Source organism: Escherichia sp. E14S1 (assembly GCF_004211995.1).
Lineage (GTDB): Bacteria > Pseudomonadota > Gammaproteobacteria > Enterobacterales > Enterobacteriaceae > Escherichia.
In genome coordinates, this window is sequence record NZ_RHJQ01000001.1 from 57,672 (window position 1) to 115,342 (window position 57,671).

General features: G+C 52.0%; 55 protein-coding genes and 2 tRNA genes (2 of these 57 cut by a window edge). 34 read left to right on the forward strand and 23 right to left on the reverse strand.

Annotated elements, in window-relative coordinates:
• From D9734_RS00290 to gltB, 3 genes are all read right to left on the reverse strand, one after another.
• Positions 1-293 carry the 5' portion of a PDDEXK nuclease domain-containing protein gene (locus D9734_RS00290; protein ID WP_130204552.1) on the reverse strand. The gene continues 757 nt to the left of window position 1, outside the view, so only the first 293 of its 1,050 coding nucleotides appear in the window; its start codon is at positions 291-293; its stop codon lies beyond the left edge, outside the window.
• 183 nt (positions 294-476) lie between these two features.
• Positions 477-1,895, reverse strand: coding sequence for a glutamate synthase subunit GltD (gene gltD / locus D9734_RS00295; RefSeq protein ID WP_130204554.1), 1,419 nt, complete (start codon positions 1,893-1,895; stop codon positions 477-479).
• 12 nt (positions 1,896-1,907) lie between these two features.
• Entirely contained in the window at positions 1,908-6,368 is a 4,461-nt protein-coding gene (gltB, locus tag D9734_RS00300) for a glutamate synthase large subunit (RefSeq protein ID WP_130204556.1), read from the reverse strand.
• Between the two features lie 675 nt (positions 6,369-7,043).
• Between gltB and D9734_RS00305 the strand changes: the two genes are divergently transcribed.
• From D9734_RS00305 to mtgA, 4 genes are all read left to right on the forward strand, one after another.
• Positions 7,044-7,973: a TIGR01212 family radical SAM protein gene (locus tag D9734_RS00305; RefSeq protein WP_130204558.1), complete on the forward strand. Its 930-nt coding sequence runs from the start codon at positions 7,044-7,046 to the stop codon at positions 7,971-7,973.
• A gap of 95 nt (positions 7,974-8,068) precedes the next feature.
• Entirely contained in the window at positions 8,069-10,405 is a 2,337-nt protein-coding gene (gene arcB, locus D9734_RS00310; RefSeq protein WP_130204560.1) for an aerobic respiration two-component sensor histidine kinase ArcB, read from the forward strand.
• Positions 10,406-10,634: 229 nt separating this feature from the next.
• Entirely contained in the window at positions 10,635-11,288 is a 654-nt protein-coding gene (gene elbB, locus D9734_RS00315) for an isoprenoid biosynthesis glyoxalase ElbB (RefSeq protein ID WP_130204562.1), read from the forward strand.
• Positions 11,285-12,013 (forward strand): monofunctional biosynthetic peptidoglycan transglycosylase, encoded by a 729-nt coding sequence (gene mtgA, locus D9734_RS00320; RefSeq protein ID WP_130204564.1) that lies wholly within the window; start codon positions 11,285-11,287, stop codon positions 12,011-12,013. The genes elbB and mtgA overlap by 4 nt, the downstream gene beginning before the upstream one ends.
• Here the strand turns inward: mtgA and yrbL are convergent.
• The 12 genes from yrbL to D9734_RS00380 all read right to left on the reverse strand — a co-directional run bounded on the left by yrbL (position 12,010) and on the right by D9734_RS00380 (position 20,828).
• Complete coding sequence (yrbL, locus tag D9734_RS00325) at positions 12,010-12,642, reverse strand: PhoP regulatory network protein YrbL (protein ID WP_130204566.1); 633 nt, start codon at positions 12,640-12,642, stop codon at positions 12,010-12,012. The two genes, mtgA and yrbL, sit on opposite strands and share 4 nt — an antisense overlap.
• Positions 12,643-12,864: 222 nt before the next feature.
• Positions 12,865-13,137 carry a PTS phosphocarrier protein NPr gene (gene npr, locus D9734_RS00330; protein ID WP_000216792.1) on the reverse strand — a complete coding sequence of 91 codons (273 nt, stop codon included), beginning with the start codon at positions 13,135-13,137 and terminating at the stop codon, positions 12,865-12,867.
• Positions 13,134-13,988 carry an RNase adapter RapZ gene (rapZ, locus tag D9734_RS00335; protein WP_000243741.1) on the reverse strand — a complete coding sequence of 285 codons (855 nt, stop codon included), beginning with the start codon at positions 13,986-13,988 and terminating at the stop codon, positions 13,134-13,136. The genes npr and rapZ overlap by 4 nt, the downstream gene beginning before the upstream one ends.
• Before the next feature lie 45 nt (positions 13,989-14,033).
• Entirely contained in the window at positions 14,034-14,525 is a 492-nt protein-coding gene (gene ptsN / locus D9734_RS00340) for a PTS IIA-like nitrogen regulatory protein PtsN (RefSeq protein ID WP_000183677.1), read from the reverse strand.
• 117 nt (positions 14,526-14,642) lie between these two features.
• Positions 14,643-14,930, reverse strand: coding sequence for a ribosome hibernation promoting factor (gene hpf, locus D9734_RS00345; RefSeq protein WP_001176602.1), 288 nt, complete (start codon positions 14,928-14,930; stop codon positions 14,643-14,645).
• A gap of 22 nt (positions 14,931-14,952) precedes the next feature.
• Entirely contained in the window at positions 14,953-16,386 is a 1,434-nt protein-coding gene (gene rpoN, locus D9734_RS00350) for an RNA polymerase factor sigma-54 (protein ID WP_130204568.1), read from the reverse strand.
• Between the two features lie 47 nt (positions 16,387-16,433).
• Positions 16,434-17,159 carry an LPS export ABC transporter ATP-binding protein gene (lptB, locus tag D9734_RS00355; RefSeq protein ID WP_000224099.1) on the reverse strand — a complete coding sequence of 242 codons (726 nt, stop codon included), beginning with the start codon at positions 17,157-17,159 and terminating at the stop codon, positions 16,434-16,436.
• 6 nt (positions 17,160-17,165) lie between these two features.
• A complete protein-coding gene (lptA, locus tag D9734_RS00360; RefSeq protein ID WP_064529517.1) occupies positions 17,166-17,723 on the reverse strand; it encodes a lipopolysaccharide ABC transporter substrate-binding protein LptA in 558 nt (185 codons plus the stop codon).
• Entirely contained in the window at positions 17,692-18,267 is a 576-nt protein-coding gene (gene lptC, locus D9734_RS00365; protein ID WP_064529518.1) for an LPS export ABC transporter periplasmic protein LptC, read from the reverse strand. The genes lptA and lptC overlap by 32 nt, the downstream gene beginning before the upstream one ends.
• Positions 18,264-18,830, reverse strand: a complete 567-nt coding sequence (gene kdsC / locus D9734_RS00370) for a 3-deoxy-manno-octulosonate-8-phosphatase KdsC (protein ID WP_130204570.1) — start codon at positions 18,828-18,830, stop codon at positions 18,264-18,266. The genes lptC and kdsC overlap by 4 nt, the downstream gene beginning before the upstream one ends.
• 20 nt (positions 18,831-18,850) lie before the next feature.
• Complete coding sequence (kdsD, locus tag D9734_RS00375; protein WP_130204572.1) at positions 18,851-19,837, reverse strand: arabinose-5-phosphate isomerase KdsD; 987 nt, start codon at positions 19,835-19,837, stop codon at positions 18,851-18,853.
• Positions 19,838-19,850: 13 nt separating this feature from the next.
• A complete protein-coding gene (locus D9734_RS00380; RefSeq protein WP_130204574.1) occupies positions 19,851-20,828 on the reverse strand; it encodes a calcium/sodium antiporter in 978 nt (325 codons plus the stop codon).
• 209 nt (positions 20,829-21,037) lie between these two features.
• Between D9734_RS00380 and mlaF the strand changes: the two genes are divergently transcribed.
• The 7 genes from mlaF to murA all read left to right on the forward strand — a co-directional run bounded on the left by mlaF (position 21,038) and on the right by murA (position 25,868).
• Complete coding sequence (mlaF, locus tag D9734_RS00385) at positions 21,038-21,847, forward strand: phospholipid ABC transporter ATP-binding protein MlaF (RefSeq protein WP_130204576.1); 810 nt, start codon at positions 21,038-21,040, stop codon at positions 21,845-21,847.
• 7 nt (positions 21,848-21,854) lie between these two features.
• Entirely contained in the window at positions 21,855-22,637 is a 783-nt protein-coding gene (mlaE, locus tag D9734_RS00390) for a lipid asymmetry maintenance ABC transporter permease subunit MlaE (protein ID WP_000925792.1), read from the forward strand.
• A gap of 4 nt (positions 22,638-22,641) precedes the next feature.
• The gene (mlaD, locus tag D9734_RS00395) at positions 22,642-23,193 is read left to right on the forward strand and encodes an outer membrane lipid asymmetry maintenance protein MlaD (protein WP_130204578.1); all 552 of its coding nucleotides are present in this window, start codon (positions 22,642-22,644) and stop codon (positions 23,191-23,193) included.
• Between the two features lie 18 nt (positions 23,194-23,211).
• Complete coding sequence (mlaC, locus tag D9734_RS00400) at positions 23,212-23,847, forward strand: phospholipid-binding protein MlaC (protein ID WP_130204580.1); 636 nt, start codon at positions 23,212-23,214, stop codon at positions 23,845-23,847.
• A complete protein-coding gene (mlaB, locus tag D9734_RS00405) occupies positions 23,847-24,140 on the forward strand; it encodes a lipid asymmetry maintenance protein MlaB (protein ID WP_130204582.1) in 294 nt (97 codons plus the stop codon). The genes mlaC and mlaB overlap by 1 nt, the downstream gene beginning before the upstream one ends.
• Positions 24,141-24,299: 159 nt before the next feature.
• Complete coding sequence (gene ibaG, locus D9734_RS00410; RefSeq protein WP_010379217.1) at positions 24,300-24,554, forward strand: BolA family iron metabolism protein IbaG; 255 nt, start codon at positions 24,300-24,302, stop codon at positions 24,552-24,554.
• 54 nt (positions 24,555-24,608) lie between these two features.
• The gene (murA, locus tag D9734_RS00415; protein WP_130204584.1) at positions 24,609-25,868 is read left to right on the forward strand and encodes a UDP-N-acetylglucosamine 1-carboxyvinyltransferase; all 1,260 of its coding nucleotides are present in this window, start codon (positions 24,609-24,611) and stop codon (positions 25,866-25,868) included.
• A 47-nt stretch (positions 25,869-25,915) separates the two neighbouring features.
• Here murA and sfsB read toward each other — a convergent pair whose 3' ends face one another.
• On the reverse strand, positions 25,916-26,194 hold the full coding sequence (gene sfsB, locus D9734_RS00420) for a DNA-binding transcriptional regulator SfsB (RefSeq protein WP_064529526.1): 279 nt from the start codon (positions 26,192-26,194) through the stop codon (positions 25,916-25,918).
• A gap of 226 nt (positions 26,195-26,420) precedes the next feature.
• Positions 26,421-27,392 carry an octaprenyl diphosphate synthase gene (gene ispB / locus D9734_RS00425; RefSeq protein ID WP_130204586.1) on the reverse strand — a complete coding sequence of 324 codons (972 nt, stop codon included), beginning with the start codon at positions 27,390-27,392 and terminating at the stop codon, positions 26,421-26,423.
• Between the two features lie 258 nt (positions 27,393-27,650).
• Between ispB and rplU the strand changes: the two genes are divergently transcribed.
• The 4 genes from rplU to cgtA all read left to right on the forward strand — a co-directional run bounded on the left by rplU (position 27,651) and on the right by cgtA (position 30,519).
• Positions 27,651-27,962: a 50S ribosomal protein L21 gene (gene rplU / locus D9734_RS00430; RefSeq protein WP_000271401.1), complete on the forward strand. Its 312-nt coding sequence runs from the start codon at positions 27,651-27,653 to the stop codon at positions 27,960-27,962.
• Between the two features lie 20 nt (positions 27,963-27,982).
• Positions 27,983-28,240 carry a 50S ribosomal protein L27 gene (gene rpmA, locus D9734_RS00435; protein ID WP_000940595.1) on the forward strand — a complete coding sequence of 86 codons (258 nt, stop codon included), beginning with the start codon at positions 27,983-27,985 and terminating at the stop codon, positions 28,238-28,240.
• Between the two features lie 125 nt (positions 28,241-28,365).
• Positions 28,366-29,331, forward strand: coding sequence for a DMT family transporter (locus tag D9734_RS00440; RefSeq protein WP_130204588.1), 966 nt, complete (start codon positions 28,366-28,368; stop codon positions 29,329-29,331).
• Between the two features lie 15 nt (positions 29,332-29,346).
• Complete coding sequence (gene cgtA / locus D9734_RS00445; RefSeq protein WP_000673561.1) at positions 29,347-30,519, forward strand: Obg family GTPase CgtA; 1,173 nt, start codon at positions 29,347-29,349, stop codon at positions 30,517-30,519.
• Between the two features lie 185 nt (positions 30,520-30,704).
• On the opposite strand, the gene dacB is transcribed toward cgtA, so the two are convergent.
• Positions 30,705-32,138 (reverse strand): serine-type D-Ala-D-Ala carboxypeptidase, encoded by a 1,434-nt coding sequence (gene dacB, locus D9734_RS00450; RefSeq protein WP_130204590.1) that lies wholly within the window; start codon positions 32,136-32,138, stop codon positions 30,705-30,707.
• 247 nt (positions 32,139-32,385) lie between these two features.
• Between dacB and greA the strand changes: the two genes are divergently transcribed.
• Positions 32,386-32,862, forward strand: coding sequence for a transcription elongation factor GreA (gene greA / locus D9734_RS00455; protein WP_064529530.1), 477 nt, complete (start codon positions 32,386-32,388; stop codon positions 32,860-32,862).
• A 155-nt stretch (positions 32,863-33,017) separates the two neighbouring features.
• On the opposite strand, the gene yhbY is transcribed toward greA, so the two are convergent.
• Positions 33,018-33,311 (reverse strand): ribosome assembly RNA-binding protein YhbY, encoded by a 294-nt coding sequence (yhbY, locus tag D9734_RS00460; protein ID WP_001054420.1) that lies wholly within the window; start codon positions 33,309-33,311, stop codon positions 33,018-33,020.
• Between the two features lie 126 nt (positions 33,312-33,437).
• On the opposite strand from yhbY, the gene rlmE reads away from it, so the two are divergent.
• The 6 genes from rlmE (at position 33,438) to D9734_RS00490 (ending at position 39,030) form a co-directional block, all read left to right on the forward strand.
• On the forward strand, positions 33,438-34,067 hold the full coding sequence (gene rlmE / locus D9734_RS00465) for a 23S rRNA (uridine(2552)-2'-O)-methyltransferase RlmE (RefSeq protein ID WP_130204592.1): 630 nt from the start codon (positions 33,438-33,440) through the stop codon (positions 34,065-34,067).
• Positions 34,068-34,166: 99 nt separating this feature from the next.
• Positions 34,167-36,101, forward strand: coding sequence for an ATP-dependent zinc metalloprotease FtsH (gene ftsH, locus D9734_RS00470; protein WP_064529531.1), 1,935 nt, complete (start codon positions 34,167-34,169; stop codon positions 36,099-36,101).
• Positions 36,102-36,190: 89 nt separating this feature from the next.
• The gene (gene folP, locus D9734_RS00475) at positions 36,191-37,039 is read left to right on the forward strand and encodes a dihydropteroate synthase (protein WP_130204594.1); all 849 of its coding nucleotides are present in this window, start codon (positions 36,191-36,193) and stop codon (positions 37,037-37,039) included.
• Positions 37,032-38,369 (forward strand): phosphoglucosamine mutase, encoded by a 1,338-nt coding sequence (gene glmM, locus D9734_RS00480; protein ID WP_023352747.1) that lies wholly within the window; start codon positions 37,032-37,034, stop codon positions 38,367-38,369. Before folP ends, glmM begins: the two co-directional genes overlap by 8 nt.
• A 227-nt stretch (positions 38,370-38,596) precedes the next feature.
• Positions 38,597-38,929, forward strand: a complete 333-nt coding sequence (gene secG, locus D9734_RS00485; protein WP_001295556.1) for a preprotein translocase subunit SecG — start codon at positions 38,597-38,599, stop codon at positions 38,927-38,929.
• A gap of 14 nt (positions 38,930-38,943) precedes the next feature.
• Positions 38,944-39,030, forward strand: a tRNA-Leu gene (locus D9734_RS00490).
• A gap of 275 nt (positions 39,031-39,305) precedes the next feature.
• Here D9734_RS00490 and argG read toward each other — a convergent pair.
• Positions 39,306-40,649, reverse strand: coding sequence for an argininosuccinate synthase (gene argG, locus D9734_RS00495; protein ID WP_130204596.1), 1,344 nt, complete (start codon positions 40,647-40,649; stop codon positions 39,306-39,308).
• A gap of 347 nt (positions 40,650-40,996) precedes the next feature.
• Between argG and D9734_RS00500 the strand changes: the two genes are divergently transcribed.
• From D9734_RS00500 to mtr, 12 genes are all read left to right on the forward strand, one after another.
• Positions 40,997-41,073: transfer RNA gene (locus tag D9734_RS00500), tRNA-Met, on the forward strand.
• Between the two features lie 206 nt (positions 41,074-41,279).
• Positions 41,280-41,732, forward strand: a complete 453-nt coding sequence (gene rimP, locus D9734_RS00505; protein WP_001300397.1) for a ribosome maturation factor RimP — start codon at positions 41,280-41,282, stop codon at positions 41,730-41,732.
• A 27-nt stretch (positions 41,733-41,759) separates the two neighbouring features.
• Positions 41,760-43,247 (forward strand): transcription termination factor NusA, encoded by a 1,488-nt coding sequence (gene nusA / locus D9734_RS00510; protein ID WP_130204598.1) that lies wholly within the window; start codon positions 41,760-41,762, stop codon positions 43,245-43,247.
• Positions 43,248-43,271: 24 nt separating this feature from the next.
• A complete protein-coding gene (infB, locus tag D9734_RS00515; RefSeq protein WP_130204600.1) occupies positions 43,272-45,944 on the forward strand; it encodes a translation initiation factor IF-2 in 2,673 nt (890 codons plus the stop codon).
• A 163-nt stretch (positions 45,945-46,107) separates the two neighbouring features.
• Positions 46,108-46,509 (forward strand): 30S ribosome-binding factor RbfA, encoded by a 402-nt coding sequence (rbfA, locus tag D9734_RS00520; RefSeq protein ID WP_001040205.1) that lies wholly within the window; start codon positions 46,108-46,110, stop codon positions 46,507-46,509.
• On the forward strand, positions 46,509-47,453 hold the full coding sequence (gene truB, locus D9734_RS00525) for a tRNA pseudouridine(55) synthase TruB (protein WP_130204602.1): 945 nt from the start codon (positions 46,509-46,511) through the stop codon (positions 47,451-47,453). The genes rbfA and truB overlap by 1 nt, the downstream gene beginning before the upstream one ends.
• A gap of 148 nt (positions 47,454-47,601) precedes the next feature.
• Entirely contained in the window at positions 47,602-47,871 is a 270-nt protein-coding gene (gene rpsO / locus D9734_RS00530) for a 30S ribosomal protein S15 (protein WP_000059470.1), read from the forward strand.
• Between the two features lie 244 nt (positions 47,872-48,115).
• On the forward strand, positions 48,116-50,251 hold the full coding sequence (gene pnp / locus D9734_RS00540) for a polyribonucleotide nucleotidyltransferase (protein WP_001298330.1): 2,136 nt from the start codon (positions 48,116-48,118) through the stop codon (positions 50,249-50,251).
• A 108-nt stretch (positions 50,252-50,359) separates the two neighbouring features.
• A complete protein-coding gene (gene nlpI / locus D9734_RS00545; RefSeq protein WP_130204604.1) occupies positions 50,360-51,244 on the forward strand; it encodes a lipoprotein NlpI in 885 nt (294 codons plus the stop codon).
• 106 nt (positions 51,245-51,350) lie between these two features.
• Positions 51,351-51,431 (forward strand): protein YrbN, encoded by an 81-nt coding sequence (gene yrbN / locus D9734_RS00550; RefSeq protein ID WP_010723222.1) that lies wholly within the window; start codon positions 51,351-51,353, stop codon positions 51,429-51,431.
• Complete coding sequence (gene deaD / locus D9734_RS00555; protein ID WP_130204606.1) at positions 51,424-53,325, forward strand: ATP-dependent RNA helicase DeaD; 1,902 nt, start codon at positions 51,424-51,426, stop codon at positions 53,323-53,325. Before yrbN ends, deaD begins: the two co-directional genes overlap by 8 nt.
• 153 nt (positions 53,326-53,478) lie before the next feature.
• Complete coding sequence (gene mtr, locus D9734_RS00560; RefSeq protein ID WP_130204608.1) at positions 53,479-54,723, forward strand: tryptophan permease; 1,245 nt, start codon at positions 53,479-53,481, stop codon at positions 54,721-54,723.
• 117 nt (positions 54,724-54,840) lie between these two features.
• On the opposite strand, the gene D9734_RS00565 is transcribed toward mtr, so the two are convergent.
• From D9734_RS00565 to D9734_RS00575, 3 genes are all read right to left on the reverse strand, one after another.
• A complete protein-coding gene (locus D9734_RS00565; protein ID WP_130204610.1) occupies positions 54,841-55,848 on the reverse strand; it encodes a luciferase-like monooxygenase in 1,008 nt (335 codons plus the stop codon).
• An 80-nt stretch (positions 55,849-55,928) separates the two neighbouring features.
• The gene (locus tag D9734_RS00570; protein ID WP_130204612.1) at positions 55,929-56,807 is read right to left on the reverse strand and encodes a U32 family peptidase; all 879 of its coding nucleotides are present in this window, start codon (positions 56,805-56,807) and stop codon (positions 55,929-55,931) included.
• 8 nt (positions 56,808-56,815) lie between these two features.
• Positions 56,816-57,671: the 3' portion of a peptidase U32 family protein gene (locus D9734_RS00575; protein WP_130204614.1), read on the reverse strand. The gene runs 140 nt beyond the window's last position; only the last 856 of its 996 coding nucleotides appear in the window; its start codon lies off the right edge, out of view — the gene reads right to left on this strand; its stop codon occupies positions 56,816-56,818.

Below are 57,671 nucleotides of genomic sequence, written 5' to 3' on the forward strand. Positions count from 1 at the left end.
TGATAAAAAAGGTAAAAAAGCCTCATTTGGCGTAAGTTTTTTGCAGAGAACCCACGCTTATACCTTAGACTTAAATCCTTTGATAGCCGCTTGATTAGCTGCGTACCATACGCGGCCCGAGCCTCACCACCTTGTTCAAATTCGACAATTCGTCGGCCAATTTCCCAATACGTCGCGGTCATTAACGCGTTAACACTACGTACCGTTTCCGTCCGGGCACTATCGACCAGGTGAATAATGCCGTCGTGGATTTGCTGGTAGCCTGCGGTGGTTTGAAATGAGAGCGATTCCATTATCTTTCCCTTTATATGGAGCTGTGTTGAATAATGGAATCAGCTATACGCCGGGCATCTGCCGGTAACAATCCAGATGAGCGTATTACATTGGTTTTCTTCAGATTATGCGAGGCGTTTTCCAGAAAGAAAGGAGAATTTCAGCGCCGACTCTTTTCTGAGGAGGCGGCGCTGGGGCAGAGTTTAAACTTCCAGCCAGTTCATGATCCCATCTGCCGCCTTACGACCTTCGGCAATAGCGGTCACCACCAGATCGGAACCACGGACGATATCACCGCCAGCAAAGATTTTCGGGTTGCTGGTCTGGAAAGCGTTGTCGTTGCCTTCCGGGGCGATGATGCGGCCTTGGGAATCCAGCTCGACGCTGTGTTTTGCCAGCCATTCCATGTTGTGTGGACGGAAACCAAACGCCATGATCACCGCATCTGCCGGAACGATATGTTCGGAACCTGCCACAATCTCCGCGCGGCGACGGCCTTTGGCATCCGGTTCGCCCATTTCGGTACGCACCATTTTCACGCCACTGACTTTACCGTTGCCGTTCACTTCAATCCCCAGTGGCTGGACGTTGAATTTGAACTCAACACCTTCTTCCCGCGCGTTTTTCACTTCGCGGCGGGAACCTGGCATGTTCTCTTCATCACGACGATAGGCACAGGTAACGTGCTTCGCCCCCTGGCGTACAGACGTGCGCACGCAGTCCATCGCAGTGTCGCCACCGCCAAGTACCACCACGCGTTTACCTTCCATGCTGACAAACGGTTCGTCGTTGGTTTCACCAAAGCCCATTAACTGTTTGGTGTTGGCGATGAGGAACGGCAGCGCTGCGTACACGCCATCGGCGTCTTCGTTTTCCAGCCCGCCGCGCATTGACTGATAAGTCCCGACGCCAAGGAATACAGCATCGTAATCGTTCAGTAGATCGTCCAGCTGTACGTCACGACCCACTTCGGTATTGAGTTTGAATTCAATACCCATGCCGGTGAAGATTTCACGGCGGCGCGTCATTACCTCTTTTTCCAGCTTGAAAGCCGGAATACCGAAGGTCAGCAAGCCGCCAATTTCCGGGTGACGGTCGAAGACGACCGCTTTTACGCCGTTGCGCGTCAGGACATCCGCACACGCCAGACCCGCCGGACCTGCGCCGATAATCGCCACTTTTTTACCGGTCTGTTTCACGCCGGACATATCCGGACGCCAGCCCATCTCGAACGCTTTATCATTGATATAACGCTCAATGTTGCCGATGGTCACCGCGCCAAACTCATCGTTCAGGGTGCAGGAACCTTCGCACAGACGGTCTTGCGGGCAGACACGTCCGCATACTTCCGGCAGCGTGTTGGTCTGATGCGACAGTTCCGCCGCTTCAAAAATACGCCCCTCGTTGGCGAGCTTCAGCCAGTTCGGGATGTAGTTGTGTACCGGGCATTTCCACTCGCAGTATGGGTTGCCGCACGACAGGCAGCGATCAGCCTGCGCTTTGGCCTGGCCTTCGGAAAACGGCTCGTAAATTTCAACAAACTCAATTTTGCGGATCTTCAGCGGTTTCTTTGGCGGATCAACACGCTGCAGGTCGATAAATTGATAAACATTCTGACTCATTGTTGCTACCCCTTACTGCGCCTGCACGCGCAACTCTGCTGCGCTACGACTACGGTGACCCAGCAGTGCTTTTACATCACTGGACTTCGGTTTAACCAGCGCGAATTTAGTGGCGAAGGTTGACCAGTTTGCCAGAATCTCTTCACCACGCTGAGAACCGGTATGCTGCACATGCTCGGTGATAAGACCACGCAGATGCTCTTCATGGATAGCTAAATCGTCAACGCTTAAGACCTCGACCAGTTCCGGGTTAACGCGTTTGCGGAAATCGCCACTTTCATCGAGAACGTAAGCGAAGCCGCCGGTCATACCCGCACCGAAGTTAACGCCGGTTTTACCCAGAATACAGACAATACCGCCCGTCATATATTCACAGCCGTTGTCGCCAATACCTTCTACCACAGTGATAGCACCGGAGTTACGCACGCCGAAACGTTCACCCGCGCGGCCTGCGGCATACAGACGACCACCGGTCGCGCCATACAGGCAGGTGTTGCCGATAATGCTTGCTTCATGGCTGCGGAAGGCCGAGCCAACCGGAGGACGAATGGCGATTAAGCCGCCCGCCATGCCTTTACCGACATAGTCGTTAGCATCGCCCGTCAGATACAGCTCTACGCCGCCCGCGTTCCACACACCGAAGCTCTGGCCTGCGGTGCCGTTGAAGTACGCTTTGATAGGATCGGCTGCCAGCCCCTGATCGCCGTGCGTCTGGGCGATATAGCCTGAAAGCGACGCGCCGACAGAACGGTCGGTGTTGCGAATATCGAACCAGAAGGTTTTGCTCTGGCGTTCATCGACAAACGGTTTCGCCTGTTGCAGCAACTGCGCATTCAGCAGGCCGTTATCAAACGGCGGGTTGTTTTCGGTGCAGTAGAGTGCCTTACCTGGATGCGGTTCGGCGGTCTCCAGCAGCTTCGACAGCGCCAGTTTCTGCTGTTTGGCGGTGAAACCGTCCAGCTCTTTCAGCAGGTCGGTGCGACCAATCAGATCCACCAGACGCGTTACGCCCAACTGTGCCATCAGCTCGCGGGTTTCACGGGCGATAAACTCAAAGTAATTCGTCACCTTGAACGGCAGGCCGTGATAGTGATTCTTACGCAGTTTGTCGTCCTGAGTTGCCACACCCGTTGCGCAGTTGTTCAGGTGGCAGATTCGCAGATATTTACAGCCGAGCGCCACCATCGGACCAGTGCCGAAGCCAAAGCTTTCTGCGCCGAGAATCGCCGCTTTGATGATATCAACGCCGGTTTTCAGGCCGCCATCAACCTGCAAACGAATTTTATGACGTAGACCGTTAGCAACCAGCGCTTGCTGGGTTTCCACCAGACCGAGTTCCCACGGGCAGCCTGCATATTTCACCGACGACAGCGGACTTGCGCCGGTACCGCCGTCATAGCCTGCGATGGTGATTAAATCGGCATAAGCTTTCGCCACGCCAGTCGCGATGGTACCGACGCCCGGTTCGGACACCAGTTTTACGGAGATCATCGCTTTCGGGTTGACCTGCTTGAGGTCGAAAATCAGCTGCGCCAGGTCCTCGATAGAGTAGATATCGTGGTGCGGCGGTGGGGAGATCAGTGTCACGCCCGGCACCGAATAGCGCAGTTTGGCGATGTAAGGCGTGACTTTATCGCCCGGCAACTGACCGCCTTCACCCGGCTTCGCGCCCTGGGCGACTTTAATCTGAATGACGTCGGCATTGACCAGGTACGCCGGAGTAACACCGAATCGACCGGAAGCCACCTGCTTGATGCGCGACACTTTGTTGGTGCCATAGCGGGCAGGGTCTTCACCACCTTCACCGGAGTTCGAGTTACCGCCGATGCTGTTCATCGCTTCTGCCAGCGCTTCGTGGGCTTCCGGGCTTAATGCGCCAATAGACATTGCAGCGGTATCGAAGCGTTTAAACAGTTCGCTTGCCGGTTCAACATCAGCAATGTTGATCGCTTCATCACCCGGCGTAATTACCAGCAGATCGCGCAGCGTTGTTGCCGGACGCTCATTAACCAGCTTCGCGTATTCCTGATAGTCGCTGTACTCGCCACTCTGGACCGCCTGTTGCAGCGTGCGCACCACGTCCGGGTTGTAGGCGTGGTATTCGCCGCCGTGCACATATTTCAGTAGGCCGCCCTGGCTGATGGGCTTGCGCGCCAGCCAGGCTCGTTTCGAGAGGTTCAGCAGATCCTGCTGGAAGTCTTCAAAGCTTGCCCCACCAATGCGGCTGACCGCGCCCTGGAAGCACAGGCCCACTACATCATCGTGCAGGCCGACCGCTTCAAACAGTTTCGAGCAGCGATAAGAGGCGATGGTGGAGATGCCCATTTTGGACATGATTTTGTACAAGCCTTTGTTGATGCCGTTACGGTAGTTCAGCATCACGGTACGATAATTTTTAGCAATCGCCTGAGTGTCTACCAGGCGGCCCAGCGTTTCATAGGCAAGGTATGGATAAATAGCCGTCGCGCCGAAGCCCAGCAACACGGCGAAATGGTGCGGATCGCGGGCGCTGGCGGTTTCGACGATGATGTTGGCATCGCAACGCAGGCTTTGATCGACCAGACGAGTCTGGATCGCGCCAACCGCCATCGGGGCCGGAACCGGCAGGCGATCTTTAGCGATATTCCGGTCGGAGAGCACCAGCAGCACAGTGCCGCTACGTACCATTTTTTCGGCTTTGTCGCACAGCTCTTTGACCGTCGCTTCGAGCGTGGTTTTAGTAACGTCAAAGGTGATATCCAGCGTATCTGCGCGGTAGTGCTCCTCTTTCATCGTCGTGAGCTGTTTGAAATCGGAGTAGAGCAGAATCGGCGATTTAAAGCTTAAACGGTGCGCCTGGCCTTCTGCTTCACAGAAGACGTTCATTTCACGACCGATGCTGGTGGCGAGCGACATAACGTGCGCTTCACGCAGCGGGTCGATTGGCGGGTTGGTTACCTGCGCAAACTGCTGACGGAAATAGTCGTAAATAATGCGCGGCTGACTGGAGAGCACGGCGAATGGAGTGTCGTCGCCCATCGAACCGACCGCCTCCTGGCCGTTTTCGCCCAGCACACGGATTACAGAGTCCAGCTCTTCCGCGCTGTAGTTAAACTGTTTCTGGTAGCTGGCAAGCGTGTCGTCGTCCAGTTCGCGGCTACCCACTTCTTCATCGGGCAGATCTTCAAACGGTACCAGACGGCGGACGTTTTTCTCCATCCACTCTTTATATGGATGGCGGCTTTTCAGATCGTCATCGGTTTCTGCCGAGTGCAGAATGCGCCCACTGCGAGTGTCGATTACCATCAGTTCGCCTGGCCCGACGCGGCCTTTTTCGACCACTTCGTCAGGCTGGTAATCCCAGATACCGACTTCAGAGGCGCAGGTGATGAGCTTGTCTTTGGTGATGACATAGCGTGCCGGACGCAGACCGTTACGGTCAAGGTTACAGGCGGCAAAACGACCGTCAGACATCACGATGCCCGCCGGGCCATCCCACGGCTCCATATGCATGGAGTTAAAGTCAAAGAAGGCACGCAGTTCCGGGTCCATATCCGGGTTGTTCTGCCAGGCGGGTGGTACTAACAAACGCATAGCGCGGATGATATCCATCCCGCCAGCCAGCAACAGTTCCAGCATGTTATCCATCGAGCTGGAGTCGGAACCGGTTTCGTTGACGAACGGCGCGGCGTCGTGCAGGTCAGGGATCAGTGGCGTCTGGAATTTATAGGTACGGGCGCGCGCCCATTGGCGGTTACCGGTAATGGTGTTGATCTCGCCGTTATGCGCCAGGTAGCGGAACGGCTGCGCCAGCGGCCAGCGTGGTACGGTGTTAGTGGAGAAGCGCTGGTGGAACAGGCAGATAGCCGATTCCAGACGCAGGTCCGCAAGATCCAGGTAGAAGCGCGGCAGATCCGCCGGCATACACAGACCTTTATAGATGTTCACCAGATTCGACAGGCTACAGACGTAGAAGTCTTTGTCGGCTTCGAGACGCTTTTCAATGCGGCGGCGGGCGATAAACAGACGGCGCTCCATATCACGCGGACGCCAGCCAGCCGGAGCGTTAACGAAAATTTGCTCAATGCGCGGCAGAGAAGAGAGGGCGATTTCACCCAGCACGCCTTCGTTAGTGGGGACATCACGCCAGCCCACAATCGACAAGGTTTCGCGTTGCAGCTCTTCTTCAACGATGCGGCGTGCGGCAGCGGCGAGTTCAGGATCTTTATTCAGGAAGAGCATCCCGACGGCGTAGTTTTTTGCTAAACGCCAGCCGCGCTCCTGCGCAACGATGCGAAAAAAGCGATCCGGTTTTTGTAATAGCAGGCCGCAACCGTCACCGGTTTTACCATCGGCGAGAATCGCACCACGGTGCTGCATTCGAGCCAGTGCGTGTATTGCAGTACGCACTACCTTGTGGCTAGGTTCGCCTTCTATGTGGGCGATCAGGCCGAAACCACAGTTATCCTTCTCAAGGGATTTATCGTACAACATATCAGTGAACCTCCCCAGGCTCTGCGGGAACCCCACTTCCGAACCGCTACGCACGGGCACAGAAAGAGCGTGGCGACGGGGTTTGCGTGTCATACGCGCGCCTCGCATTCGCCCCCTTGTTGTCCTTTTCGCATCGGTTAATACGGTGAAGAGGGGATCTCAATTACTGCATAAATATGATGAGCAGGCTGCTCATCCAGAAAGCTTCCAGCGGATTTCCAACTTATCGGGAAAGCTGATACAGGTCAAATGGCAAGCTTATTGGTACAAAAATGTGCTTTAGCGCAAAATTCTTTATTAATTAGCTGAAATTAAAATAGATTTTCTATTTAAGGCTAAAAGGGACGTCGTTAGAGAAACAGCCAATTCCTGACTGTCATTAAGGCGTGTTAACCCTTATCCTGCCTTGAACTGACGAGAAAACCAGCATTTTATACTGCCTTAATTGGTAATGACGTTTCATGCTACTGTTTTTGCCTAAAATCCATAAGGAGATAAAAAAAATCTGACACAAGATAAGCAAAAGTGATTTATGTGATTATGCATGAAATTTCGGTAATTTTGATTGGTTATGCAGTTGATAAAAGTAAGCCGGGGCGATTGATCCAGGTCATCGCCGAATTGAGCTAAAAATGGCAGGCTTTGGCCTCTTTTCAAGGCGCGGTCTATCAGATTATGCAGTTACAGAAATTAGTCAATATGTTTGGTGGTGATCTCACCCGTCGCTATGGGCAAAAGGTGCATAAGCTGACGCTGCACGGCGGTTTTAGCTGCCCTAACCGTGACGGTACCATCGGGCGTGGCGGCTGCACATTCTGTAATGTTGCCTCGTTTGCCGATGAAGCGCAGCAGCATCGTTCCATTGCCGAGCAACTGGCGCACCAGGCGAATTTAGTTAACCGCGCGAAACGCTATCTGGCTTACTTTCAGGCGTATACCAGCACCTTTGCGGAAGTTCAGGTGCTGCGTTCTATGTATCAACAGGCGATAAGCCAGGCCAATATCGTTGGTTTGTGTGTTGGTACGCGCCCGGACTGCGTGCCAGATGCGGTGCTGGATCTGCTTTGCGAATATAAAGACCAGGGCTATGAAGTGTGGCTGGAACTGGGGCTGCAAACCGCACACGACAAAACGCTGCATCGCATCAATCGCGGTCATGATTTTGCCTGCTATCAGCGCACGACGCAGCTGGCGCGTGAGCGCGGGCTGAAGGTGTGTTCTCACTTAATTGTCGGACTGCCTGGCGAAGGGCAGGCTGAATGTTTGCAAACGCTGGAGCGAGTGGTTGAAACCGGCGTGGACGGTATAAAGCTGCATCCGCTGCATATTGTGAAAGGCAGCATTATGGCGAAAGCCTGGGAAGCGGGGCGTTTGAACGGTATCGAACTGGAAGATTACACGCTCACTGCCGGAGAAATGATTCGCCATACGCCGCCGGAAGTTATCTACCACCGCATTTCCGCCAGCGCCCGTCGCCCGATGCTGCTTGCCCCGTTGTGGTGTGAAAATCGCTGGACGGGTATGGTTGAGTTGGATCGCTATCTTACTGAACATGGCGTACAGGGATCGGCGCTGGGACGTCCGTGGCTACCTCCAACGGCGTAGGCCATTGAGGGGAATTCCGCATTTCTCACACAATTTATAACGTAACTGTCAGAATTGGGTATTATTGGGGCAGGTTGTCGTGAAGGAATCCCCTAATGAAGCAAATTCGTCTGCTGGCGCAGTACTATGTTGACCTGATGATGAAGTTAGGTCTGGTGCGCTTCTCAATGTTGCTGGCGCTGGCCCTCGTCGTTCTTGCCATTGTGGTACAAATGGCGGTAACCATGGTGCTGCATGGTCAGGTCGAAAGCATTGATGTTATCCGCTCTATTTTCTTTGGTTTGTTGATTACGCCATGGGCGGTCTACTTTCTTTCGGTAGTCGTTGAGCAACTCGAGGAGTCACGGCAACGCCTGTCACGTCTGGTACAAAAGCTGGAGGAGATGCGCGAGCGCGATCTAAGCCTCAACGTTCAGTTAAAAGATAATATTGCCCAGCTAAATCAGGAAATCGCCGTTCGTGAAAAAGCAGAAGCAGAACTGCAGGAAACCTTCGGTCAGCTGAAAATTGAAATCAAAGAGCGCGAAGAGACGCAAATTCAACTCGAACAACAATCTTCGTTCTTACGTTCCTTCCTTGATGCTTCACCCGATCTGGTTTTTTACCGTAACGAAGATAAAGAGTTTTCCGGCTGTAACCGTGCGATGGAACTGCTGACCGGGAAAAGCGAAAAACAGTTGGTGCATTTGAAACCTGCGGACGTTTACTCGCCGGAAGCCGCAGCAAAAGTCATTGAAACCGACGAGAAGGTGTTCCGTCATAATGTGTCACTGACCTATGAGCAGTGGCTGGATTATCCGGATGGACGCAAAGCCTGCTTTGAAATCCGTAAAGTGCCGTACTACGACCGCGTGGGTAAACGCCACGGCTTGATGGGGTTCGGCCGCGACATTACCGAGCGTAAGCGTTATCAGGATGCGCTCGAACGCGCCAGCCGCGACAAAACAACCTTTATCTCCACCATCAGTCATGAGTTGCGTACGCCGCTGAACGGTATCGTCGGCTTAAGCCGAATTCTGCTGGATACAGAGCTCACCGCCGAGCAGGAAAAATATCTCAAAACTATCCATGTTTCCGCCATCACTTTGGGGAATATCTTCAACGATATTATTGATATGGATAAGATGGAGCGACGTAAAGTTCAGCTCGATAACCAGCCGGTTGATTTCACCAGCTTCCTGGCCGATCTGGAAAATCTCTCCGCACTGCAGGCGCAACAAAAAGGCTTGCGCTTTGTTCTTGAACCAACACTGCCGCTGCCGCATCAGGTGATTACCGACGGGACTCGCTTACGCCAGATCCTGTGGAACTTAATCAGTAACGCTGTGAAATTTACCCAGAAGGGCCAGGTGACTGTTCGCGTACGTTATGACGAAGGCGACATGCTGCATTTTGAAGTGGAAGACTCCGGCATCGGTATTCCACAGAATGAACTGGATAAAATTTTCGCCATGTATTATCAGGTGAAAGACAGCCACGGTGGCAAACCTGCAACCGGTACGGGTATTGGCCTGGCGGTTTCTCGTCGACTGGCGAAAAATATGGGCGGTGATATCACTGTCATCAGCGAACAAGGTAAAGGCTCTACCTTTACCCTGACGATCCACGCGCCGTCGGTGGCGGAAGAAGTGGATGATGCGTTTGACGAAGATGATATGCCTTTACCGGCGCTGAATGTGCTGTTGGTAGAGGACATTGAGCTGAACGTCATCGTTGCCCGTTCGGTGCTGGAAAAACTGGGCAACAGCGTTGATGTGGCGATGTCTGGTAAGGCAGCACTGGAGATGTTTAAGCCGGGCGAATACGACCTTGTATTGCTGGATATTCAGTTACCAGATATGACCGGGCTGGATATATCACGCGAACTGACGAAGCGTTATCCGCGTGAAGATTTACCACCGCTGGTGGCCTTAACCGCCAACGTGCTGAAAGATAAACAAGAGTACCTCAATGCTGGAATGGATGATGTGCTGAGTAAGCCGCTTTCTGTTCCGGCGCTAACCGCGATGATCAAGAAATTCTGGGATACCCAGGATGATGAGGAGAGCACGGTGACGACAGAAGAGAGTGGTAAATCAGAAGCATTGCTCGATATTCCCATGCTGGAGCAGTATCTCGAACTTGTAGGACCGAAGTTGATTACCGACGGGTTGGCCGTGTTTGAGAAGATGATGCCGGGCTATGTCAGCGTACTGGAGTCGAACCTGACGGCACAGGACAAAAAAGGCATCGTTGAGGAAGGACATAAAATTAAAGGCGCAGCGGGTTCTGTGGGGTTACGCCATTTACAACAGCTGGGTCAGCAAATTCAGTCTCCCGATCTTCCTGCGTGGGAAGATAATGTTGGTGAATGGATTGAAGAGATGAAAGAAGAGTGGCGTCACGACGTAGAAGTGCTGAAAGCGTGGGTGGCAAAAGCTGCTAAAAAATGACCCCGGCTAAACCGGGGTGCGCGAATACTGCGCCAACACCAGGGAAATCTTGGCTGCGCCGTAATTTTTTATGATAAGTAACAAAGGCACAGCACTGTTTTTCAGGCCGCATGCAGTTAAGATAGCAAATCTTAAATGATTTGTTACATGAATCAGTTAAATGTGTGATGCGTAGCGTTTTTATTAAAAAAATTAATGTGTTTCAGTCAATTGGGAAAGGATGATCACAATGAAGAAAATTGGCGTAGTTCTGAGCGGATGCGGCGTCTATGACGGTTCTGAAATTCATGAAGCGGTATTGACGTTATTAGCGATATCTCGCAGCGGCGCGCAGGCAGTTTGTTTTGCTCCAGATAAGCAGCAGGTTGATGTCATTAACCATTTAACCGGTGAAGCAATGGCGGAAACGCGCAATGTGTTGATTGAAGCGGCGCGTATTACGCGTGGTGAGATCCGCCCTCTGGCACAGGCTGATGCCGCCGAACTGGATGCGTTAATTGTGCCGGGTGGATTTGGCGCGGCAAAGAATTTGAGTGATTTTGCCAGTCTTGGCAGTGAATGCAGCGTGGACCGTGAGTTAAAGGCGCTGGCGCTGGCAATGCATCAGGCCGGAAAACCGCTTGGCTTTATGTGCATTGCCCCGGCAATGTTGCCGAAAATCTTCAATTTCCCGCTGCGTTTGACTATCGGTACTGATATCGATACCGCAGAAGTGCTGGAAGATATGGGCGCGGAGCATGTGCCATGTCCGGTAGATGATATTGTCGTTGATGAAGACAATAAGATTGTTACCACACCTGCGTATATGTTGGCACAGAACATTGCGGAAGCAGCAAGTGGTATTGATAAGCTGGTTTCCCGCGTACTGGTTCTGGCGGAATGAGCAAACGCCGCGTAACGGCGTTCGGTTTCGTTCGCCGTTTCATTCTGCGGTTACTGATTGTCCTCTTTGTGCTCTGGGGCGGGGGTATAGCGCTGTTTAGTATAGCGCCAGTCCCGTTCTCTGCGGTGATGGGCGAGCGTCAGCTAAGTGCCTGGCTGCATGGCAACTTTCGTTACGTGGCGCATTCTGACTGGGTCAGTATGGATCAAATCTCGCCGTGGATGGGGCTGGCGGTGATTGCCGCAGAAGATCAGAAATTTCCCGCGCACTGGGGTTTTGATGTCGCTTCCATTGAGAAAGCCCTGGCGCACAACGAGCGCAATGAAAACCGCATTCGCGGCGCATCAACAATTTCGCAGCAGACAGCTAAAAATCTCTTTTTGTGGGATGGGCGAAGCTGGGTAAGAAAAGGGCTGGAAGCCGGATTAACACTGGGGATAGAAACGGTCTGGAGCAAAAAGCGCATCCTGACGGTTTACCTGAATGTCGTCGAATTTGGCGACGGTGTGTTTGGCGTCGAGGCAGCGGCACAGCGTTATTTCCATAAATCCGCCAGCAAACTTACCCGTTCGGAAGCAGCGTTATTGGCGGCTGTATTACCCAATCCACTTCGTTTCAAAGTTACTGCACCTTCGGGCTACGTGCGTAGCCGTCAGGCGTGGATTTTGCAGCAAATGCATCAGTTAGGCGGTGAGTCGTTTTTGCAACAACACCAGCTGTATTAGGCTTCGCGCGAGGTGAGGGAGAGCTTTTTGCTTTCACTCGGTTGCGCCTCTTTTTGCAGAGCAACAGCTAACGCTGGTTGAGTGATAAAACGTCGCCACAACCGCTCTTGCTTACGCAGACAACACCACTTCGACCAGGTCGCCAATGGAATTAACGTGCTTTCACCAATGTTGTCACAGACGACAGGGATAATTTCTGACTCACTGATGCGGTGGCAGAGGACATTCTGCGGCTTCAGTGACATCGTCACGATGTGGTTATTCTGCAAATAACGCTTTAACTGTTTCAATAACTGACGCAGTTGCGCGATATCTTCTTCGTAATGGCATTGTTTAGCAAATTCGCTCAGTGTAATAGACGGTTTGCCATCAAAATCGGCAATCACATCGTAGACATAACCGGTTCCGCAATCAGTCTCAACCGTACCGTGATAGCGCGGAATACCGCTCCAGTCTTTCAAACGACGACCAAGATGTGCATAGTACTTTAACTCACGGCAGATCTCTTTATCACCACCGTCGCCACGGTGGTAGACAATTTTAATACAGCGTTGGGCATCTTCCGGATGCGCATAACATTTTCGATGTCTTCCGGTGCCCAGGGGACTTTGTTCAGATAAGCGAATCATGCCATCTCCTGGAGGTATTTTCTGACCGTCTCCAGTATGAGGGCTTAACTTAAACAAAACCTAAACAAGCTTTTTTAAGGTTTTCTTAAGGTTTTATACTTACAGAAAAGCGCACGAAATGTACAATTTGCGAGAAATGGGGATATTTGGGGTTTGTGCTTTTTTCGTACGTTAGGGCGGAAGGGGCGTGCCCGGGGGAATTAAGCGTCAGAATGACGAAGATTAATCTTCGTCAAAACCTGAGTTAAAGAGGGCGATGACGGCGGCCAGCGCCTCAACTTCCTGCGGACCGGTCGCTTCGACTTCAATCTGTCGTCCTTTGGCAGAATCCAGCATCAACAGCGCAATAACGCTGTTGGCTTCAGCCTCGGTGCCTTCGTCATTACGTAAAAGCACTTCGGCGTCAAAACCCTGCATTAATTCAAACAGTTTCATAGCAGGCCGGGCATGCATGCCCAGCTTGTTAGTGATTTCGACAGTTTGTTTGACGGTCATGGTTTACGTTTTTCCAGCGTGCGATGGCGTGACTGGACGTTTTTACCGCGTGAGCGGAAGTAGTCAGCCAACTGTTCTGCAATATACACCGAACGGTGTTTCCCGCCAGTACAACCAATGGCGACCGTCAGGTAGCTACGGTTGTTGGTTTCCAGCATAGGTAACCATAGCTCAAGATAGCTACGCGTCTGGTAGATAAAATTGTGTACTTCTGTGTGCCTATCGAGGAATGCGGCGACAGGTTTATCAAGGCCCGTCATCGGACGCAGTTTCGGATCCCAGTGTGGGTTCGGCAGGAAACGTACGTCAAAGACGTAATCCGCGTCGATAGGAATACCGTGTTTGAAGCCGAAAGATTCAAAGACCATTGTCAGTTCACGCTCGCGTTTACCCAGCAGGCGGGTACGCAGCATTTCTGCCAGTTCATGAACGGACATTTCAGACGTATCGACAATCAGATCCGCCCGTGAACGCAGCGGTTCCAGCAGATCGCTTTCTTTGTCGATAGCACTTTCCAGCGACAGATTTTTGCTGGAAAGCGGATGCAGGCGGCGCGTATCGCTGTAACGACGAATCAGCGTGTTACGATCGGCATCGAGAAACAGGAGTTGCGGTGAGAAAGCATCAGGCAGATTGCTCATCGCCTGTTCGAATATTTCTGGCGACTCTGGCATATTGCGGACATCAATGCTGACGGCGGCAGAAATCTCGCGATCGGCCAGAGTCCGAGCCAGATCGGGTAACAGCACTACGGGAAGGTTATCCACGCAGTAAAAACCCATATCTTCCAGCGCCCGCAGGGCGACAGATTTGCCTGACCCTGAACGTCCGCTGACGATCATCAGTACCATGTACTGTTTCTCCTCACAACGTCTAAAAGAGACATTACAGAATAACTACGTTTCATCCGGAGTACCTTCGGTATCCGTAATGATTTGATACAGCTCTTCATCGCTCTGGGCTGCACGTAAACGGCGGCAGATAGTTTTGTCCGCCAGACGTTTCGCGACCAGCGAAAGAGTGTGCAGGTGCGTTTTGGTTTGGTCTGCGGGTACCAACAGGGCAAAAAGTAAGTCTACCGGCTGGTTATCGATGGCATCAAAAGCAATGGGTGTTTCTAGCTGAACGAAAACGCCAACCGCGCGTAGGGTATCTTCTTCCAGTTTGCCGTGCGGAATGGCAATGCCATTACCAATACCGGTACTGCCCATTTTTTCCCGCGTCAGAATAGCTTCAAAAACCACCTGCGGTGGCAGGCTAAGTTGTTTTGCCGCCAGTTCGCTGATGATTTCCAGGGCGCGTTTTTTGCTCTGACAGTGGACGCGGCTTCGCGTACATTCCCTGTTAAGAACACTGCTAAGCTGTAGAGTTGTATCATTATTTGTCATAATTTCACCTAAGAATCTGCCCACTCAAACAGTGGGGCAGATTCGGAGCATTAACCGTACAAATGGCCTGTTGTGCCATACAACAGGCCGCCATGCACTTGCTAATTGCCCGGACAATTAGTGTTGTTTCAATTTATCTTTATGCTTGGTTAGCTGACGTGCCAACTTATCAATTAAGCCATCAATGGCGGCGTACATGTCCTGACCTTCCGCGCTGGCATGAATTTCGCCACCGTTAACATGCAGTGTTGCATCTGAGGTGTGGGTGACTTTCTCCACTTTCAGAACAACATAAACCTGGTTGATTCGGTCAAAATATTGCTCAAGTTTGGCAAACTTTGAGGTGACAAATTCGCGCAGGGCCTCGGTGATCTCGACGTTATTTCCGGTAATGTTGAGCTGCATAGTGTCTTCCTTATCGGTTGGGTCAAACGAGCTGTTTACGCTGGTTTGACGGCGGAATGGATAAAGACTCTCGGTACTTCGCAACAGTACGGCGTGCCACCATGATACCTTGTTCTGACAACAAAGAGGTTAACTTGCTGTCGCTCAACGGTTTCGCTGGGTTTTCCGCCGCGATTAATTTCTTCACCAGTGCACGAATCGCCGTGGAAGAGGCCTCGCCACCCCCTTCGGTATTGACGTGACTGGAAAAGAAATACTTCAGTTCAAAAATGCCTCGTGGACTATGCAGGTACTTTTGCGTGGTCACGCGAGATATCGTCGATTCATGCATCTCGACGGCCTGGGCGATATCAGCCAGCACCATCGGTTTCATATATTCTTCGCCTTGCTCAAAGAAGGCTTGCTGTTGTTCAACAATACAGCGACTGACGCGCAGCAGCGTATCGTTACGGCTTTCCAGGCTCTTAATCAACCATTTAGCATCCTGCAGATTGCTGCGGATAAACTGACTGTCGCCATCGTTACGTGCGTTATTGCACATTGAGGCGTAATGCTGGTTGATTTGCAGACGTGGAATACTGTCGCTGTTCAGTTCAACCGTCCACTGGCCGTTATGCTTACGCACCAGCACATCAGGGATGACATATTCCGGTTCACCGGTCTGGATCGACTGGCCGGGGCGTGGATCGAGTGACTGGATCAGATTGACGGCTTCTTTCAGCACATCTTCTTTCAGACGCGTGACGCGCATTAATGAGCGAAAGTCGTGATTGGCCAGCAGATCGAGATGATCGCTAATGATCAGTCGAGCTTCTTCCAGCCACGGCGTGATTTTATCGAATTGGGAAAGTTGGATCAGCAGACAGTCACGCAGATCTTTCGCCGCCACACCGACCGGATCAAAACGCTGGATGCGTTTCAGGACTGCTTCAACTTCATCGATGTCGATCTCTTCATCGCCCATACTTTCGAGAATATCTTCCAGCGGGACGGTCAGATAACCGGTGTCATCAACGGCATCGACTATGGAGGTGGCGATAGCGCGGTCAGTGTCGGAAAACGGTGTCAGCTCGACCTGCCACATCAGATAATCCTGCAAGGTCTGCGTCGTTTCGCCCTGATAGACCGGCAGCTCATCGTCGATGTAGTCACCGCTGGTGCCTGATGGCGTACCGGCGGTGTAGATGGTATCCCAACTGGCATCGAGCGGCAGCTCTTCTGGCATCTCTTTTTGTTCGAGTGCGTCAGCGGTATCCAGCGTTTCGCTGTCTGGCGTTTCGTGAGTGTCGATTTCATCATGAGTGTCGATTTGCTCAAGCAATGGATTACTTTCCAGCGCCTGCTGTAGCTCCTGCTGAAGCTCTAGCGTGGACAACTGCAACAGACGAATCGCCTGTTGTAGCTGAGGCGTCATCGCCAGTTGTTGGCTAAGCCTGAGTTGCAAACCTTGCTTCATGTTCAGAATCGTACTCTCCTGCTAAAACGTCGCAAACTTCTACCCTATCAGAGTCTGAAGTCTTCCCCAAGGTATACACGCTTAACATGTTCATCTTGTAAGATTTCTGTCGGCGTGCCATGAGCGATTAAATGCCCCTGGCTGACGATATAAGCGCGTTCACAAACAGCCAGCGTTTCACGCACGTTATGGTCGGTGATAAGCACGCCCAGGCCGCTGTCGCGCAGGTGTTCAATGATACGTTTGATGTCGATAACCGAGATCGGGTCAACCCCGGCAAATGGTTCATCGAGGAGGATAAATTTCGGATTCGCAGCCAGTGCGCGCGCAATTTCTACACGACGGCGTTCACCACCGGAGAGCGATTGCCCCATGCTGTCGCGTAAATGCTCAATGTGGAACTCTTCCATCAGCTCGTTCGCGCGATCTTCACGCTGTTCAGCGGATAAGTCGTCACGAATTTGCAGTACCGCCATCAGGTTATCGTAAACGCTGAGGCGACGGAAAATAGAGGCTTCCTGCGGCAAATAGCCGATACCGCGACGCGCACGCGCATGCAGCGGCAGAAGGCTGATATCGTCGTCATCAATAATAATGTTGCCCGCATCGCGCGGCACAATGCCAACGACCATGTAGAAAGTGGTCGTCTTACCGGCACCGTTAGGCCCCAGCAGACCGACAATCTCCCCGGAGTTGACGGTCAGGCTGACGTCTTCCACCACGCGGCGGCCTTTATAGGCTTTTGCAAGGTTCTTTGCAGTTAAAGTTGCCATAACGAATTAATTACCCTTCTTCTGCGCCGGGGTCTGGCCTTTGTTGTTTTTGTCCTGCAACTGTGACGGCACCAGAACGGTGGTCACACGTTTACCTTTGTCACTGAAAGCCTGCATTTTCTGCTCTTTCACCAGGTAAGTGATCTTATCGCCCTTAATATTGCTATCGACCTGCTGCAGATAAGCATTACCCGTCAGAACGACAAAATCTTTTGCCAGTTCGTAATGCATCTGGGAAGCATGGCCTTCGACTGGCTTACCGTTATCCTGCATTTGATAGAAGGTGGCCGGGTTACCGTAACCGTCGATCACTTCCTTGCCTTGTTCACCACCCGGACGGGTGACGACTACTTTATCGGCATTAATTTTAATGGTGCCTTGAGTCACAACGACATTACCGGTAAAGGTAACCACGTTGCCTTGCATATCAAGAGATTGCTGGTCCGACTCAATGTGGATCGGTTGGTCAGTATCTCCGGTAACGGCAAATGCCGGAATGCTGGCGGCCAGAAGTGAGCTGGCAAGCACAAGATTAAGGCTGAGTTTGTTTGTTTTGAATTTCATAGGATGTTCTAACCTTTTCAATCAGCTCGGCATTCTTGCTGCGTAAGTTGCCGCGCATTTTCAGACCGCTGGAGTTAAATGTTGTTCCGTATAACGTGACGAGGTCTTCAGAGGTAACATCCTGCGTCACCAGATTGATCTGCGCGTTATCCGTCGTGATTCTGCGAAGTTGAGAGTCCGGCACGAGTGCGTTGACTTCAACGTGTCCATATAAATAGAGCATCCGGTCATTGGTTAGCTTGGCTTTATCTGCTTTAACCGACCATGTCGGGATTTTATCCTTATCAAACGTGGTAAGTACGGGTTGCGTAAACCACGAAACGGCCTGATCGGAATAATATTCAACGTGTTGAGCAATCAATCGATAGCTTAGGGCTCCTTCTGGGTTATAGACGAGCGTGTCCGTATGCTCGCTTTTATAGGTGGGATCATTGTTGTTGACGACCACCTGGGCGGTATCGTCTTTCTCGGTCATGTTAACGCCGATCATCACCAGAACCGCCAGTGATAGCACAATGATAACCCAACGTCTGGCTTTACTCATATCGATTGCCCTTTGGCTTCATCCAGTTTGCCCTGCGCCAGAAGTAATAAGTCGCAAACTTCACGAACCGCGCCACGACCGCCAGCAATGCGCGTCACGTAATCAGCGCGCGGAATCAATAGCGGATGCGCATCGGCTACGGCCACGCTTAAGCCCACTTTTTCCATCACTGGCCAGTCGATAAGATCATCACCAACGTAAGCCACGTTTTCTGGCGCAATCGCCAGTTTTTCCAGCAGATCGCCAAAGGCGATAAGCTTGTTTGATTGCCCCTGATACAGATGGGTGATCCCTAACGTTGCACACCGATCTTCTACCAGTTTAGCCTTTCGTCCAGTAATGATGGCGACTTCAATATCAGAGGTGAGCGCACAGCGGATACCGTAACCGTCACGAACATTGAACGCTTTCAGCTCTTCGCCATTGTTACCCATATAAATCAGACCATCTGACAATACGCCATCAACGTCGAGGATCAGCAGACGAATGTTCTCTGCTTTTGCCATCACATTGGCGCTAACAGGGCCGTAACAGGTCGCAAGCGACGCACCTGCTTTACTCATTGTTGTTTATCCTTGAATCTTTACACTACGCCAGCACGCAATAAATCGTGCATATGTAACACACCGAGTAAGTGGTCGCCATCGGCAACCATTACGGAAGTGATATGGCGGGACTGCATTAAGTTCAGCGCCTCAACGGCCAGAATGCCAGGACGTACACGAATTCCCCCTGGCGTCATCACATCGGCAATACCTAACTGACGGACATCCACGCCCATATCGAAGACACGGCGTAAATCACCGTCGGTAAAGATGCCTTCAATCATCATATTGTCATCGCAAATGACGGTCATACCAAGATTTTTGCGGGTGACTTCCAGCAGCGCATCGCGCAGGCTGGCTGTTTTCTTGACATGCGGGATCTCGTCGCCCGTATGCATAATATCGCTGACGCGAAGCAGAAGTTTACGACCAAGTGCGCCGCCTGGATGCGAAAGTGCAAAATCTTCGGCGGTAAAGCCGCGCGCTTTCAGCAAAGCGACGGCGAGCGCATCTCCCATGACCAGCGTCGCGGTAGTACTGCTGGTTGGTGCCAGCCCTAACGGACAGGCTTCTTTCGCTACTTTAACACACAGATGCACGTCTGCTGCGCGTGCCATGCTGCTCTCCGGACGACCGGTGATGCAAATTAACGGTACATGCAGGCGTTTGAGTACCGGGATTAAGGCCGTGATTTCGCTGGATTCACCTGAGTTAGAAATCGCAATGACCACGTCCTGCGGGGTGACCATGCCTAAATCGCCATGTGCGGCCTCACCGGGATGGACGAAAAATGACGGAGTACCGGTGCTTGCAAAGGTTGCTGCCATTTTGCGCCCAATGTGTCCCGATTTACCCATTCCCATGACCACGACTTTACCTTTACACCAGAACATCTTTTCACAGGCGAGCGTGAAATTCTGATTGATGTATTGATCAAGCTCTGCCAGGCATTCACGTTCAATCGCCAGGACTTCTTTACCTGCTTGCTGAAAGTCAAAACCCGGTTGCAACTCTACGTGCGACATAATGCGTTTCCAGTTATTCAACGAGTATTGGCGATAACCAGTACAACATCGCCAGCCATACGACAAATCCGCCTGTTAATAATACCCCAACACCACGGCCAGATTGCCGGGAGCGTCGCCAGCATAGCAACGCAAAAATAATACTGACCAACAGCATCACGCTGCAGTCACGGCTGTACGCCAGTGGGTTAACCTCCCCGGGCGTTATCAGCGCGGGTAAACCCAGCACGATGACAATATTAAAAATGTTTGCGCCAATGATATTACCGACAGCAATGTCGTTTTCACCTTTGCGAAAACCTGCTATCGCGGTTGCCAGTTCCGGCAGACTAGTGCCGATAGCGATTGCCGTCAGACCAATAGTCAACTCGCTGATGGCAAAGTAATTCGCCAGTACGGTGGCGTTGTCAATCACCATCCGCGTTGCTACCGGCATGATAATCAATGCAATGCCGAGCCATAAAAACGCGACAGGTAAACCGCCTTCGCGCGGTAGCTCTGCAAGCTGTTCTCTGGTCAGGCTGTCAGTCCCCTGACGTTCTGCCTGACGTGCAAGTTTAACAATGAACAGCAGCCATAGCACAGCCAGAAAGAGGAGAAAGATACCATCGCTGCGACCAAGTTGTCCGTCATAGAGTACGGAACCGGCCACCACACTGACTAATAACATTAATGGTAATTCACGGCGCAGAACATCGGAATGTACGGTAAAAGGGCGCACCAGCGCAGCCAGACCGAGGATCAGTAAAATATTGATTATGTTTGAGCCGAGTGCTGTGCCGACGGCTAAATCTCGTTGTTCATGCAGCGACGCGGCAAGCGAAACGATTATTTCTGGAAGTGACGTACCAATACTGACCACCGTCATGCCGATGATCAGCGGTGGGATGCCAAAAGTGCGGCAAAGAATAGAGGCGGCAAATACCAGACGGTCGGCACTGTAAACGACCAAAAGTAAACCAACAATTAACAGTGCCGTAGCTAAAAGCATCTAACGTCCTTTCTTCAGGTATACTCGCCGGTCCGCTGAAGATTTTCAGAAAGCCGTAATGAATTCTTAATTTTGACTTTATGCGGCTAAAAAGTAAAACAAATGCCAGCTTTCGCTAACCGCGGCGGGTAATATTCTGTAAATATGTTGGGTTCAAGGTTAAATTGAGCGCCATGCTTAGAAAATCAACGCAAGACAAAGGGTGAATTATGGAGCAGTCTGTGGCGAATTTAGTCGATATGCGCGATGTCAGTTTTACGCGTGGCAATCGCTGCATCTTCGATAATATTTCCCTGACCGTGCCGCGAGGGAAGATCACGGCGATTATGGGGCCATCAGGCATCGGTAAAACGACGCTACTCCGTCTGATTGGTGGGCAAATCGCGCCAGATCACGGTGAGATCCTTTTTGATGGTGAGAATATTCCGGCGATGTCTCGTTCGCGCCTGTATACCGTGCGTAAACGGATGAGCATGTTGTTTCAGTCTGGAGCGCTGTTCACCGATATGAACGTTTTTGACAACGTCGCCTATCCACTGCGCGAGCATACCCACCTTCCCGTACCGTTGCTGCATAGCACGGTGATGATGAAGCTGGAAGCCGTGGGGCTGCGCGGAGCGGCCAAACTTATGCCATCGGAGCTTTCAGGCGGGATGGCGCGTCGTGCGGCGCTGGCGCGTGCAATTGCGCTGGAGCCGGATCTCATCATGTTTGATGAGCCGTTTGTTGGGCAAGATCCCATCACTATGGGCGTCCTGGTGAAGCTGATTTCCGAGCTGAACAGCGCGCTGGGCGTAACCTGTGTGGTGGTTTCTCACGATGTGCCGGAAGTTTTAAGTATCGCTGATCACGCCTGGATCCTGGCAGACAAAAAGATTGTCGCTCACGGTAGCGCCCAGGCGTTGCAGGCGAATCCTGATCCTCGCGTACGTCAGTTTCTGGACGGGATTGCTGACGGACCAGTTCCGTTCCGCTATCCTGCCGGCGATTATCACGCTGATCTTTTACCAGGGAGTTAAGCCACTCATGCTGTTAAATGCGCTGGCGTCGCTCGGACATAAAGGGATTAAAACCCTGAGAACGTTCGGGCGGGCCGGGTTAATGTTATTCAATGCGCTGGTCGGCAAACCGGAATTTCGCAAACATGCGCCGCTGTTGGTGCGTCAGCTCTATAATGTCGGCGTCCTGTCGATGCTGATTATTGTGGTTTCTGGCGTGTTCATCGGAATGGTGCTGGGTCTGCAAGGTTATCTGGTGCTGACCACTTATAGTGCGGAAACCAGTCTGGGGATGCTGGTGGCCTTGTCGCTGCTGCGCGAACTGGGGCCGGTGGTCGCAGCACTGCTGTTTGCCGGACGTGCCGGTTCGGCGTTAACTGCGGAAATCGGTTTGATGCGCGCCACAGAGCAGCTCTCCAGCATGGAGATGATGGCCGTGGATCCACTGCGCCGCGTCATTTCCCCACGTTTCTGGGCTGGGGTAATTTCACTACCGCTGCTGACGATAATTTTCGTCGCCGTGGGGATCTGGGGCGGATCGCTGGTTGGCGTCAGTTGGAAAGGCATTGATAGTGGGTTCTTCTGGTCGGCAATGCAAAACGCCGTCGACTGGCGTATGGATCTGGTCAACTGTCTGATTAAGAGCGTGGTGTTCGCTATTACGGTGACGTGGATTTCGCTGTTTAACGGTTATGACGCCATCCCGACCTCTGCCGGGATTAGCCGGGCAACCACTCGTACCGTTGTCCACTCGTCTCTGGCCGTACTGGGGCTGGATTTTGTGCTGACCGCATTGATGTTTGGGAATTGAGTTCATGCAAACGAAAAAAAATGAAATTTGGGTGGGTATCTTTTTATTAGCAGCACTGCTGGCGGCGCTGTTTGTTTGCCTGAAAGCGGCAAACGTGACGTCAATGCGAACTGAACCGACCTACACGCTTTATGCGACGTTCGATAATATCGGCGGGCTGAAAGCGCGCTCTCCGGTCAGTATTGGTGGTGTTGTCGTCGGCCGGGTTGCAGATATTACGCTGGACCCGAAAACCTATCTACCGCGCGTGACGCTGGAAATTGAACAACGTTATAACCACATTCCTGATACCAGTTCGTTGAGCATTCGTACTTCCGGTTTGCTTGGGGAACAATATCTGGCATTAAACGTCGGTTTTGAAGACCCGGAACTGGGGACTGCTATTCTGAAAGAGGGGGATACGATTCAGGACACCAAATCTGCGATGGTTCTGGAAGATCTCATTGGTCAGTTCCTTTACGGCAGTAAAGGTGATGACAATAAGAATAGTGGCGATGCGCCAGCCGCTGTGCCAGGTAATAATGAAACCACTGAACCTGTGGGTACAACGAAATAATTTCAGGAGAACCGACGCATGTTTAAACGTTTAATGATGGTCGCTTTGCTAATGATTGCACCGCTGAGTGCGGCAACCGCGGCAGATCAGACCAATCCGTATAAGCTGATGGACGAGGCGGCACAGAAAACGTTCGATCGCCTGAAGAATGAACAATCGCAAATTCGGGCTAATCCTGATTACCTGCGTACCATCGTCGATCAGGAACTGCTACCGTACGTACAGATAAAATACGCCGGTGCGCTGGTACTGGGTCAGTACTACAAAAGCGCGACCCCAGCCCAGCGTGAAGCCTACTTTGCCGCTTTCCATGAGTATCTGAAGCAGGCTTACGGTCAGGCGCTGGCGATGTATCACGGTCAGACCTATCAGATTGCGCCAGAACAGCCGTTGGGTGATAAAACCATTGTGCCTATCCGAGTCACCATTATTGACCCGAATGGCCGTCCACCGGTACGTCTCGATTTCCAGTGGCGTAAAAACTCTCAGACTGGCAAGTGGCAGGCTTATGACATGATTGCCGAAGGCGTCAGCATGATCACCACGAAACAAAATGAGTGGGGGACTTTACTGCGCACGAAAGGCATCGATGGTCTGACCGCACAACTGAAGTCTATTTCTCAACAGAAAATCACCCTGGAAGAGAAAAAATAATGAGCGAGTCACTGAGCTGGATGCAGACGGGTGACACCCTGGTATTGACCGGAGAGCTGGATCAGGACGTTCTGCTGCCGCTGTGGGAAATGCGTGACGAAGCGGTGAGGGGGATTACCCGCATCGATCTTAGTCGAGTGTCCCGCGTTGATACGGGTGGACTGGCGTTGCTGCTCCATCTGATCGATCTGGCGAAAAAGCAAGGCAACAGCGTGACGCTTCAGGGGGTAAACGACAAGGTGTATACCCTGGCAAAATTGTATAATTTGCCGTCTGATGTTCTGCCTCGTTAATTTTTTTCAGGCTGGATAAGGCGTTACCAGCCAGTCCGGCAAACCTACCAGTAAGTCGAGCCTTGTCTGATTAATCAGCAAGGCTTTTTGCTTATTTATGACAGCGCAACTTTGCTCTAAGATGTTTCGCTGGTTTATTAACTGATGAATGAAGATCCCATGGAAAATAATGAAATTCAGAGCGTGCTGATGAACGCTCTTTCCCTCCAGGAAGTCCACGTTTCCGGCGATGGCAGCCACTTTCAGGTTATTGCCGTGGGTGAGATGTTTGATGGCATGAGCCGGGTTAAAAAACAGCAGACGGTTTACGGTCCGCTGATGGAATATATTGCGGATAACCGCATTCATGCTGTGTCGATCAAAGCGTATACCCCTGCGGAGTGGGCGCGTGATCGCAAACTGAACGGCTTTTGAGCTATGGGCGATACGCCGGTAGCGGATATGAATTGTTAACTGAGAACATACTAAATGGATAAATTTCGTGTTCAGGGGCCAACGAAGCTCCAGGGCGAAGTCACAATTTCCGGCGCTAAAAATGCTGCTCTGCCTATCCTTTTCGCTGCACTGCTGGCGGAAGAACCGGTGGAGATCCAGAACGTCCCGAAACTGAAAGACGTCGATACATCAATGAAGCTGCTTAGCCAGCTTGGCGCCAAAGTAGAACGTAATGGTTCTGTGCGTATCGATGCCCGTGACGTTAATGTCTTCTGCGCGCCTTACGATCTGGTTAAAACCATGCGTGCCTCTATCTGGGCGCTTGGGCCGCTGGTGGCTCGTTTTGGTCAGGGGCAGGTTTCTTTGCCTGGTGGTTGTACGATTGGCGCTCGTCCGGTTGATTTACATATTTCCGGCCTTGAGCAATTAGGCGCGACCATCAAACTGGAAGAAGGTTACGTTAAAGCTTCCGTCGATGGCCGTCTGAAAGGCGCGCACATCGTGATGGATAAAGTCAGTGTTGGTGCAACCGTGACCATTATGTGTGCTGCAACCTTGGCGGAAGGCACCACGATTATTGAAAACGCGGCACGTGAACCGGAAATCGTCGATACCGCGAACTTCCTGGTTACGCTGGGCGCGAAAATTAGCGGCCAGGGTACCGATCGTATTGTCATCGAAGGTGTGGAGCGCTTGGGGGGCGGTGTCTATCGTGTGCTTCCTGACCGCATCGAAACCGGCACCTTCCTGGTGGCGGCGGCGATCTCTCGCGGCAAAATCATCTGCCGTAACGCCCAGCCAGATACCCTTGACGCTGTGCTGGCGAAACTGCGTGACGCTGGGGCGGACATCGAAGTAGGCGAAGACTGGATTAGCCTGGATATGCACGGCAAACGTCCGAAGGCCGTTAACGTACGTACTGCGCCGCATCCGGCGTTCCCGACCGATATGCAGGCCCAGTTCACGCTGCTGAACCTGGTGGCAGAAGGAACGGGATTCATCACCGAAACGGTCTTTGAAAACCGCTTTATGCACGTACCTGAGCTGAGCCGTATGGGCGCGCATGCCGAAATTGAAAGCAATACCGTTATTTGTCACGGTGTTGAAAAACTTTCCGGCGCACAGGTAATGGCAACCGATCTGCGTGCTTCAGCAAGTCTGGTGCTGGCTGGCTGCATTGCAGAAGGTACTACGGTTGTTGATCGTATTTATCACATCGATCGTGGCTACGAACGCATTGAAGACAAACTTCGCGCGCTTGGTGCTAACATTGAGCGTGTGAAAGGCGAGTAATCGTCTGATAGCTGGCAGCCCCGTTCGCGGGGCTACCGCCAGGCTACTCATTTTTGCGGTTTGGTGTAGCTGCGCATCAACTGCGATCTGTCGATAAACTCATGGGTCAGCGGGTCATGATAGCGTGATGGCCAGATAACCCAGGGATCAGTTCCTAATGCTTTTGCAATAATCATCTCTCCTTTCGGCCAGGGACGCGATAATGCATTCGCCAGTGTCGAGGAACTCAAACCATTTCTGCGAGATTCCGCCGCCATTGACGTTCCTCTTTTCCGCAAACCCGCAATGATATCGGCGGGATGCCAGTCAATAAAATTATTTTCCATCTTTCCTCACTCCTTAAGTTAGTCGCTTACTTTCAGAACATGCACTCCGGGTAACGCCACTATACTCCTGATGGCGCATTGTTCTAAAAAGTTCCTGTAAGGAGTGTGAATATTCAGAATATATTAAGATAAGTTATCTGTATTTTAGACAATTTTGCGATTGATTGAGGGTTTTTTGGAGTTTATTAGAACTATCCCGCGCAGTACGCGGGATAACAGGAAGGGATTAACGATCGCGTTGAACAGCGATGTGTGCGAGGCCGATTAACGCCTCTCGCCATGGGGTATCCGGCAACACTTGCAATGCAGCAATGGCTTTGTCTGCTTCTTCTTCCGCACGCTGACGTGTCCATTCCAGAGAGCCGCAAGCGTTCATTGCTTCCAGAACCGGTTCCAGAAGATGTCGACCGTTCCCTTGTTCGATGGCGGAACGGATCATCTGTGCCTGTTCTGGTGTGCCATGATGCATCGCATGCAGCAGCGGCAGCGTCGGTTTACCTTCGTTCAGATCATCACCGACATTTTTGCCCAACTGTTCGCCATCGGCATTGTAATCGAGCAAATCGTCGATCAGCTGGAAAGCCGTGCCGAGGTAACGACCATAATCTTGCAGGCCTTTTTCCTCTTCCGGCGTACAGCCTGCCAGAATACCGGAACACTGAGCTGCAGCCTCGAACAGACGTGCGGTTTTGCTGTAAATAACACGCATGTAGTTCTCTTCGGTGATGTCCGGGTCGTTAACGTTCATCAGTTGCAGAACTTCACCTTCCGCGATGACGTTTACAGCCTCTGACATCACTTCCAGCACTTTGAGCGAGCCGAGGCTGGTCATCATCTGGAACGCACGGGTATAAATAAAATCGCCTACCAGCACGCTGGCAGCGTTACCAAAAGCGGCGTTGGCGGTAGCTTTACCTCGGCGCATATCTGATTCATCCACAACGTCGTCGTGTAGCAGGGTCGCCGTGTGGATAAACTCAATTAGGGCAGCAATGGTGACATGTGCATTCCCCTCATAGCCAACAGCTCGTGCAGCCAGTACAGCAATCATCGGACGAATACGTTTACCGCCGCCGCTGACGATGTAATAGCCTAACTGATTGATCAGTTGGACGTCGGAATTAAGCTGCTCGAGAATTGCTGCATTAACACCCGCCATATCTTGCGCGGTTAACTCATTGATTTTTTCTAAATTCATCGCAAAAGCCGGGCTTTTCGCCCCGATTACCTTACTGTGAACAGAGGCAACTTAGGGTTTATGGTTAGGAATATAGAGTGATTGTACTGAAAAAATGGCACAGATAAACGTTACCGTACAAGTTGTGTTTTTTTTCTTCGTGTATTGACTGTAGCACTTGTCAAAGGCGTGCGTTTTGCGTAATATTCGCGCCCTATTGTGAATATTTATAGCGCACTCTGAATCATTGAAAAGGTGTGCGCGGAAGCGGAGTTTTATATGTACGCGGTTTTCCAAAGTGGTGGTAAACAACACCGAGTAAGCGAAGGTCAGACCGTTCGCCTGGAAAAGCTGGACATCGCAACTGGCGAAACTGTTGAGTTCGCTGAAGTGCTGATGATCGCAAACGGTGAAGAAGTCAAAATCGGCGTTCCTTTCGTTGATGGCGGCGTAATCAAAGCTGAAGTTGTTGCTCACGGTCGTGGCGAGAAAGTTAAAATCGTTAAGTTTCGCCGTCGTAAACACTATCGTAAGCAGCAGGGCCATCGTCAGTGGTTCACTGATGTGAAAATTACTGGCATCAGCGCCTAAGACCTGAGGAGAGATTTCAAATGGCACATAAAAAGGCTGGCGGCTCCACACGTAACGGTCGCGATTCAGAAGCTAAACGCCTGGGCGTTAAGCGTTTCGGTGGCGAATCCGTTCTGGCGGGTAGCATCATCGTTCGTCAACGTGGTACCAAATTCCACGCTGGCGCTAACGTAGGTTGCGGTCGTGACCACACTCTGTTTGCTAAAGCAGACGGTAAAGTGAAATTCGAAGTTAAAGGCCCGAAAAACCGTAAATTTATCAGCATCGAAGCTGAATAAGTTTTTCGCGTCCCGGTAACGGATGAAAGCCCCGCAACACGTTGCGGGGCTTTTTACATTCGATAACCGGTAAAATGCGCATGGTGCGGCGTTAATCCGCAAATGCGCTTTGCAGGGAATACGGTATGAAGCAGCAGGCAGGCATTGGCATTCTTTTGGCGCTCACCACAGCAATTTGCTGGGGGGCGTTGCCAATCGCAATGAAGCAGGTGCTGGAGGTGATGGAGCCTCCGACAATCGTGTTTTACCGTTTCTTGATGGCGAGTATTGGTCTTGGTGCCATTCTTGCACTGAAGAAGAGGTTGCCGCCATTACGCGTGTTTCGTAAGCCACGCTGGTTGATTTTGTTGGCAGTGGCGACCGCCGGGCTGTTTGGGAACTTCATCCTGTTCAGCTCATCTTTGCAATACCTGAGCCCGACCGCTTCGCAGGTGATTGGGCAACTCTCGCCGGTTGGCATGATGGTTGCCAGCGTATTTATCCTGAAAGAGAAAATGCGCAGCACTCAGGTTGTAGGGGCATTGATGCTCCTGAGCGGCCTGGTCATGTTTTTTAATACCAGTCTGGTCGAGATATTTACAAAGCTCACCGATTATACCTGGGGAGTTATCTTTGGGGTCGGTGCGGCGACGGTCTGGGTGAGTTATGGCGTGGCGCAAAAGGTTTTATTGCGTCGGCTGGCCTCACCGCAGATTCTGTTTTTGCTGTACACTTTATGTACAATTGCGCTCTTCCCTCTGGCAAAGCCAGGGGTGATAGCGCAGCTTAGCCACTGGCAGCTCGCATGTTTAATTTTTTGCGGACTGAATACCTTGGTAGGATATGGCGCCCTGGCGGAAGCGATGGCTCGCTGGCAGGCAGCGCAGGTGAGTGCGATCATCACGCTCACCCCACTGTTTACGCTGTTTTTTTCAGATCTTTTATCACTGGCCTGGCCCGATTTCTTCGCCAGACCGATGTTAAACCTTTTAGGTTATCTCGGTGCGTTTGTCGTGGTTGCGGGCGCGATGTATTCCGCCATTGGTCATCGTATTTGGGGCGGATTACGTAAGCATACAACGGTGGTATCGCAACCCCGCGCAGGCGAATGATTTACGGAGAATAAAATGAAGTTTGTTGATGAAGCATCGATTCTGGTCGTTGCAGGTGATGGCGGTAATGGTTGCGTGAGCTTCCGCCGCGAAAAATATATTCCGAAAGGCGGCCCGGATGGCGGCGACGGCGGTGACGGTGGTGACGTATGGATGGAAGCCGACGAGAACCTGAACACGCTTATCGATTATCGTTTTGAAAAATCTTTCCGTGCAGAGCGCGGTCAGAACGGCGCAAGCCGCGATTGTACCGGTAAGCGCGGTAAAGACGTGACGATTAAAGTGCCGGTAGGTACGCGTGTAATCGACCAGGGTACCGGTGAAACCATGGGCGATATGACCAAACACGGTCAGCGTCTGCTGGTTGCCAAGGGCGGCTGGCACGGTCTGGGCAATACCCGTTTCAAATCGTCCGTTAACCGTACACCACGGCAGAAAACCAACGGTACGCCGGGCGATAAGCGCGAGCTGCTGCTGGAGCTGATGCTGCTGGCTGATGTCGGTATGCTGGGGATGCCAAATGCCGGTAAATCGACATTTATCCGCGCTGTCTCGGCGGCTAAACCGAAAGTAGCGGACTATCCGTTTACCACTCTGGTACCAAGCCTGGGCGTGGTACGTATGGACAACGAGAAGAGCTTCGTTGTTGCTGATATCCCGGGGTTGATTGAAGGCGCTGCGGAAGGCGCAGGTCTGGGCATTCGCTTCCTGAAGCACCTGGAACGTTGCCGCGTCCTGTTGCACCTCATCGATATCGATCCGATTGACGGCACCGATCCAGTTGAAAACGCGCGTATTATTATCAGCGAGCTGGAAAAATACAGCCAGGATCTGGCGGCGAAACCACGCTGGTTAGTCTTCAACAAGATCGACCTGCTGGATAAAGCAGAAGCTGAAGAGAAAGCGAAAGCGATCGCTGAGGCGCTGGGCTGGGAAGATAAATATTATCTGATCTCTGCGGCGAGCGGACTGGGCGTGAAAGATCTCTGCTGGGATGTGATGACCTTTATCATTGAAAACCCGGTCGTGCAGGCAGAAGAAGCGAAACAGCCTGAGAAAGTCGAATTCATGTGGGATGATTATCACCGTCAGCAGCTTGAAGAGATTGCTGAAGAGGATGATGAAGACTGGGATGACGACTGGGACGAAGACGACGAAGAAGGCGTTGAGTTCATTTACAAGCGTTAATCACTGATGACCAATGCCAAATAAGCCTGATGCGCTACACTTATCAGGCCTACAAGATGATTGCAATATATTGAATTTGCAAGATTTTGTAGGACGGATAAGGCGTTCACGGCGCATCCGGCATAAACAAAGCGCACTTTGTCAATAATCTGAAACCCCGGCCATGTGCCGGGGTTTCTTTTTGACTAATTGTTCTGGTAAATATCTTTATACAAACGGCTTTCAAAACGTACCAACGGAATACGGCGATTGCGCTGATCCGCGGGTTCAACTGCATAACCAGAAAGATATTGTACGAACGCCATTCGTTGCCCACTTGCTGTGGTGATGAATCCTGCCAGGTTATACACGCCCTGCAACGAACCTGTTTTCGCTGAAACTTTACCATCTACGCCCGCTTGATGCAGACCTGCACGGTACTGCAACGAACCATCGTAGCCTGCTAAAGGTAGCATTGAGATAAAGTTAAGCTCATTGTCGTGTTGGGCAATGTATTGCAGCACCTGCATCATGGTGGCTGGTGCAATCAGGTTATGCCGTGAAAGCCCCGAACCATCTGCAATAATCGTGTTGCCAATATCCACACCCGCCTGCTTACGCAGGATCTGACGCACGGCGTCCGACCCGGCACGCCATGTCCCCGGGACATTAAAGCGCGCATGACCAATCATGCGAAAGACGGTATCGGCGATCATGTTGTCGGACTTTTTCAGCATAATCTTAAGCAGATCGTGCAAAGGGGCCGACTGTTTACTGGCAACCACCGTTCCTGGGTCGTTAACCTGCGTTTGTCGCAGTAGCGTGCCGGAATAGGTAATGCCTGCCTGTTTTAACTCATCTTTCAGAATCGCTCCGGCGTAGCTGGCGCCATCCTGTACGGCAAAAGCCAACGGTAGCGGCTCTGAACGTTGTGGTAGGCATCCGGTTAACGTAAAGCGGTTAAGGTCGCCTGGCACCACATCCAGCTCGCAATATTGCGCTTCGGCTGAACCTCGGGGGAGAGTGCGTACCTGGCTGAACATAGTCACAGGGTAATAAGAGGCCACGCGAACAAAGGCCATATCACCGGGTTTTTGGGCACTGTAGAGCGAGACGGAAAAGCAATTGCGGTCAACAATGGCGGCGGCAGGCGGGGCGCTAAAGCATTGTGTCATATCGTTCCAGGGCCAGCCGGGGGCTTTATCGTGACTGGCAAAAATTGACGTGTCTATGAACACATTGCCATCGATTTGGGAGACGCCTGATTTTTTCAGGGTCGCCACCATATTACGAATATCCTGACGTTTTAGCGTCGGATCGGCACCAAATCGCGCCACTAAGTCACCCTTGAGTACGCCGTTCTCCACATTGCCTTTGGTTTCAAGTGTAGTGGTGAAACGAAAATCGGGGCCAAGTTGAATCAACGCCGCCAGCGCAGTGATCACCTTCTGCGTACTGGCGGGCAGCGCCATTTGCTGACTATGGTAATCAATAGCGGGGGCAGACGCGCCGACTTTTTGCACCATCAGGGCAAGGTTGGCGCCAGCGGGGAGTTGAGTAATGTACTCATCAACATTCGCGGCCTGAACACTGAACGCTATACAGCTGGTCAATCCGATGATAAATCTGGAAAATCGCATAATCTCGCGCTAACAACCTGGAATCGAGCCGTCATACTACGGCGCAACGCCCTATAAAGTAAACGATGACCCTTCGGGAACTTCAGGGTAAAATGACTATCAAAATGTGAATTATTGCTGGCCTGGGACCTGTTCCCGGGTCGGTATTTTTTTGCTTCTGGCCCCGACGAGGAGTTGTGCCGGGCATGCCGAACAGCCGGGGCGAGTGGAGACTCTCCCCATCAGGAATATTCAAGAGGTATAACAAATGCAAGCTATTCCGATGACCTTACGCGGCGCTGAAAAATTACGCGAAGAGCTGGATTTTCTGAAATCTGTGCGCCGTCCTGAAATCATTGCTGCTATCGCGGAAGCGCGTGAGCATGGCGACCTGAAAGAAAACGCCGAATACCACGCTGCGCGTGAGCAGCAGGGTTTTTGCGAAGGCCGTATCAAAGATATCGAAGCCAAGCTGTCGAACGCGCAGGTAATTGATGTCACCAAAATGCCAAACAATGGTCGCGTGATTTTTGGCGCTACCGTGACGGTTTTGAATCTGGATTCTGATGAAGAACAGACCTATCGCATCGTAGGCGATGACGAAGCTGACTTTAAACAGAACCTGATTTCTGTAAACTCGCCTATCGCTCGTGGACTGATTGGCAAAGAAGAAGATGATGTAGTGGTCATCAAAACGCCGGGCGGCGATGTAGAATTTGAAGTAATTAAGGTGGAATACCTGTAAGAATTACCCAATACTCAAAATGTTGATGTATTGTAAAGAAAGGAAAAAGGCCGCTATGCGGCCTTTTATCAACGAACAGAGCGTGGCATTTTGCTCTCCTGCTTGCGGAAAATCCCTCGTTTTACACAGCAAATGTGTGTAACTTTAGGATAATCTTAGCGTGGCAGCGAGATTTTACGTTCTTTAGTTGGACGATAAAGCACCAGCGTTTTACCGATGACCTGTACATTACAGGCGCCGGTTTCGCGCACGATAGCTTCCACGATCAAGGTTTTAGTTTCGCGATCTTCAGTGGCGATTTTCACCTTGATGAGTTCATGGTGCTCTAACGCTTGTTCAATCTCGGCCAGCACCCCTTCGGTCAAACCATTACTGCCAAGCAGAACAACTGGCTTGAGCGGATGTGCCAGACCTTTCAGGTGCTGTTTTTGTTTAGTACTCAGATTCATCGTATTTTTTTGCTTACGTTGGGATTGAAAACGGGTCATTCTACCGCCATCTCCCATATATCGCCAAATAGGCGCGTAAAAATTTACGCAATTGGTTACGATGAGTTATCCCAATGGGAAAGTTAAATGACAGGTAAGAAGCGTTCTGCCAGCTCCAGTCGCTGGCTTCAGGAACACTTTAGCGATAAATATGTTCAACAGGCACAGAAAAAGGGGTTACGTTCCCGTGCCTGGTTTAAACTTGATGAAATACAGCAAAGTGACAAACTCTTTAAACCGGGAATGACGGTTGTCGACCTTGGTGCTGCGCCAGGTGGTTGGTCACAATATGTGGTCACCCAAATTGGCGGCAAAGGCCGTATCATCGCTTGCGATCTTTTACCTATGGATCCTATCGTTGGTGTGGACTTTCTTCAGGGCGATTTTCGTGATGAACTGGTGATGCAAGCACTGCTGGAGCGCGTAGGCGACAGCAAAGTCCAGGTTGTCATGTCCGATATGGCACCAAACATGAGCGGAACACCGGCGGTGGATATCCCCCGTGCCATGTATCTGGTGGAACTGGCGCTAGAAATGTGTCGTGATGTATTAGCGCCAGGTGGCAGTTTTGTAGTGAAGGTGTTCCAGGGCGAAGGTTTCGATGAGTATCTAAGGGAAATTCGCTCCCTGTTTACGAAGGTCAAAGTTCGTAAGCCGGACTCTTCTCGTGCACGTTCGCGGGAAGTGTATATTGTAGCGACCGGGCGTAAACCCTAACCGGGAGATTTCAGACGAAAGTTTGAAAGCTGCTGGATATAGAGTATCCTGACGCTGTTTTTAACACAGTTGTAATAAGAGGTTAATCCCTTGAGTGACATGGCGAAAAACCTAATACTCTGGCTGGTCATTGCCGTTGTGCTGATGTCAGTATTCCAGAGCTTTGGGCCCAGCGAGTCTAATGGACGTAAGGTGGATTACTCTACCTTCCTACAAGAGGTCAATAACGACCAGGTTCGTGAAGCGCGTATCAACGGACGTGAAATCAACGTTACCAAGAAAGATAGTAACCGTTATACCACTTACATTCCGGTTCAGGATCCGAAGTTACTGGATAACCTGCTGACCAAGAACGTCAAGGTTGTCGGTGAACCGCCTGAAGAGCCAAGCCTGCTGGCTTCTATCTTTATCTCCTGGTTCCCGATGCTGTTGCTGATTGGTGTCTGGATCTTCTTCATGCGTCAAATGCAGGGCGGCGGTGGTAAAGGTGCCATGTCGTTCGGTAAGAGCAAAGCGCGCATGCTGACGGAAGATCAGATCAAAACGACCTTTGCTGACGTTGCGGGCTGCGACGAAGCAAAAGAAGAAGTTGCTGAACTGGTTGAGTATCTGCGCGAGCCAAGCCGCTTCCAGAAACTCGGCGGTAAGATCCCGAAAGGCGTCCTGATGGTCGGTCCTCCGGGTACCGGTAAAACGCTGCTGGCGAAAGCGATTGCAGGCGAAGCGAAAGTTCCGTTCTTTACTATCTCCGGTTCTGACTTCGTAGAAATGTTCGTCGGTGTGGGTGCATCCCGTGTTCGTGACATGTTCGAACAGGCGAAGAAAGCGGCACCGTGTATCATCTTTATCGATGAAATCGACGCCGTCGGCCGCCAACGTGGCGCAGGTCTGGGCGGTGGTCACGATGAACGTGAACAGACTCTGAACCAGATGCTGGTTGAGATGGATGGCTTCGAAGGTAACGAAGGTATCATCGTTATCGCCGCGACTAACCGTCCGGACGTTCTGGACCCGGCGCTGTTGCGTCCTGGCCGTTTCGACCGTCAGGTTGTGGTTGGCTTGCCAGATGTTCGCGGTCGTGAGCAGATCCTGAAAGTTCACATGCGTCGCGTACCATTGGCACCAGATATTGACGCGGCAATCATTGCCCGTGGTACTCCTGGTTTCTCCGGTGCTGACCTGGCGAACCTGGTGAACGAAGCGGCACTGTTCGCTGCTCGTGGCAACAAACGCGTTGTGTCGATGGTTGAGTTCGAAAAAGCGAAAGACAAAATCATGATGGGTGCGGAACGTCGCTCCATGGTGATGACAGAAGCGCAGAAAGAATCGACTGCATACCACGAAGCAGGCCATGCGATTATCGGTCGCCTGGTGCCGGAACACGATCCGGTGCACAAAGTGACGATTATCCCGCGCGGACGTGCGTTGGGTGTGACTTTCTTCTTGCCTGAGGGCGACGCAATCAGCGCCAGCCGTCAGAAATTGGAAAGCCAGATTTCTACGCTGTACGGTGGTCGTCTGGCAGAAGAGATCATCTACGGGCCGGAACATGTTTCTACCGGTGCGTCCAACGATATTAAAGTTGCGACCAACCTGGCACGTAACATGGTGACTCAGTGGGGCTTCTCCGAAAAACTTGGTCCGCTGCTGTACGCGGAAGAAGAGGGTGAAGTGTTCCTCGGTCGTAGCGTGGCGAAAGCGAAACATATGTCCGATGAAACTGCGCGTATCATCGACCAGGAAGTGAAGTTACTGATTGAGCGTAACTACAATCGTGCGCGTCAGTTGTTGAACGACAACCTGGATATTCTGCATGCAATGAAAGATGCGCTCATGAAATATGAAACCATCGATGCACCGCAGATTGACGACCTGATGGCACGTCGCGATGTACGCCCGCCAGCGGGCTGGGAAGAACCAGGCGCTTCTAACAATTCTGGCGACAATGGTAGTCCAAAGGCTCCTCGTCCGGTTGATGAACCGCGTACGCCGAACCCGGGTAACACCATGTCAGAGCAGTTAGGCGACAAGTAAGTTCCCGCATCAGATGACTGTATTTGTACCGAAAACCCCGGGGCGTGCTCCGGGGTTTTTTCTTATCAATTCATACCAGGGATAACACCATGAAACTCTTTGCCCAGGGCTCTTCACTGGACCTTAGCCATCCTCACGTAATGGGGATCCTCAACGTCACGCCTGATTCTTTCTCCGATGGCGGCACGCATAATTCGCTGATTGATGCGGTGAAACATGCGAATCTGATGATCAATGCTGGCGCAACGATCATTGACGTTGGCGGCGAGTCCACACGTCCAGGGGCTGCGGAAGTGAGCGTTGAAGAAGAGTTGCAGCGTGTTATTCCAGTCGTTGAGGCAATTGCGCAACGATTTGAAGTTTGGATCTCGGTAGATACATCCAAACCGGAAGTGATCCGTGAGTCAGCGAAAGCAGGCGCTCACATCATTAATGATATCCGCTCCCTTTCCGAACCTGGCGCCCTCAAAGCTGCTGCTGCAACTGGTTTGCCAGTATGCCTGATGCATATGCAGGGAAATCCAAAGACTATGCAGGAAGCGCCAAAGTATGACGATGTCTTTGCCGAGGTAAATCGCTACTTTGTTGAGCAAATAGCACGCTGCGAACAGGCTGGTATCGCAAAAGAGAAATTGTTGCTCGACCCCGGATTCGGTTTCGGTAAAAATCTCCATCACAACTATGCATTACTGGCGCGTCTGGCTGAATTTCATCATTTCAACCTGCCGCTGTTGGTGGGTATGTCACGAAAATCGATGATTGGACAGCTGTTGAACGTGGGGCCGTCCGAGCGCCTGAGCGGTAGTCTGGCCTGTGCGGTCATTGCCGCAATGCAAGGCGCGCACATTATTCGTGTTCATGACGTCAAAGAAACCGTAGAAGCGATGCGAGTGGTGGAAGCCACTCTGTCTGCAAAGGAAAACAAACGCTATGAGTAATCGTAAATATTTCGGTACCGATGGGATTCGTGGTCGTGTTGGGGATGCGCCGATCACGCCTGATTTTGTGCTTAAGCTGGGGTGGGCTGCGGGTAAAGTGCTGGCACGTCATGGTTCCCGCAAGATTATTATCGGTAAAGACACCCGTATTTCTGGCTATATGCTGGAGTCGGCGCTGGAGGCGGGTCTGGCGGCTGCCGGTCTTTCCGCACTCTTCACTGGCCCGATGCCAACACCGGCCGTGGCTTATCTGACGCGTACCTTCCGCGCCGAAGCTGGGATTGTAATTTCTGCATCACATAACCCATTCTATGATAACGGGATCAAATTCTTTTCTATTGACGGCACCAAGCTGCCGGATGCAGTTGAAGAAGCCATTGAAGCTGAAATGGAAAAAGAGATCAGCTGCGTTGATTCGGCAGAACTGGGTAAAGCCAGCCGTATTGTTGATGCTGCGGGCCGCTATATCGAGTTTTGCAAAGCCACGTTCCCGAACGAACTTAGTTTGAGCGAACTGAAAATTGTGGTGGATTGCGCCAACGGCGCGACTTATCACATTGCGCCGAACGTGCTGCGCGAGCTGGGAGCGAATGTTATCGCTATCGGTTGTGAGCCGAACGGCGTAAACATCAATGCCGAAGTGGGCGCAACTGATGTTCGTGCGTTACAGGCGCGCGTACTGGCTGAAAAAGCAGATCTCGGTATCGCCTTTGACGGTGACGGTGACCGCGTGATTATGGTTGACCATGAAGGTAATAAAGTCGATGGCGATCAGATCATGTATATCATCGCGCGTGAAGGTCTTCGTCAGGGCCAGCTGCGTGGTGGCGCGGTGGGTACATTGATGAGCAACATGGGGCTGGAACTGGCGCTGAAACAGTTAGGTATTCCATTTGCTCGTGCGAAAGTGGGCGATCGCTACGTACTGGAAAAAATGCAGGAGAAAGGCTGGCGCATCGGTGCCGAGAACTCCGGTCATGTGATCTTGCTGGATAAAACCACTACCGGTGATGGCATTGTTGCAGGTTTGCAGGTCCTGGCGGCGATGGCGCGTAACCATATGAGTCTGCACGACCTTTGCAGTGGTATGAAAATGTTCCCGCAGATTCTGGTTAACGTGCGTTACACCGCAGGTAGCGGCGATCCGCTTGAGCATGAATCAGTCAAAGTAGTGACCGCAGAAGTTGAAGCGGCGCTGGGTAGCCGTGGACGTGTGCTGTTGCGTAAATCCGGCACCGAACCGTTAATTCGCGTGATGGTAGAAGGTGAAGACGAAGCGCAGGTAACCGAATTTGCGCATCGCATCGCTGACGCGGTAAAAGCCGTTTGATTCGATAGCTAACTGGCTAAAAAGGCGGCGATTGTCGCCTTTGTTCTTCTTAAGTACATCGGTTTTGCTGTTTTTTTCCGCAGTTGATACAATGCAATAAAATTGCCCTTGCGAAGGTCATTCGCTTTGGTTAGTATTCACACCCGCTTCAGTGGGAAAGATTAAAAACTCCCGCTTTATTGGTTGAAGCATTGGTACGCGGCAACTCCGCAAGGAACAGGTTGATTATGTACGAAGCTCTTTTAGTAGTTTTCCTTATTGTAGCAATTGGCCTTGTAGGTCTGATCATGCTGCAGCAAGGTAAAGGCGCTGATATGGGAGCCTCCTTCGGAGCAGGCGCTTCCGCTACGCTGTTTGGTTCAAGTGGTTCTGGTAACTTCATGACCCGCATGACGGCGCTGCTGGCAACGTTATTCTTCATCATCAGTCTGGTGCTGGGTAACATCAACAGCAACAAAACCAATAAAGGTAGCGAATGGGAAAACCTGAGTGCACCGGCGAAAACCGAACAAACTCAGCCAGCTGCTCCGGCTAAGCCGACCAGCGATATCCCGAACTAAAAAGTAGTATCCGTGCCGAGGTGGTGGAATTGGTAGACACGCTACCTTGAGGTGGTAGTGCCCAATAGGGCTTACGGGTTCAAGTCCCGTCCTCGGTACCAAATTCCAGAAAAGAGACGCTGAAAAGCGTCTTTTTTCGTTTTAATGACCCGTCCTGAATGTCATCAACTTGACCAATTTCCGTAGTCTTTCGAACGTCAAACAAATCGGCGCAATAGTTCGTTCAGCTTCAGTTTTGCATGCGACAAGCGATATTAATCAACTCATGACATTGGCCAGCTTTGCTGGAACAGACATCTAAATCGTTATGCGCGATCACATTATATTGGTCGTAAAAAAGGCCGCATTGGCGGCCTTTAGCATGAAAGCTCTGAGATTACTTAACTTTATTTTCCAGATTCTCCACCTGCGGCACGCCCGAAGAGGCGGAGGAGGAGAGCAGTCCAGTTTTGGCATAACCGAACAGCTTCTCGCGGGTATCGGTAATATCCAGGTTACGCATGGTCAGTTGACCAATACGATCTTCAGCCGTAAACATAGAGTCGCCTTTCTCCATGGTCAAACGCTCTGCTTTATAGGTCAGGTTGTCAGAGACGGTATTGAGGATCGAGTAGTCGTTCCCGCGACGCAGTTCCAGCGTCACTTCACCTGTTATCTGGCTGGCAACCCAGCGTTGCAGAGAGTCACGCAGCATCAGCGCCTGGGAGTCAAACCAACGCCCCTGGTACAGCAGACGGCCCAATTGACGACCATGTGCATGATACTGCTCAATGGTGTCTTCGTTGTGAATACCGGTCAGCAGACGTTCATACGCAATGTGCAGCAGTGCCATCCCCGGAGCTTCGTAAATACCCCGGCTTTTCGCTTCGATGATACGGTTTTCAATCTGGTCGCTCATGCCCAGCCCGTGACGACCGCCGATGCGGTTAGCTTCCAGCATCATTTCTACGTCGTCGCTAAAGGTTTTACCGTTCAGCGCCACTGGATGACCTTGCTCAAAGCGTACTGTGACTTCTTCTGCCGGGATCTTCACGCTCTCATCCCAGAACTTCACGCCCATAATCGGGTTGACGATTTTGACGCTGGAGTTGAGGTATTCCAGATCCTTCGCTTCATGCGTTGCACCAAGCATGTTGGAGTCCGTGGAGTAGGCTTTTTCGACAGACATTTTGTAGTCGAAACCGCAGGCAATCATAAATTCAGACATTTCATGACGGCCGCCCAGTTCATCAATAAAGTCAGTATCAAGCCACGGTTTGTAAATCTGCAGTTCAGCATTGGTCAGCAGACCGTAACGATAGAAACGTTCGATATCGTTTCCTTTATAGGTGCTGCCGTCACCCCAGATATTCACGCCATCTTCTTTCATGGCAGCAACCAGCATGGTGCCGGTCACGGCGCGGCCCAGCGGCGTCGTGTTGAAATAGGTCAGGCCGCCAGTAGTGTTATGGAAAGCGCCACACTGAATAGCGGCAATACCTTCGGCGACCAACTGTTTGCGGCAGTCGATCAGACGTGCGTTCTCCGCGCCGTATTCCATGGCACGACGAGGGATCGCATCGTAATCCTCTTCGTCTGGCTGGCCCAGGTTTGCAGTATATGCATAAGGAACCGCTCCCTTTTTTCGCATCCACAGCAGTGCGGCACTGGTGTCCAGACCGCCAGAAAAAGCGATGCCAATACGTTGACCTACCGGGAGATGCTTGAGAATCGTCGTCATAAAATAACACCCTGCTTAATTAACTGATGATGAGCCTGGATTTCCGCTCTAACTGAATTTTTATGCAAAATAAATGAGTTTTCATTTAATCATCTTTTATCCGAGACAGGAAGAGTTTAGTGTGTTTTTTGTAAAATAATGCGCTTAAGGGAGAGCAGGAGAAGACAAAAGTATTCAACAAATGAAAGTGAACTGGATATTCATTCATGTGATTAGCAATAAATGTTGACAAAATGTGGCATGGATCACTATAATGCCTGCAGATTTTACGTCCCGTCTCGGTACACCAAATCCCAGCAGTATTTGCATTTTTTACCCAAAACGAGTAGAATTTGCCACGTTTCAGGCGCGGGGTGGAGCAGCCTGGTAGCTCGTCGGGCTCATAACCCGAAGGTCGTCGGTTCAAATCCGGCCCCCGCAACCACTTTCCCTTAGAGTTCTTTTTCAAATATACTGTGAAGACTTTGGCCTTCGTAGTGGGATTTGAAAAAATCCTTCTGGAAAGTGCTCCAGACCGCAGTTGCGGTTATAGGGTTCAGTTATATAAAGCCCCGATTTATCGGGGTTTTTTGTTATCTGACTACAGAATAACTGGGCTTTAGGCCCTTTTTTTATGTCTTGGGGGTGGGCTTGTCCACATTAGAGCAAAAATTAACAGAGATGATTACTGCGCCAGTTGAGGCCCTGGGTTTTGAGCTGGTTGGCATCGAGTTTATTCGCGGTCGCACATCCACACTGCGCATCTATATTGATAGTGAAGATGGCATCAATGTTGATGATTGTGCTGATGTGAGCCACCAGGTAAGTGCTGTGCTGGATGTTGAAGATCCCATCACCGTTGCTTATAACCTGGAAGTCTCCTCACCGGGTCTCGATCGCCCACTGTTCACGGCTGAACACTACGCCCGTTTTGTCGGAGAAGAGGTGACTCTGGTTCTCCGTATGGCGGTACAAAACCGTCGTAAATGGCAGGGCGTTATCAAAGCGGTAGACGGTGAAATGATCACAGTTACCGTCGAAGGTAAAGATGAAGTGTTCGCGCTGAGTAATATCCAGAAGGCGAACCTGGTTCCCCACTTTTAATAGTCTGGATGAGGTGAAAAGCCCGCGATGAACAAAGAAATTTTGGCTGTAGTTGAAGCCGTATCCAATGAAAAGGCGCTACCTCGCGAGAAGATTTTCGAAGCATTGGAAAGCGCGCTGGCGACAGCAACAAAGAAAAAATATGAACAAGAGATCGACGTCCGCGTACAGATCGATCGCAAAAGCGGTGATTTTGACACCTTCCGTCGCTGGTTAGTTGTTGATGAAGTCACCCAGCCGACCAAGGAAATCACCCTTGAAGCCGCACGTTATGAAGATGAAAGCCTGAACCTGGGCGATTACGTTGAAGATCAGATTGAGTCTGTTACCTTTGACCGTATCACCACCCAGACGGCAAAACAGGTTATCGTGCAGAAAGTGCGTGAAGCCGAACGTGCGATGGTGGTTGATCAGTTCCGTGAACACGAAGGTGAAATCATCACCGGCGTGGTGAAAAAAGTAAACCGCGACAACATCTCTCTGGATCTGGGCAACAACGCTGAAGCCGTGATCCTGCGCGAAGATATGCTTCCGCGTGAAAACTTCCGCCCTGGCGACCGCGTTCGTGGCGTGCTTTATTCCGTTCGCCCGGAAGCGCGTGGCGCGCAACTGTTCGTTACCCGTTCCAAGCCGGAAATGCTGATCGAACTGTTCCGCATTGAAGTGCCAGAAATCGGCGAAGAAGTGATTGAAATTAAAGCAGCGGCTCGCGACCCGGGTTCTCGTGCGAAAATCGCGGTGAAAACCAACGATAAACGTATCGATCCGGTAGGTGCTTGCGTAGGTATGCGTGGCGCGCGTGTTCAGGCGGTTTCTACTGAACTGGGCGGCGAGCGTATCGATATCGTCCTGTGGGATGATAACCCGGCGCAGTTCGTGATTAATGCGATGGCACCGGCAGACGTTGCTTCTATCGTGGTGGATGAAGATAAACACACCATGGATATCGCCGTTGAAGCCGGTAACCTGGCGCAGGCGATTGGCCGTAACGGTCAGAACGTGCGTCTGGCTTCGCAGCTCAGCGGTTGGGAACTCAACGTGATGACCGTTGACGACCTGCAGGCTAAGCATCAGGCGGAAGCGCATGCAGCGATTGACACCTTCACCCGTTATCTCGACATTGACGAAGACTTCGCGACTGTCCTGGTAGAAGAAGGTTTCTCAACGTTGGAAGAACTGGCCTATGTGCCGATGAAAGAGCTGTTGGAAATCGAAGGCCTTGATGAGCCGACCGTTGAAGCACTGCGTGAGCGTGCTAAAAATGCACTGGCCACCATTGCACAGGCCCAGGAAGAAAGCCTCGGTGATAACAAGCCGGCTGACGATCTGCTGAACCTTGAAGGGATAGATCGTGATTTGGCATTCAAACTGGCCGCCCGTGGCGTTTGTACGCTGGAAGATCTCGCCGAACAGGGCATTGATGATCTGGCTGATATCGAAGGGTTGACCGACGAAAAAGCCGGAGCACTGATTATGGCTGCCCGTAATATTTGCTGGTTCGGTGACGAAGCGTAATAAACTGTAGCAGGAAGGAACAGCATGACAGATGTAACGATTAAAACGCTGGCCGCAGAGCGACAGACCTCCGTGGAACGCCTGGTACAGCAATTTGCTGATGCAGGTATCCGGAAGTCTGCTGACGACTCTGTGTCCGCACAAGAGAAACAGGCTTTAATTGACCACCTGAACCAGAAAAATTCAGGTCCGGACAAATTAACGCTGCAGCGTAAAACACGCAGCACCCTTAACATTCCTGGTACCGGTGGAAAAAGCAAATCGGTACAAATCGAAGTCCGCAAGAAACGCACCTTTGTGAAACGTGACCCGCAAGAGGCCGAGCGCCTTGCGGCGGAAGAGCAAGCGCAGCGTGAAGCGGAAGAGCAAGCCCGTCGTGAGGCAGAAGAATCGGCCAAACGCGAGGCGCAACAAAAAGCTGAACGTGAGGCCGCAGAACAAGCTAAACGTGAAGCCGCTGAACAAGCGAAACGTGAAGCTGCGGAAAAAGACAAAGTGAGCAATCAACAAGACGATATGACTAAAACCGCCCAGGCTGAAAAAGCCCGCCGTGAGCAGGAAGCTGCAGAGCTCAAGCGTAAAGCTGAAGAAGAAGCGCGTCGTAAACTCGAAGAAGAAGCACGTCGCGTTGCTGAAGAAGCACGTCGTATGGCGGAAGAAAATAAATGGACTGATAACGCGGAACCAACTGAAGATTCCAGCGATTATCACGTTACTACCTCTCAACATGCCCGTCAGGCAGAAGACGAAAGCGATCGTGAAGTCGAAGGCGGCCGTGGCCGTGGTCGTAACGCGAAAGCAGCGCGTCCGAAGAAAGGCAACAAACACGCTGAATCAAAAGCTGATCGCGAAGAAGCGCGTGCAGCGGTACGTGGCGGTAAAGGCGGAAAACGTAAAGGTTCTTCGCTGCAGCAGGGCTTCCAGAAGCCTGCTCAGGCCGTTAACCGTGACGTTGTGATCGGCGAAACCATCACCGTTGGCGAACTGGCTAACAAGATGGCGGTTAAAGGCTCTCAGGTCATCAAAGCGATGATGAAACTGGGCGCAATGGCAACCATCAACCAGGTTATCGATCAGGAAACCGCACAGCTGGTTGCTGAAGAGATGGGCCACAAAGTTATCCTGCGTCGTGAAAACGAGCTGGAAGAGGCGGTAATGAGCGACCGTGACACGGGTGCTGCGGCTGAACCGCGCGCGCCGGTTGTGACCATCATGGGTCACGTTGACCACGGTAAAACCTCTCTGCTGGACTACATTCGTTCAACGAAAGTGGCCTCTGGCGAAGCGGGCGGCATTACCCAGCACATTGGTGCATACCACGTTGAAACTGAAAACGGTATGATCACCTTCCTGGACACCCCGGGGCACGCCGCGTTTACTTCAATGCGTGCACGTGGTGCGCAGGCAACGGACATCGTAGTCCTGGTTGTTGCTGCAGACGACGGCGTAATGCCGCAGACCATCGAAGCTATCCAGCACGCGAAAGCGGCGGGTGTTCCGGTAGTGGTTGCTGTGAACAAAATCGATAAACCAGAAGCCGATCCGGATCGCGTTAAGAACGAACTCTCTCAGTACGGCATCCTGCCAGAAGAGTGGGGCGGCGAAAGCCAGTTCGTACACGTATCTGCAAAAGCGGGTACCGGTATTGATGAACTGCTGGATGCTATCCTGCTGCAGGCTGAAGTCCTTGAACTGAAAGCCGTACGTAACGGGATGGCGAGCGGTGCGGTTATCGAATCCTTCCTCGATAAAGGCCGTGGTCCGGTTGCTACTGTGCTGGTACGCGAAGGTACTCTGCATAAGGGCGATATCGTTCTGTGTGGCTTCGAATACGGGCGTGTTCGTGCGATGCGTAACGAACTGGGTCAGGAAGTGCTGGAAGCGGGTCCGTCCATTCCGGTGGAAATCCTCGGCTTGTCCGGTGTTCCGGCTGCGGGTGATGAAGTTACCGTTGTACGTGACGAGAAGAAAGCACGTGAAGTTGCACTGTACCGTCAGGGCAAATTCCGCGAAGTTAAACTGGCTCGTCAGCAGAAATCTAAACTCGAGAACATGTTCGCCAACATGACCGAAGGCGAAGTTCACGAAGTGAATATCGTCCTGAAGGCAGACGTACAGGGTTCTGTGGAAGCGATCTCCGACTCCTTGCTGAAACTGTCTACTGACGAAGTTAAAGTGAAGATCATCGGTTCTGGTGTAGGTGGTATCACCGAAACCGACGCCACCCTGGCTGCGGCGTCCAACGCTATCCTGGTTGGCTTTAACGTTCGTGCTGATGCCTCTGCACGTAAAGTGATTGAAGCGGAAAGCCTGGATCTGCGTTACTACTCCGTCATCTATAACCTGATCGACGAAGTGAAAGCGGCGATGAGCGGTATGCTGTCTCCTGAACTGAAACAGCAGATTATCGGTCTGGCGGAAGTTCGTGACGTGTTCAAATCGCCGAAATTTGGTGCCATTGCAGGCTGTATGGTTACCGAAGGTGTGGTTAAACGTCACAACCCGATCCGCGTCCTGCGCGACAACGTGGTTATCTACGAAGGCGAGCTGGAGTCCCTGCGCCGCTTCAAAGATGATGTTAACGAAGTCCGTAACGGTATGGAATGTGGTATCGGCGTTAAGAACTACAACGACGTCCGCACTGGCGATGTGATCGAAGTATTCGAAATCATCGAGATCCAACGTACCATCGCTTAAGGTTTTTAGGGTTCCATGCGGGATAAGGCGTTTACGCCGCATCCGGCATGGATTGCCTGATGCGACGCTGGCGCGTCTTATCAGGCCTACGTGAACAGCCCTTCCACCTGAAATTAATTTTAAAAAGGGGCTAACAGCCCCTTTTTTGTCAGGAGAATTTATTATGGCGAAAGAATTTGGTCGCCCGCAGCGCGTAGCGCAGGAAATGCAAAAAGAGATCGCTCTCATCCTGCAGCGTGAAATTAAAGATCCTCGTCTGGGCATGATGACCACCGTTTCCGGTGTCGAAATGTCTCGTGACCTGGCGTATGCCAAAGTATATGTGACGTTCCTCAACGACAAAGATGAAGACGCGGTTAAAGCGGGCATCAAAGCGTTGCAGGAAGCTTCTGGTTTCATCCGCAGCCTGCTGGGTAAAGCGATGCGTCTGCGTATCGTGCCGGAACTGACCTTCTTCTACGACAACTCACTGGTTGAAGGGATGCGTATGTCAAACCTGGTGACCAGCGTGGTCAAACATGACGAAGAGCGTCGTGTTAACCCGGACGACAGCAAGGAGGACTAATGAGTCGTCCTCGTCGTCGCGGTCGCGACATTAACGGCGTTTTGTTGCTGGATAAACCGCAGGGGATGTCCAGCAACGATGCGCTGCAAAAAGTGAAACGTATATATAACGCCAATCGTGCCGGACACACCGGTGCGCTGGACCCGCTGGCAACTGGCATGTTGCCGATTTGCCTCGGGGAAGCGACGAAGTTTTCCCAGTATCTGCTGGACTCCGACAAACGCTATCGGGTGATTGCGCGTCTTGGACAGCGTACCGATACTTCCGACGCCGATGGACAAATCGTTGAAGAGCGCCCGGTAACCTTTAGTGCAGAACAACTGGCGGCGGCACTGGATACTTTCCGTGGTGACATCGAACAGATCCCTTCGATGTATTCCGCACTGAAATATCAGGGCAAAAAACTGTACGAATACGCGCGTCAGGGCATTGAAGTTCCACGTGAAGCGCGCCCGATTACCGTTTATGAATTGCTGTTTATTCGCCATGAAGGCAATGAGCTGGAGCTGGAAATTCACTGCTCAAAAGGCACTTATATCCGCACTATCGTTGACGACCTGGGTGAAAAACTCGGCTGTGGCGCGCATGTTATTTACCTGCGCCGTCTGGCGGTAAGTAAATATCCGGTTGAACGGATGGTGACCCTGGAGCACCTGCGTGAACTTGTTGAGCAAGCTGAACAGCAGGATATTCCGGCTGCGGAGTTACTTGATCCATTACTGATGCCAATGGACAGTCCAGCTTCGGACTATCCGGTGGTGAATCTTCCGTTAACGTCTTCTGTTTACTTCAAAAATGGTAACCCAGTTCGTACATCTGGTGCGCCGCTGGAAGGACTGGTTCGTGTTACAGAAGGTGAGAATGGCAAGTTTATCGGTATGGGTGAAATTGACGATGAAGGCCGCGTAGCGCCTCGTCGCCTGGTGGTTGAATATCCGGCGTAATGTTAACCGTCTTGCGATAACAGGTCGCTACGAGTAGAATACTGCCGCTTAACGTCGCGTAAAATATTTAACACTTTGCGTAACGTACACTGGGATCGCTGAATTAGAGATCGGCGTCCTTTCATTCTATATACTTTGGAGTTTTAAAATGTCTCTAAGTACTGAAGCAACAGCTAAAATCGTTTCTGAGTTTGGTCGTGGTGAAAACGACACCGGTTCTACTGAAGTTCAGGTAGCACTGCTGACTGCACAGATCAACCACCTGCAGGGCCACTTTGCAGAGCACAAAAAAGATCACCACAGCCGTCGTGGTCTGCTGCGCATGGTTTCTCAGCGTCGTAAACTGCTCGACTACCTGAAACGTAAAGACGTAGCACGTTACACCCAGCTCATCGAGCGCCTGGGTCTGCGTCGCTAATTCTTGCGAGTTTCAGAAAAGGGGCCTGAGTGGCCCCTTTTTTCAAACTGACGGCAGCAATTCACTGGAAACTAATGTATTGTTGCTATGAATGATCTTCCGTTGCAGAGGTTCGCGCGGCTAATGAGAGGCTTTACCCACATTTGGCTGGGTTAGGGTTGTCATTAGTCGCGAGGATGCGCAGAAGATCGGGTATTAACACCAGTACCGTAAGGTGCTGTCTAAGAAAGAAAAGGGTATTACATTGCTTAATCCGATCGTTCGTAAATTCCAGTACGGCCAACACACCGTGACTCTGGAAACCGGCATGATGGCGCGTCAAGCCACTGCCGCTGTTATGGTTAGCATGGATGACACCGCGGTATTTGTTACCGTTGTCGGCCAGAAAAAAGCCAAACCAGGTCAGGACTTCTTCCCACTGACCGTTAACTATCAGGAGCGTACCTACGCTGCTGGTCGTATCCCGGGTAGCTTCTTCCGTCGTGAAGGCCGCCCAAGCGAAGGCGAAACCCTGATCGCGCGTCTGATTGACCGCCCGATTCGCCCGCTGTTCCCGGAAGGCTTCGTCAACGAAGTTCAGGTTATCGCCACCGTGGTTTCTGTTAACCCGCAGGTTAACCCGGATATCGTCGCGATGATTGGTGCTTCCGCAGCACTGTCTCTGTCTGGTATTCCGTTCAATGGTCCGATTGGTGCTGCCCGCGTAGGTTACATCAATGACCAGTACGTACTGAACCCGACTCAGGACGAGCTGAAAGAGAGCAAACTGGACCTGGTTGTTGCCGGTACGGAAGCTGCTGTGCTGATGGTTGAATCTGAAGCTGAACTGCTGAGCGAAGACCAGATGCTGGGCGCAGTAGTGTTCGGTCATGAACAACAGCAGGTTGTTATTCAGAACATCAATGAACTGGTGAAAGAAGCCGGTAAACCGCGTTGGGACTGGCAGCCGGAGCCGGTAAACGAAGCGCTGAACGCGCGCGTTGCTGCACTGGCTGAAGCTCGTCTGAGCGATGCTTACCGCATCACCGACAAACAAGAGCGTTATGCGCAGGTTGACGTCATCAAATCTGAAACCATCGCGACGCTGCTTGCTGAAGATGAAACCCTGGACGAAAACGAACTGGGTGAAATTCTGCACGCTATCGAGAAAAATGTTGTTCGTAGCCGCGTACTGGCAGGCGAACCGCGTATCGACGGTCGTGAAAAAGATATGATCCGTGGTCTGGATGTGCGTACTGGCGTGCTGCCGCGTACTCACGGTTCTGCGCTGTTCACCCGTGGTGAAACGCAGGCGCTGGTTACCGCAACGCTGGGTACTGCACGTGACGCGCAAGTTCTTGATGAACTGATGGGCGAACGTACTGACACCTTCCTGTTCCACTACAACTTCCCTCCGTACTCCGTAGGCGAAACCGGCATGGTCGGTTCTCCGAAGCGTCGTGAAATTGGCCACGGTCGTCTGGCGAAGCGCGGCGTGCTGGCAGTAATGCCGGATATGGACAAATTCCCGTACACCGTACGTGTTGTGTCTGAAATCACCGAATCCAACGGTTCCTCTTCTATGGCTTCCGTGTGCGGCGCGTCTCTGGCGCTGATGGACGCAGGTGTGCCGATCAAAGCCGCTGTTGCGGGTATCGCAATGGGTCTGGTGAAAGAAGGCGACAACTACGTTGTACTGTCTGACATTTTGGGTGACGAAGATCACCTGGGCGATATGGACTTCAAAGTTGCGGGTTCCCGCGACGGTATCTCTGCACTGCAGATGGATATCAAAATTGAAGGTATCACCAAAGAGATCATGCAGGTTGCGCTGAACCAGGCTAAAGGTGCGCGTCTGCACATCCTGGGTGTAATGGAACAGGCGATCAACGCGCCGCGTGGCGATATCTCTGAGTTCGCACCGCGTATCCATACCATCAAGATCAACCCGGACAAGATCAAAGATGTTATCGGTAAAGGCGGTTCTGTAATCCGTGCTCTGACCGAAGAAACAGGCACCACCATCGAAATCGAAGATGACGGTACTGTGAAGATCGCAGCGACCGATGGCGAGAAAGCGAAACACGCAATTCGTCGTATCGAAGAGATCACTGCAGAAATCGAAGTGGGCCGCGTCTACAATGGTAAAGTGACCCGTATCGTTGACTTTGGCGCATTTGTTGCCATTGGTGGCGGTAAAGAAGGTCTGGTCCACATCTCTCAAATCGCTGACAAACGCGTTGAGAAAGTGACCGATTACCTGCAGATGGGTCAGGAAGTACCGGTGAAAGTTCTGGAAGTTGATCGCCAGGGCCGTATCCGTCTGAGCATTAAAGAAGCGACTGAGCAGTCTCAACCTGCTGCAGCACCGGAAGCTCCGGCTGCTGAACAGGGCGAGTAAGGTTGCCATTTGCCCTCCGCTGCGGCGGGGGGCTTTTAACCGGGCAGGACGCCTTGTTAGCAACCGGGAACAGGACGTTCATTCAACCGTGGTCTTCGGGAGTGGGAAATGAAGCCTTTTTTGCGCTGGTGTTTCGTTGCGACAGCACTTACGCTTGCAGGATGCAGTAATACTTCCTGGCGTAAAAGTGAAGTCCTCGCGGTACCATTGCAACCGACTTTACAGCAGGAAGTGATTCTGGCACGTATGGAACAAATCCTTGCCAGTCGGGCTTTAACCGATGACGAACGCGCACAGCTTTTATATGAGCGCGGAGTGTTGTATGATAGTCTCGGTCTGAGGGCATTAGCGCGTAACGATTTTTCGCAAGCGCTGGCAATCCGACCGGATATGCCTGAAGTATTCAATTACTTAGGCATATATTTAACGCAGGCAGGCAATTTTGATGCTGCCTATGAAGCGTTTGATTCTGTACTTGAGCTTGATCCAACTTACAACTACGCGCACTTGAATCGCGGGATCGCATTATATTACGGCGGTCGTGACAAGTTAGCGCAAGATGATCTGCTGGCGTTTTATCAAGACGATCCCAATGATCCTTTCCGTAGTCTGTGGCTTTATCTCGCCGAGCAGAAGCTCGATGAGAAGCAGGCTAAAGAAGTGTTGAAACAGCACTTCGAAAAATCGGACAAGGAACAGTGGGGATGGAACATTGTCGAGTTCTACCTGGGCAACATTAGCGAACAAACGTTAATGGATAGGCTCAAGGCGGACGCAACGGATAACACCTCGCTCGCTGAGCATCTCAGTGAAACCAACTTCTATTTAGGTAAGTACTACCTAAGTCTGGGGGATTTGGACAGCGCCACGGCACTGTTCAAACTGGCGGTTGCCAACAACGTTCATAACTTTGTTGAGCACCGATACGCATTGTTGGAATTATCGCTCCTGGGCCAGGACCAAGATGACCTGGCAGAATCGGACCAGCAATAGCTGACGTACACATCAGCCCGTAATCTTATTTGATTGCCATCACCTTAACGGGTGAGGGCGTTGTTGTTCGTTAATACACCTACTTTGAGCCGGTTCACACTTTTCAATGAAAATTGCTGATCAATTTCATGATGAGTTATGTAGACTGGCCGCCATTAATTTTGAGGCACACGTACTACATGGCTGAATTCGAAACCACTTTTGCAGATCTGGGCCTGAAGGCTCCTATCCTTGAAGCCCTTAACGATCTGGGTTACGAAAAACCATCTCCAATTCAGGCAGAGTGTATTCCACATCTGCTGAATGGCCGCGACGTTCTGGGTATGGCCCAGACGGGGAGCGGAAAAACTGCAGCATTCTCTTTACCTCTGCTGCAGAATCTTGATCCTGAGCTGAAAGCACCACAGATTCTGGTGCTGGCACCGACCCGCGAACTGGCGGTACAGGTTGCTGAAGCAATGACGGATTTCTCTAAACACATGCGCGGCGTAAACGTGGTTGCCCTGTACGGCGGCCAGCGTTATGACGTGCAATTACGCGCCCTGCGTCAGGGGCCGCAGATCGTTGTCGGTACTCCGGGCCGTCTGCTGGACCACCTGAAACGTGGCACTCTGGACCTCTCTAAATTGAGCGGTCTGGTTCTGGATGAAGCTGACGAAATGCTGCGCATGGGCTTCATCGAAGACGTTGAAACCATTATGGCGCAGATCCCGGAAGGTCATCAGACCGCTCTGTTCTCTGCAACCATGCCGGAAGCGATTCGTCGCATTACCCGCCGCTTTATGAAAGAGCCGCAGGAAGTGCGCATTCAGTCCAGCGTAACGACCCGTCCTGACATCAGCCAGAGCTACTGGACTGTCTGGGGCATGCGTAAAAACGAAGCACTGGTACGTTTCCTGGAAGCGGAAGATTTTGATGCGGCGATTATCTTCGTTCGTACCAAAAACGCGACTCTGGAAGTGGCTGAAGCTCTTGAGCGTAACGGCTACAACAGCGCCGCGCTGAACGGTGACATGAACCAGGCGCTGCGTGAGCAGACACTGGAACGCCTGAAAGATGGTCGTCTGGACATCCTGATTGCGACCGACGTTGCGGCCCGTGGCCTGGACGTTGAGCGTATCAGTCTGGTGGTTAACTACGATATCCCGATGGATTCTGAGTCTTACGTTCACCGTATCGGTCGTACCGGTCGTGCGGGTCGTGCTGGCCGCGCGCTGCTGTTCGTTGAGAATCGCGAGCGTCGTCTGCTGCGCAACATTGAACGTACTATGAAGCTGACTATTCCGGAAGTAGAACTGCCGAACGCAGAACTGCTGGGCAAACGCCGTCTGGAAAAATTCGCCGCTAAAGTACAGCAGCAGCTGGAAAGCAGCGATCTGGATCAATACCGCGCACTGCTGAGCAAAATTCAGCCGACTGCAGAAGGTGAAGAGCTGGATCTCGAAACTCTGGCAGCCGCACTGCTGAAAATGGCACAGGGTGAACGTACTCTGATTGTTCCGCCAGATGCGCCGATGCGTCCGAAACGTGAATTCCGTGACCGTGATGATCGTGGTCCGCGCGATCGTAACGACCGTGGCCCGCGCGGCGACCGTGAAGATCGTCCGCGTCGTGAACGTCGTGACGTTGGCGATATGCAGCTGTACCGCATTGAAGTGGGCCGTGATGATGGTGTTGAAGTTCGTCATATCGTTGGCGCGATTGCTAACGAAGGCGACATCAGCAGCCGTTACATCGGTAACATCAAGCTGTTTGCTTCTCACTCCACCATCGAACTGCCGAAAGGTATGCCGGGTGAAGTGCTGCAACACTTTACGCGCACTCGCATTCTCAACAAGCCGATGAACATGCAGTTACTGGGCGATGCACAGCCGCATACTGGCGGTGAGCGTCGTGGCGGTGGTCGTGGTTTCAGTGGTGAGCGTCGTGAAGGTGGTCGTGAAGGCGGTCGTAACTTCAGCGGTGAACGCCGTGAAGGTGGTCGTGGTGATGGTCGCCGTTTTAGCGGTGAACGTCGTGAAGGCCGCGCACCGCGTCGTGATGACTCTACCGGTCGTCGTCGTTTCGGTGGCGATGCGTAATCATCGCTGAACAGCGAACACAGTCTGTAAAATAATATATACAGCCCCGATTTTAACAATCGGGGCTTTTTTTCTGTCTTTTGTACTCATGTACTGGTACAGTGCAATACATAACAACGCAGTCGCACTATTTTTCACTGGAGAGAAGCCCACATGGCAACACTAACCACCACCCAAACGTCACCGTCGCTGCTTGGCGGCGTGGTGATTATCGGCGGCACCATTATTGGCGCAGGGATGTTTTCTCTGCCAGTGGTCATGTCCGGTGCGTGGTTCTTCTGGTCAATGGCGGCGCTGATCTTCACTTGGTTCTGCATGCTGCATTCCGGATTGATGATTCTGGAAGCTAACCTGAATTACCGGATCGGTTCGAGTTTTGACACCATCACCAAAGATTTGCTGGGCAAAGGCTGGAACGTGGTCAACGGCATTTCCATTGCCTTTGTGCTCTATATCCTGACCTATGCCTATATTTCTGCCAGTGGTTCGATTCTGCATCACACCTTCGCGGAGATGTCGCTGAACGTCCCGGCACGCGCGGCGGGTTTTGGTTTTGCACTGTTGGTGGCGTTTGTGGTGTGGTTGAGCACCAAAGCGGTCAGCCGGATGACGGCGATTGTGCTGGGGGCGAAAGTCATTACCTTCTTCCTCACCTTCGGTAGCCTGCTGGGGCATGTACAGCCTGCGACATTGTTCAACGTCGCCGAAAGCAATGCGTCTTATGCGCCGTATTTGCTGATGACCCTGCCGTTCTGCCTGGCGTCGTTTGGTTATCACGGTAACGTGCCGAGCCTGATGAAGTATTACGGCAAAGATCCGAAAACCATCGTGAAATGCCTGGTGTACGGTACGCTGATGGCGCTGGCGCTGTATACCATCTGGTTGCTGGCGACGATGGGTAACATCCCTCGTCCGGAGTTTATCGGCATCGCCGAGAAGGGCGGTAATATTGATGTGCTGGTACAGGCATTAAGCGGCGTGCTGAACAGCCGTAGCCTGGACCTTCTGCTGGTCGTGTTCTCAAACTTTGCGGTAGCGAGTTCGTTCCTTGGCGTAACGCTGGGTTTGTTTGACTATCTGGCAGATCTGTTTGGTTTCGACGACTCGGCTATGGGCCGTTTGAAAACAGCATTGCTGACCTTTGCCCCGCCTGTCGTGGGTGGTCTGCTGTTCCCGAACGGATTCCTGTACGCCATTGGTTATGCCGGTTTAGCGGCTACCATCTGGGCGGCAATAGTTCCGGCGTTGCTGGCCCGCGCATCACGTAAACGCTTTGGTAGCCCGAAATTCCGCGTCTGGGGCGGCAAACCGATGATTGTGCTGATTCTGGTGTTTGGCGTTGGTAACGCATTGATCCATATTTTATCGAGCTTTAATTTGCTGCCGGTGTATCAGTAATCAGCGGTGCCTTATCCGACATGTCTGCTGCCTACACAATGCCTGATGTGCTTCGCTTATCAGGCCTACGTAGGACTGCGTTGCCAGCTCGGATAAGGCTTCCCGCGTTAAAACACACTATCCCAACAACTCTTCATTCACATCCATCGCCAGCTCAAACGAATGCAGCCGCGCCTGGTGGTCGAAAATCTGCCCGTTAACCATAATCTCATCAGCGTCGGTTTCGCGCAGGATCGACTGCAAGCCATGACGCACTTTCGCTTTATCGCCCACCAGCGACATACTCAGTGCCTGCTGCACGCCATACTGCTCGGACGGCGACCAGAACTGATCCATATTTTGAATCGGCGGCGGCAGTTGCCCGGTTTCGCCGCGGCGCAGCTTCACAAAGGCTTGCTGCATCGAGGTAAACAGGAATTCGGCATCGCGGTTGCTGTCGGCGGCGATAATATTGATGCACACCATCGCGTACGGTTTTTCCAGCCGTGCTGACGGTTTGAAGTTGCTGCGATAAAGATGCAGCGCCTGGAACAGCATATCCGGCGCGAAGTGTGAGGCAAACGCGAACGGCAGACCAAGCTGCGCTGCCAGTTGCGCACTGTAAAGGCTGGAGCCTAGCAACCACACCGGGATTTTCTCACCATAGCCCGGTACCGGGCGCACATGCGGATTGGGATCGCGGGCGTCAAACCAGTCCACCAGCTCCGCGACATCGCGGGGGAAATTATCAATATCGCCGCTCATATGACGACGTAGCGCCATCATTGTCCGCTGATCGCTACCTGGAGCACGTCCCAGCCCTAAATCGATTCGCCCCGGATAGAGTGTATTAAGCGTGCCGAACTGTTCGGCAATGACCAACGGTGAGTGGTTAGGCAACATCACGCCGCCGGAACCCAGATGCAGCGTGGTGGTATTCGCCGCCAGATAGCCAATCAATACCGACGTTGCAGCACTGGCAATGCCGGTCATATTGTGGTGTTCAGCCAGCCAGTAGCGATGATAGCCGCGCTTTTCAGCCAGACGGGCGAGGTCGAGAGAGTGGGAGAACGCTTCTCGCGCTGAAGAACCTTCGGGAATGGGGGCCAGATCGAGTAGCGAAAACGCAATGGTTTTATCAGTCATAACAGCTCACTTTGTTACCGATTAATCTTTAATACTGCATTAAAGAGTAGTTAAAGTTGTTAACAAAGTGAGCTATATACTTACGCTTGCAGCTCCAGCCCGGCCAGCCGCCGCCAGTAGCCGTTACAGTCGCTGTTTGCCGTCAGCGGTAGTGGCGCAGCGCCATTTTCATTAGCGCGGAAGGCGTCGAGCATCGCGAAAGTGTCAGTACCCTGCGGTGACAGGCGGACCACATCAACCAATCCCTGCATGGATGCCAGCTCGTTACCGAGGTTGTAAACGTAGCCGCTCATGGTCTGAATGCCGTTGAGTACAAACACTTGTTGGTTTTCCTGCGACAGCACGTTGCGCCCGTTCGGATACTTAATGCAGCAGGTTTCACACTCATCTTTCGGGCGGTCTTCCGAACGCGCGGTAAAGCAGCGGGCGGAGTAGGCCAGTGGCAGATGACCGTAGCTCAGGACTTCCACTTCAAACTGGTTGCGAATGCCCAGTTCATCGCACTGATTAAGCAGATTCACTAGCCAGTCGCGGGAAAGCTCCACCGGCATACACCAGCGCATCATGCCCTGTTTAAGCAATATGTTCAGTGTCACCGCGTTGTAGCAGTTCAGTGCATGCCCGGCGACGAACGGCAGTTTGCGCTCAGCGCACATATTCACCACGCCGAGATCGCTGGCTTCAATCAGAAACTCACCGTTCTCAACATAGCGTTTCAGTTCGCCCAGTTCGGAGGATGCCTGCACAAGCGCCAGCGTGGAGAGCACAATCTGCTTGCCACTTCCGGCGAGCGATTTTGCCATCTCCAGCCAGTCGCCAACTTTGGTTGCCCGGCGCTTGCTGCATACCGCTTCACCAAGATAAATCACGTCGGCGCTGCTGGCTGCGGCCTGCTGATAAAATTCTTCCAGCGTCTCTTTTGGCCAGTACCACAGCACCGGCCCTAAGGAATATTTCATTGCTTTTCTCACTGCCATTTACGGTGATACGCGCCAAGGGTGGTCTGCGTGCCTTCGGACATCGACCCGAGCGTCTCCATCCACGCGCTTTGCGGTATGAAGTTTTGCGGATCGGCCTTACAACGGTCGATAGCCTGACGCCAGACTTTCGCCACCTGGCTGACATACGCCGGGCTACGCTGGCGGCCTTCAATTTTCACCGAAGCAATATTTGCCGCCATTAACTCCGGCAGCAGTTCCAAGGTATTGAGACTGGTTGGTTCTTCAAGCGCGTGATAACGCTCGCCGTCCACCAGATAACGCCCTTTACACAGCGTCGGATAACCTGCGTTTTCGCCGTCCTGATAACGGTCGATCAGCACTTCGTTCAGGCGGGATTCCAGCCCCTGCGGCGTTTGTTGCCAGCGCACGAAGCGGGCCGGAGAACACGCGCCCACGGTGTTGGGCGATTCCCCCGTCAGATACGACGACAGGTAGCAACGCCCTTCCGACATAATGCACAGGCTGCCGAAAGCGAACACTTCCAGCGGTACAGGGGTAACCCGCGCCAGTTGTTTCACCTGATGAATCGACAACACGCGCGGTAGCACCACGCGGGCAACGTCAAAATGGCGATGATAGAAGTTAATCGCCTCTTCATTGGTTGCCGAAGCCTGCACTGACACATGACGCTCAATATGCGGGTATCGCTCGGCGGCGTACTCCAGCATGGCGAGGTCGGCGAGGATCAGCGCGTCGGCACCCAGCTGCGCCGCCATATCCACGGCGCGCTGCCAACGGGCGTAACCGTCCGGATGCGCAAAAGTGTTAATTGCGATGTGAAGTTTGCGGTGATGTTGATGAACAAAACTCACCGCTTCCTGC

Coding starts and splice junctions, on each gene's coding strand:
- gltB (WP_130204556.1), bottom strand. CDS start 6,368: ATGTTGTACGATAAATCCCTTGAGAAGGATAACTGTGGTTTCGGCCTG.
- murA (WP_130204584.1), top strand. CDS start 24,609: ATGGATAAATTTCGTGTTCAGGGGCCAACGAAGCTCCAGGGCGAAGTC.
- mtr (WP_130204608.1), top strand. CDS start 53,479: ATGGCAACACTAACCACCACCCAAACGTCACCGTCGCTGCTTGGCGGC.
- dacB (WP_130204590.1), bottom strand. CDS start 32,138: ATGCGATTTTCCAGATTTATCATCGGATTGACCAGCTGTATAGCGTTC.
- secG (WP_001295556.1), top strand. CDS start 38,597: ATGTACGAAGCTCTTTTAGTAGTTTTCCTTATTGTAGCAATTGGCCTT.
- lptA (WP_064529517.1), bottom strand. CDS start 17,723: ATGAAATTCAAAACAAACAAACTCAGCCTTAATCTTGTGCTTGCCAGC.
- kdsD (WP_130204572.1), bottom strand. CDS start 19,837: ATGTCGCACGTAGAGTTGCAACCGGGTTTTGACTTTCAGCAAGCAGGT.
- D9734_RS00570 (WP_130204612.1), bottom strand. CDS start 56,807: ATGAAATATTCCTTAGGGCCGGTGCTGTGGTACTGGCCAAAAGAGACG.
- mtgA (WP_130204564.1), top strand. CDS start 11,285: ATGAGCAAACGCCGCGTAACGGCGTTCGGTTTCGTTCGCCGTTTCATT.
- kdsC (WP_130204570.1), bottom strand. CDS start 18,830: ATGAGTAAAGCAGGTGCGTCGCTTGCGACCTGTTACGGCCCTGTTAGC.
- rlmE (WP_130204592.1), top strand. CDS start 33,438: ATGACAGGTAAGAAGCGTTCTGCCAGCTCCAGTCGCTGGCTTCAGGAA.
- D9734_RS00305 (WP_130204558.1), top strand. CDS start 7,044: ATGCAGTTACAGAAATTAGTCAATATGTTTGGTGGTGATCTCACCCGT.
- rbfA (WP_001040205.1), top strand. CDS start 46,108: ATGGCGAAAGAATTTGGTCGCCCGCAGCGCGTAGCGCAGGAAATGCAA.
- rpsO (WP_000059470.1), top strand. CDS start 47,602: ATGTCTCTAAGTACTGAAGCAACAGCTAAAATCGTTTCTGAGTTTGGT.
- elbB (WP_130204562.1), top strand. CDS start 10,635: ATGAAGAAAATTGGCGTAGTTCTGAGCGGATGCGGCGTCTATGACGGT.
- rpmA (WP_000940595.1), top strand. CDS start 27,983: ATGGCACATAAAAAGGCTGGCGGCTCCACACGTAACGGTCGCGATTCA.
- mlaC (WP_130204580.1), top strand. CDS start 23,212: ATGTTTAAACGTTTAATGATGGTCGCTTTGCTAATGATTGCACCGCTG.
- rplU (WP_000271401.1), top strand. CDS start 27,651: ATGTACGCGGTTTTCCAAAGTGGTGGTAAACAACACCGAGTAAGCGAA.
- mlaE (WP_000925792.1), top strand. CDS start 21,855: ATGCTGTTAAATGCGCTGGCGTCGCTCGGACATAAAGGGATTAAAACC.
- yrbL (WP_130204566.1), bottom strand. CDS start 12,642: ATGATTCGCTTATCTGAACAAAGTCCCCTGGGCACCGGAAGACATCGA.
- D9734_RS00440 (WP_130204588.1), top strand. CDS start 28,366: ATGAAGCAGCAGGCAGGCATTGGCATTCTTTTGGCGCTCACCACAGCA.
- truB (WP_130204602.1), top strand. CDS start 46,509: ATGAGTCGTCCTCGTCGTCGCGGTCGCGACATTAACGGCGTTTTGTTG.
- ptsN (WP_000183677.1), bottom strand. CDS start 14,525: ATGACAAATAATGATACAACTCTACAGCTTAGCAGTGTTCTTAACAGG.
- mlaB (WP_130204582.1), top strand. CDS start 23,847: ATGAGCGAGTCACTGAGCTGGATGCAGACGGGTGACACCCTGGTATTG.
- ftsH (WP_064529531.1), top strand. CDS start 34,167: ATGGCGAAAAACCTAATACTCTGGCTGGTCATTGCCGTTGTGCTGATG.
- lptB (WP_000224099.1), bottom strand. CDS start 17,159: ATGGCAACTTTAACTGCAAAGAACCTTGCAAAAGCCTATAAAGGCCGC.
- argG (WP_130204596.1), bottom strand. CDS start 40,649: ATGACGACGATTCTCAAGCATCTCCCGGTAGGTCAACGTATTGGCATC.
- hpf (WP_001176602.1), bottom strand. CDS start 14,930: ATGCAGCTCAACATTACCGGAAATAACGTCGAGATCACCGAGGCCCTG.
- rpoN (WP_130204568.1), bottom strand. CDS start 16,386: ATGAAGCAAGGTTTGCAACTCAGGCTTAGCCAACAACTGGCGATGACG.
- npr (WP_000216792.1), bottom strand. CDS start 13,137: ATGACCGTCAAACAAACTGTCGAAATCACTAACAAGCTGGGCATGCAT.
- nlpI (WP_130204604.1), top strand. CDS start 50,360: ATGAAGCCTTTTTTGCGCTGGTGTTTCGTTGCGACAGCACTTACGCTT.
- cgtA (WP_000673561.1), top strand. CDS start 29,347: ATGAAGTTTGTTGATGAAGCATCGATTCTGGTCGTTGCAGGTGATGGC.
- nusA (WP_130204598.1), top strand. CDS start 41,760: ATGAACAAAGAAATTTTGGCTGTAGTTGAAGCCGTATCCAATGAAAAG.
- D9734_RS00565 (WP_130204610.1), bottom strand. CDS start 55,848: ATGACTGATAAAACCATTGCGTTTTCGCTACTCGATCTGGCCCCCATT.
- D9734_RS00380 (WP_130204574.1), bottom strand. CDS start 20,828: ATGCTTTTAGCTACGGCACTGTTAATTGTTGGTTTACTTTTGGTCGTT.
- ispB (WP_130204586.1), bottom strand. CDS start 27,392: ATGAATTTAGAAAAAATCAATGAGTTAACCGCGCAAGATATGGCGGGT.
- mlaD (WP_130204578.1), top strand. CDS start 22,642: ATGCAAACGAAAAAAAATGAAATTTGGGTGGGTATCTTTTTATTAGCA.
- arcB (WP_130204560.1), top strand. CDS start 8,069: ATGAAGCAAATTCGTCTGCTGGCGCAGTACTATGTTGACCTGATGATG.
- greA (WP_064529530.1), top strand. CDS start 32,386: ATGCAAGCTATTCCGATGACCTTACGCGGCGCTGAAAAATTACGCGAA.
- rapZ (WP_000243741.1), bottom strand. CDS start 13,988: ATGGTACTGATGATCGTCAGCGGACGTTCAGGGTCAGGCAAATCTGTC.
- yrbN (WP_010723222.1), top strand. CDS start 51,351: ATGAAAATTGCTGATCAATTTCATGATGAGTTATGTAGACTGGCCGCC.
- folP (WP_130204594.1), top strand. CDS start 36,191: ATGAAACTCTTTGCCCAGGGCTCTTCACTGGACCTTAGCCATCCTCAC.
- yhbY (WP_001054420.1), bottom strand. CDS start 33,311: ATGAATCTGAGTACTAAACAAAAACAGCACCTGAAAGGTCTGGCACAT.
- glmM (WP_023352747.1), top strand. CDS start 37,032: ATGAGTAATCGTAAATATTTCGGTACCGATGGGATTCGTGGTCGTGTT.
- mlaF (WP_130204576.1), top strand. CDS start 21,038: ATGGAGCAGTCTGTGGCGAATTTAGTCGATATGCGCGATGTCAGTTTT.
- lptC (WP_064529518.1), bottom strand. CDS start 18,267: ATGAGTAAAGCCAGACGTTGGGTTATCATTGTGCTATCACTGGCGGTT.
- sfsB (WP_064529526.1), bottom strand. CDS start 26,194: ATGGAAAATAATTTTATTGACTGGCATCCCGCCGATATCATTGCGGGT.
- deaD (WP_130204606.1), top strand. CDS start 51,424: ATGGCTGAATTCGAAACCACTTTTGCAGATCTGGGCCTGAAGGCTCCT.
- gltD (WP_130204554.1), bottom strand. CDS start 1,895: ATGAGTCAGAATGTTTATCAATTTATCGACCTGCAGCGTGTTGATCCG.
- ibaG (WP_010379217.1), top strand. CDS start 24,300: ATGGAAAATAATGAAATTCAGAGCGTGCTGATGAACGCTCTTTCCCTC.
- infB (WP_130204600.1), top strand. CDS start 43,272: ATGACAGATGTAACGATTAAAACGCTGGCCGCAGAGCGACAGACCTCC.